Source organism: Caballeronia arvi (assembly GCF_001544695.2).
Classification (GTDB): domain Bacteria; phylum Pseudomonadota; class Gammaproteobacteria; order Burkholderiales; family Burkholderiaceae; genus Caballeronia; species Caballeronia arvi.
Window position 1 is genome coordinate 168,241 of record NZ_FCOM02000011.1, and the last position, 40,511, is coordinate 208,751.

At 61.6% G+C, this 40,511-nt stretch carries 31 protein-coding genes and 1 pseudogene (1 of these 32 running past the window's edge); 23 read left to right on the forward strand and 9 right to left on the reverse strand.

The genetic code is table 11. The features are described from left to right. From AWB74_RS15790 to AWB74_RS15825, 8 genes and pseudogenes are all read left to right on the forward strand, one after another. On the forward strand, nt 1-600 hold the 3' end of the coding sequence (locus AWB74_RS15790) for a sarcosine oxidase subunit beta family protein (protein ID WP_008344986.1). 645 nt of this gene lie to the left of the window's left edge; 600 of the gene's 1,245 nt are visible here — the last part of the coding sequence; its start codon lies off the left edge, out of view; it ends in the stop codon at nt 598-600. Between the two features lie 20 nt (nt 601-620). Next, on the forward strand, nt 621-920 hold the full coding sequence (locus AWB74_RS15795) for a sarcosine oxidase subunit delta (protein WP_061147677.1): 300 nt from the start codon (nt 621-623) through the stop codon (nt 918-920). Continuing rightward, entirely contained in the window at nt 917-3,919 is a 3,003-nt protein-coding gene (locus AWB74_RS15800) for a sarcosine oxidase subunit alpha family protein (protein WP_061147678.1), read from the forward strand. The genes AWB74_RS15795 and AWB74_RS15800 overlap by 4 nt, the downstream gene beginning before the upstream one ends. Continuing rightward, nucleotides 3,909-4,562 (forward strand): sarcosine oxidase subunit gamma, encoded by a 654-nt coding sequence (locus tag AWB74_RS15805; RefSeq protein ID WP_061147679.1) that lies wholly within the window; start codon nt 3,909-3,911, stop codon nt 4,560-4,562. The genes AWB74_RS15800 and AWB74_RS15805 overlap by 11 nt, the downstream gene beginning before the upstream one ends. Then, on the forward strand, nt 4,559-4,993 hold the full coding sequence (locus tag AWB74_RS15810; protein WP_061147680.1) for a dihydroneopterin aldolase: 435 nt from the start codon (nt 4,559-4,561) through the stop codon (nt 4,991-4,993). Before AWB74_RS15805 ends, AWB74_RS15810 begins: the two co-directional genes overlap by 4 nt. After that, on the forward strand, nt 4,993-5,256 hold the full coding sequence (locus AWB74_RS15815; protein WP_061147681.1) for a hypothetical protein: 264 nt from the start codon (nt 4,993-4,995) through the stop codon (nt 5,254-5,256). Before AWB74_RS15810 ends, AWB74_RS15815 begins: the two co-directional genes overlap by 1 nt. 108 nt (nt 5,257-5,364) lie before the next feature. Next, nucleotides 5,365-6,783: an MFS transporter gene (locus AWB74_RS15820; RefSeq protein WP_061147682.1), complete on the forward strand. Its 1,419-nt coding sequence runs from the start codon at nt 5,365-5,367 to the stop codon at nt 6,781-6,783. A gap of 788 nt (nt 6,784-7,571) precedes the next feature. Further along, nucleotides 7,572-7,814, forward strand: a pseudogene (locus AWB74_RS15825) (type II toxin-antitoxin system RelE/ParE family toxin); the annotation flags it as partial. A gap of 153 nt (nt 7,815-7,967) precedes the next feature. Here the strand turns inward: AWB74_RS15825 and betA are convergent. The 3 genes from betA to betI are packed head-to-tail and all read right to left on the reverse strand — an operon-like array spanning nt 7,968 to nt 11,765. Next, a complete protein-coding gene (betA, locus tag AWB74_RS15830) occupies nt 7,968-9,671 on the reverse strand; it encodes a choline dehydrogenase (RefSeq protein ID WP_061147727.1) in 1,704 nt (567 codons plus the stop codon). An 11-nt stretch (nt 9,672-9,682) separates the two neighbouring features. Further along, nucleotides 9,683-11,152 carry a betaine-aldehyde dehydrogenase gene (gene betB, locus AWB74_RS15835; protein WP_061147683.1) on the reverse strand — a complete coding sequence of 490 codons (1,470 nt, stop codon included), beginning with the start codon at nt 11,150-11,152 and terminating at the stop codon, nt 9,683-9,685. Between the two features lie 25 nt (nt 11,153-11,177). Next, nucleotides 11,178-11,765 carry a transcriptional regulator BetI gene (gene betI / locus AWB74_RS15840; RefSeq protein ID WP_061147684.1) on the reverse strand — a complete coding sequence of 196 codons (588 nt, stop codon included), beginning with the start codon at nt 11,763-11,765 and terminating at the stop codon, nt 11,178-11,180. A gap of 214 nt (nt 11,766-11,979) precedes the next feature. Here betI and fdhA point away from each other — a divergent pair, with 214 nt between their 5' ends. Continuing rightward, a complete protein-coding gene (fdhA, locus tag AWB74_RS15845) occupies nt 11,980-13,176 on the forward strand; it encodes a formaldehyde dehydrogenase, glutathione-independent (RefSeq protein WP_061147685.1) in 1,197 nt (398 codons plus the stop codon). 39 nt (nt 13,177-13,215) lie between these two features. Beyond that, the gene (locus tag AWB74_RS15850; RefSeq protein ID WP_061147686.1) at nt 13,216-13,746 is read left to right on the forward strand and encodes a GNAT family N-acetyltransferase; all 531 of its coding nucleotides are present in this window, start codon (nt 13,216-13,218) and stop codon (nt 13,744-13,746) included. 346 nt (nt 13,747-14,092) lie between these two features. Here the strand turns inward: AWB74_RS15850 and AWB74_RS15855 are convergent, their stop codons facing one another. Further along, complete coding sequence (locus AWB74_RS15855) at nt 14,093-15,100, reverse strand: GlxA family transcriptional regulator (RefSeq protein WP_061147687.1); 1,008 nt, start codon at nt 15,098-15,100, stop codon at nt 14,093-14,095. Nucleotides 15,101-15,540: 440 nt separating this feature from the next. Here AWB74_RS15855 and AWB74_RS15860 point away from each other — a divergent pair, with 440 nt between their 5' ends. The 9 genes from AWB74_RS15860 to AWB74_RS15900 all read left to right on the forward strand — a co-directional run bounded on the left by AWB74_RS15860 (nt 15,541) and on the right by AWB74_RS15900 (nt 26,617). Beyond that, nucleotides 15,541-16,512, forward strand: a complete 972-nt coding sequence (locus tag AWB74_RS15860; RefSeq protein WP_061147688.1) for a dipeptidase — start codon at nt 15,541-15,543, stop codon at nt 16,510-16,512. 35 nt (nt 16,513-16,547) lie between these two features. After that, nucleotides 16,548-17,078 carry a DUF5943 domain-containing protein gene (locus AWB74_RS15865; RefSeq protein ID WP_061147689.1) on the forward strand — a complete coding sequence of 177 codons (531 nt, stop codon included), beginning with the start codon at nt 16,548-16,550 and terminating at the stop codon, nt 17,076-17,078. 29 nt (nt 17,079-17,107) lie between these two features. After that, a complete protein-coding gene (locus AWB74_RS15870; protein ID WP_061147690.1) occupies nt 17,108-19,171 on the forward strand; it encodes an NADH:flavin oxidoreductase in 2,064 nt (687 codons plus the stop codon). 14 nt (nt 19,172-19,185) lie between these two features. Beyond that, nucleotides 19,186-21,102: a (Fe-S)-binding protein gene (locus AWB74_RS15875; protein WP_061147691.1), complete on the forward strand. Its 1,917-nt coding sequence runs from the start codon at nt 19,186-19,188 to the stop codon at nt 21,100-21,102. A gap of 4 nt (nt 21,103-21,106) precedes the next feature. Then, nucleotides 21,107-22,270 carry an electron transfer flavoprotein subunit alpha/FixB family protein gene (locus AWB74_RS15880; protein WP_061147692.1) on the forward strand — a complete coding sequence of 388 codons (1,164 nt, stop codon included), beginning with the start codon at nt 21,107-21,109 and terminating at the stop codon, nt 22,268-22,270. Beyond that, entirely contained in the window at nt 22,267-23,025 is a 759-nt protein-coding gene (locus AWB74_RS15885; RefSeq protein ID WP_061147693.1) for a drug:proton antiporter, read from the forward strand. Before AWB74_RS15880 ends, AWB74_RS15885 begins: the two co-directional genes overlap by 4 nt. 38 nt (nt 23,026-23,063) lie before the next feature. Next, nucleotides 23,064-24,362, forward strand: a complete 1,299-nt coding sequence (locus tag AWB74_RS15890) for an aromatic ring-hydroxylating oxygenase subunit alpha (protein ID WP_061147694.1) — start codon at nt 23,064-23,066, stop codon at nt 24,360-24,362. A 23-nt stretch (nt 24,363-24,385) separates the two neighbouring features. Next, nucleotides 24,386-25,621, forward strand: a complete 1,236-nt coding sequence (locus AWB74_RS15895; protein ID WP_061147695.1) for a hybrid-cluster NAD(P)-dependent oxidoreductase — start codon at nt 24,386-24,388, stop codon at nt 25,619-25,621. Nucleotides 25,622-25,762: 141 nt separating this feature from the next. Continuing rightward, complete coding sequence (locus AWB74_RS15900) at nt 25,763-26,617, forward strand: glycine betaine ABC transporter substrate-binding protein (protein ID WP_061147696.1); 855 nt, start codon at nt 25,763-25,765, stop codon at nt 26,615-26,617. 706 nt (nt 26,618-27,323) lie between these two features. On the opposite strand, the gene purU is transcribed toward AWB74_RS15900, so the two are convergent. Both purU and AWB74_RS15915 read right to left on the reverse strand, forming a co-directional pair. Continuing rightward, nucleotides 27,324-28,199, reverse strand: coding sequence for a formyltetrahydrofolate deformylase (purU, locus tag AWB74_RS15910; RefSeq protein WP_061147697.1), 876 nt, complete (start codon nt 28,197-28,199; stop codon nt 27,324-27,326). A 119-nt stretch (nt 28,200-28,318) separates the two neighbouring features. Next, nucleotides 28,319-29,230 carry a choline sulfate utilization transcriptional regulator gene (locus tag AWB74_RS15915; protein WP_061147698.1) on the reverse strand — a complete coding sequence of 304 codons (912 nt, stop codon included), beginning with the start codon at nt 29,228-29,230 and terminating at the stop codon, nt 28,319-28,321. A 128-nt stretch (nt 29,231-29,358) separates the two neighbouring features. On the opposite strand from AWB74_RS15915, the gene betC reads away from it, so the two are divergent. Both betC and AWB74_RS15925 read left to right on the forward strand, forming a co-directional pair. Continuing rightward, nucleotides 29,359-30,894 carry a choline-sulfatase gene (gene betC, locus AWB74_RS15920; RefSeq protein ID WP_061147699.1) on the forward strand — a complete coding sequence of 512 codons (1,536 nt, stop codon included), beginning with the start codon at nt 29,359-29,361 and terminating at the stop codon, nt 30,892-30,894. 43 nt (nt 30,895-30,937) lie between these two features. Then, entirely contained in the window at nt 30,938-31,888 is a 951-nt protein-coding gene (locus AWB74_RS15925; RefSeq protein ID WP_061147700.1) for a choline ABC transporter substrate-binding protein, read from the forward strand. Nucleotides 31,889-31,907: 19 nt separating this feature from the next. Here AWB74_RS15925 and AWB74_RS15930 read toward each other — a convergent pair whose 3' ends face one another. Next, nucleotides 31,908-33,224: a glycosyltransferase family protein gene (locus AWB74_RS15930; protein ID WP_061147701.1), complete on the reverse strand. Its 1,317-nt coding sequence runs from the start codon at nt 33,222-33,224 to the stop codon at nt 31,908-31,910. A 372-nt stretch (nt 33,225-33,596) separates the two neighbouring features. On the opposite strand from AWB74_RS15930, the gene AWB74_RS15935 reads away from it, so the two are divergent. Beyond that, nucleotides 33,597-34,745 (forward strand): porin, encoded by a 1,149-nt coding sequence (locus tag AWB74_RS15935; RefSeq protein WP_061147702.1) that lies wholly within the window; start codon nt 33,597-33,599, stop codon nt 34,743-34,745. On the opposite strand, the gene AWB74_RS15940 is transcribed toward AWB74_RS15935, so the two are convergent. After that, nucleotides 34,742-35,719, reverse strand: coding sequence for a GlxA family transcriptional regulator (locus AWB74_RS15940; RefSeq protein WP_061147703.1), 978 nt, complete (start codon nt 35,717-35,719; stop codon nt 34,742-34,744). The two genes, AWB74_RS15935 and AWB74_RS15940, sit on opposite strands and share 4 nt — an antisense overlap. A 127-nt stretch (nt 35,720-35,846) precedes the next feature. Then, the gene (locus AWB74_RS15945; RefSeq protein ID WP_061147704.1) at nt 35,847-38,921 is read right to left on the reverse strand and encodes an acetoacetate--CoA ligase; all 3,075 of its coding nucleotides are present in this window, start codon (nt 38,919-38,921) and stop codon (nt 35,847-35,849) included. A gap of 472 nt (nt 38,922-39,393) precedes the next feature. Between AWB74_RS15945 and AWB74_RS15950 the strand changes: the two genes are divergently transcribed. Beyond that, entirely contained in the window at nt 39,394-40,356 is a 963-nt protein-coding gene (locus AWB74_RS15950) for a choline ABC transporter substrate-binding protein (RefSeq protein ID WP_407642446.1), read from the forward strand. Nucleotides 40,357-40,511 lie beyond the last annotated feature (155 nt).

Here is a 40,511-nt window from a genome sequence, read left to right on the forward strand (position 1 = left end):
GTGACGGGCGTCGATACGACCAAGGGTTTCATCAAGGCGAAGAAGGTTGCCGTCGTCACTGCGGGCAGCACGACGACGCTCGCCGACATGGCCGGCGTGCGTCTGCCGATCGAGAGTCATCCGCTTCAGGCGCTGGTGTCGGAACCGATCAAGCCGGTCGTGAACACGGTCATCATGTCGAACGCGGTGCACGCGTATATCAGCCAGTCCGACAAGGGCGATCTGGTGATCGGCGCGGGCGTCGACCAGTACGCGGGCTACGGGCAGCGCGGCAGTTTCCACATCATCGAAGGCACGCTGGAAGCGATCGTCGAGATGTTCCCGGTGTTCTCGCGCGTGCGCATGAATCGTCAGTGGGGCGGCATCGTCGACGTCTCGCCGGATGCGTGCCCGATCATTTCGAAGACCGACGTGAAGGGCCTCTACTTCAACTGCGGCTGGGGCACGGGCGGCTTCAAGGCGACGCCGGGTTCGGGCTGGGCGTATGCACACACCATCGCGAAGGACGAGCCGCACGCGCTGAATGCGCCGTTCTCGCTGGATCGCTTCTATACCGGTCATCTGATCGACGAACACGGCGCGGCTGCCGTGGCTCACTAACCGCATCAAGGAAAAGAAACATGTTGCTGATCGAATGCCCCTGGTGCGGGCCGCGCGCCGAAACCGAATTTTCCTGCGGTGGCGAAGCGGATATCGCGCGCCCGCTCGACACCGAAAAGCTCACCGATAAGGAATGGGGCGACTACCTCTTCATGCGCAAGAACCCGCGCGGCGTGCATCGCGAGCAATGGAATCATGCGCAGGGTTGCCGCCGCTGGTTCAAGGCGCAGCGCGATACCGTCACTTATGAGATTCAGGGCTACGAGACGTTCGACCGTCCGCTGGCTGTAATGAATGACAACGGAGGCACGTCGAAATGAGCCAGAAAGACCGACTCGGCATGGGCGGGCGCATCAACCGCGCAATTCCCGTGACCTTCACATTCAACGGCAAGACGTATCAGGGCTTTGAAGGCGATACGCTCGCTTCGGCCTTGCTTGCCAATGGCGAGCGCTTCGTTGCGCGTAGCTGGAAGTATCACCGTCCGCGCGGCATCATCACGGCGGGTGTGGAAGAGCCGAATGCAGTGGTGCAGCTCGAAACCGGCGCGTACACCGTGCCGAACGCGCGCGCCACGGAAGTCGAGCTTTATCAGGGCCTCGTCGCGACGAGCGTGAACGCGAAGCCGAGCATCGAGAAGGATCGCATGGCGGTCAACCAGAAGATCGCGCGCTTTATTCCCGCGGGCTTCTACTACAAGACGTTCATGTGGCCGCGCAAGTTGTGGCCGAAATACGAAGAAGTCATCCGCGATGCGGCGGGTCTCGGCGAAGCGCCGAAGCAACTCGACGCCGATCGCTACGACAAGTGCTTCGCGCATTGCGACGTGCTCGTGGTCGGCGGCGGGCCGTCGGGACTGGCTGCTGCGCACGCTGCGGGTTTGTCGGGCGCACGCGTGATTCTCGTCGACGATCAACGCGAACTCGGCGGCTCGCTGCTGTCGTGCCGCGCGGAAATCGACGGCAAGCCCGCGCTGCAATGGGTGCAGAAGATCGAAGCCGAATTGCGAAAAATGCCTGACGTGAAGGTACTTTCGCGCAGCACGGCGTTCGGCTATCAGGATCACAACCTCGTCACGATCACGCAGCGTCTGACCGAACACCTGCCGGTGTCGCGTCGTCAGGGCACGCGCGAGCTGATGTGGAAAGTGCGTGCGAAGCGCGTGGTTCTCGCGACCGGTGCGCACGAGCGTCCGATCGTCTTCGGCAACAACGATCTGCCGGGCATCATGCTGGCGTCGGCGGTGTCGACGTATCTGCATCGCTATGCGGTGCTGCCGGGCCGTCACGCGGTCGTGTTCACGAACAACGACGACGCGTATCAATGCGCGCTCGATCTGAAGGCCGCGGGCGCCGAGGTGACCGTCGTCGATCCGCGTCCGGCCGAATCGAAGGGCACGTTGCCCGCGGCGGCGCGCCGCTACGGCGTGCGTGTGATGAACAATGCGGTCATCACCGTCGCGCGTGGCAAGTACCGCGTTGCGTCGGTCGAAGTGGCTTCGTATGCGAACGGCCAGGTGGGCCAGAAGCAAGCCGATGTCCCGTGCGATCTCGTCGTGATGTCGGGCGGCTGGAGCCCGGTGCTGCACCTGTTCGCGCAATCGGGCGGCAAGGCGCACTGGCACGACGAGAAGGCGTGCTTCGTTCCTGGCAAGGCATTGCAGGCAGAAAGCAGCGTCGGCGCATGCGCGGGCGAGTTCTCGCTGGCGCGCGGCATTCGCTTCGGCGTCGATGCGGGCGCGGATGCGGCGCGCGCGGCGGGCCATATCGTCGCGAAGCCGAAGGCCGTGCAGGTCGCCGAAATCGTCGAAGCGCCGATGATGCCGCTGTGGATCGTCGGCAACAAGGAAATGTCGACTCGTGGTCCTAAGCAATTCGTCGACTATCAGAACGATGTATCCGCTGCCGACATCTATCTCGCCGCGCGTGAAGGCTTCGAATCCGTCGAGCACGTGAAGCGTTATACGGCGATGGGCTTCGGCACCGACCAGGGCAAGCTCGGCAACATCAACGGCATGGCGATTCTCGCAGGCGCGCTGGGCAAGACGATTCCGGAAACCGGCACGACGACCTTCCGCCCGAACTACACGCCCGTGACCTTCGGCACGTTCGCGGGCCGCGAGCTCGGCGAGTTCCTCGATCCGGTGCGCAAGACCGCGATCCACGAATGGCACGTCGAGAACGGCGCGATGTTCGAGGACGTCGGCAACTGGAAGCGTCCGTGGTACTACCCGAAGGCCGGTGAAGACATGCACGCGGCGGTTGCGCGCGAGTCGCTCGCGGTGCGTCAGAGCGTCGGCATTCTCGATGCATCGACGCTCGGCAAGATCGACGTTCAAGGTCCGGATTCGGCGAAGCTGCTCAACTGGATGTACACGAATCCGTGGAGCAAGCTCGAAGTTGGCAAGTGCCGCTACGGCCTGATGCTCGACGAAAACGGCATGATCTTCGACGACGGCGTCACGGTGCGCCTCGGCGAACAGCACTACATGATGACGACGACCACCGGCGGCGCGGCGCGCGTGCTGACGTGGCTCGAACGCTGGCTGCAGACCGAATGGCCCGACATGCGCGTGCGTCTCGCATCGGTGACCGATCACTGGGCGACGTTCGCGGTCGTCGGCCCGAACAGCCGCAAGGTGCTGCAGAAGGTGTGTCACGACATCGACTTTGCGAACGGGGCGTTCCCGTTCATGAGCTATCGCGATGGCACGGTGGCGGGCGCATCGGCGCGTGTGATGCGCATCAGCTTCTCGGGCGAGCTCGCCTATGAAGTGAACGTGCCGGCGAACGTCGGTCGCGCGGTGTGGGAAGCGCTGATGCTCGCGGGCGCCGAGTTCGACATCACGCCGTATGGCACGGAAACGATGCACGTGCTGCGCGCGGAGAAGGGCTACATCATCGTCGGCCAGGATACCGATGGCTCGATGACGCCTTATGACCTCGGCATGGGCGGACTGGTGGCGAAGTCGAAAGACTTCATCGGCAAGCGTTCGCTCACGCGTTCGGATACGGCGAAGCAGGGCCGCAAGCAGTTCGTCGGCCTGCTCACCGATGATCCTTCGGTCGTGCTGCCGGAAGGCGCGCAGATCGTCTCGGGTCCGTTCCAGGGCGACACCGCGCCGATGCTCGGACACGTGACGTCGAGCTATTACAGCCCTATTTTGAAGCGCTCGATCGCGCTGGCCGTCGTGAAGGGCGGTCTCGACAAGATGGGCGAATCGGTTCTGATTCCGCTTGCGAACGGCAAGCGCGTCACCGCAAAAATCACCAGTTCGGTGTTCTACGACAGCGAAGGAGCACGTCAGCATGTTGAATGAAGTCAAGGCATCCGCGACGGTCGTAGACCGTGCCATCAGCGGACAAGGCGTGTGGCAGGAGAGCCCGCTCGTAGGCGCCGATGCGCTCATGAAGTCGCACCAGAGCGGATCGCCGAGAGCGGTTCGCCTGACGGAGCGCCCGTTCCTCGAACTCGTGAACGTGCGTGGCGATACGCGCGATGCGGCCTTCGTGAAAGCGGTGCAGAACGTGATCGGCTGCGTGCCGCCCGAGAAGGCGAACACCATCGCGCGCGGCAACGGCTACACGATGCTGTGGCTCGGCCCAGATGAATGGCTCGTTCGTTCCGATGCCGCGCACGACGCAGCGCGTCCCGCGCCGCTCGAAGCGAAGCTGCGCGATGCGTTCGTCGGCCAGTTCTCGGCGGCGGTGGATATCGGCAGCGGTTACACGGTGCTCGAAATCGATGGTCCGAAGACGCGTGAGCTGCTCTCGCGCGGCTGCCCGCTCGACCTTCATCCGAAGGTCTTCGGAGAAGGCCAGTGCGCGCAGAGCCACTTCTTCAAGGCATCGATCACGTTGACGCCGCTGGGTGGCGATCGCTACGAGATCATCGTGCGCCGCAGCTTCGCCGATTACTTCGTGAAGATCATGCTCGACTCTGCCGAGCCGCTGCTCTCATGAAGCCTTTCGAGCCGCTCGAGGTTGGAGGGCAGGGCTGGCGCGTGGTCGTCGATGAGTTGATCGTGAAGACGCGCGTCGGCCTGTACGAGCATGAGCATGAGGGTCCGCAGCCCGTCTGCATCGATGCGAGCCTGCGCTATCGCGAGATGCCGCACGAATCGAGCGATGGCCTCATCGATTACGAAGCGTGGTGCAATCGCGTGAGCGCGTTTCTCGAGACGAAGCCGCATACGCGTCTGCTCGAAACGCTCGCGGTCGAGATCGCCGCGCTGTCTTTCGATGAATGGCCCGCGCTCGATGGGCTCACGCTCACGCTGCACAAGCCGAAGATTCGCGAAGGCACGAAGCGTCTCGGGTTCGAACTCGACTGGCGTCGCGCGGACTACGATGCGTGGCGTCTGAAAGCCGCCGCGCGCCACGCGTCCGTGTGATGAACGCGTCACGCGACACCGCCGCGCAGCTTTCCGTACGTGCGTGCAAGAAGCACGATGCGGGCGCGGCGCTCGCGCTGCTCGATCGAAGCATTGCGCTGAAGCATCGGCGCATCGCGTTGATTCGCTATCTTCATGCGCAGTATCTCGATGCGCCGCTCGAAGCGCGGCACCACGATTATGTGAAGACGATCGCGGCGCGGCTCAGCCCGGAAGCGTTGATGCAGATCGCCGCGGCGGCGCGCGCCCGCTTCGGCGCATGACGTATCCGCACTATTCGATGACGCAAATCCTCTGATGCAGAGAATTATGTTGGCGTCTACTGAAGTCATCTGAACTTACGCGGCGCACGCCGCATCGAGAGGGATGACATGTCTTTCGCCACGCAGCCACGCGCGAGCGCTGCGGCACGGCTCGAACGCCTGCCGTTTTCCGGGTATCACCGCACGATCTTCATCATCATCGCGATCGCGTTCTTCTTCGATTCGGTCGATCTCGGGACGATGACTTTCGTGCTCGGTTCAATCAAGACCGAGTTTGGTTTATCGACTGCAACGGCGGGTCTCGTCGCGAGCGCGAGCTTCTTCGGCATGGTGCTGGGCGCCGCGGTTGCGGGCTTGCTTGCGGATCGCTTCGGAAGACGGCCTGTGTTCCAGTGGAGCATGGTGTTGTGGGGTCTTGCGTCGTATCTGTGCTCGACCGCGCAATCCGTCGATGCGCTGATTTTTTATCGTGTGCTGCTGGGTATCGGCATGGGCATGGAGTTTCCGATCGCGCAGACCTTGCTGTCGGAATTCGTGCCGACTGCATCGCGCGGCCGCCTGATCGCGCTGATGGATGGCTTCTGGCCGCTCGGGTTCATCGCGTCGGGCGTGGTGTCGTACTTCGTGCTGCCGAAGTTCGGTTGGCGCACGGAGTTCGCGTTGCTCGCGATTCCGGCGGTGTTCGTGCTGATCGTGCGTCGCGTGGTGCCGGAGTCGCCGCGCTGGCTGGAGCATCGCGGACGCTTCGATGAAGCGGACCGTGTGCTTGCCGATGTCGAAGTGAAGGTGATGAAGGCGAAAGGCCTGAGCCGGTTGCCGCCGCCTTCGATGCTCGCCGAGCCGCCCGCGCATCGCGGAACGGGGGCGTTTCGCGAGATCTGGAGCGCCGCGTATCGGCGTCGCACGGTGATGGTGTGGATGCTGTGGTTCTTCGCGCTGCTCGGGTTTTATGGGCTGACGTCGTGGCTGGGCGCGTTGATGCAGCAGGCTGGTTTTGCCGTGACGAAGTCGGTGCTTTATACGGTGCTGATTTCGCTTGGCGGCGTGCCGGGATTCTTGTGCGCGGCGTGGCTCGTCGAGCGATGGGGACGCAAGCCGGCTTGCATCGCATCGCTTTTGGGTAGCGGCGTGATGGCTTACGTGTACGGACAGACCGCGTTGCATGCCGAAACGCCGACGTTGCTCATCTGCGCAGGGCTGGCGATGCAGTTCTTTCTCTTCGCGATGTGGGCCGTGCTTTATACCTATACGCCCGAGTTGTACGGGACGGGGGCGCGGGCGACGGGGTCGGGTTTCGCGTCGGCGATCGGGCGTGTGGGGTCGTTGATCGGGCCTTATGTCGTGGGTGTGGTGTTGCCTGTGTTCGGGCAGGGCGGGATATTTTCGCTGGGCGCGGCTTGTTTCGTGGTGGCGGCTTCGGCCGTTTGGGTGTTGGGTATCGAAACGAAAGGGCTTGCGTTGGAGACGCTGGTCTCCGAAGCGGAGGAGCAGGAAGGGAGTGGCGTGCTGGCTTCGGCCAGGGAGTGAGTTTGCAGGTGTATGAGGTAGGGCGATTTTAGGGCCGCGCTTGCGCGGCCTTTTTTTGTCCGGTGCCGTGGAAACGATAGGTAAGTGTTTTGCTGAACGGTATTCGCCTGTAAAAAACATAAGGTGTAAATTCTGCCGCCGACCTAACTAGTCATTTCACGGTGACATGTCGTTCATTTCAAGGCGAAGCCGATACAAGCGAATTCACGATCGATACATGAGCGTAATTCAGCGCGTAAAGCACAAATACGAGCTTATTGACTTATTGAAGTTTACGCATTAATATGTTCTCACTTTCGCTTGGCGCTTCAGTCGTCGAGCAGCAGTAGTGTTTTGAAAAATCCGACCCTCAGATTTTCGCAGTATTTCATCCATTTCACTCTCGATATCTGAAAGCGGAGAGGCATGCCTAGCTCCGTCTCGACTTCTTTTATTTCTTGCGAGGAGGCGAATGTAATTATAGCCGCGTAGACCGAGTCTTATTTATTCCATAAGCTGAGCGTACATGCCGCGCTCACGGTACGGGCTGCTTGTCGGCCATCGTCAACACCTCGCGTGTGCACAAACGACCCGATTCGGGTCGAATAATCTCTTCTAGATCTTCCGCTGATTAGGGCTTCGACGCTTTCATGCTTCGAGGTTGGACACCTTTACCGCTGCTATCTGCTCTTTCGCGCCGCCGAGAGCTCGTGCCGCGTCGTTCGTGCATTTCAACCCCGCTACTCTTCTCAACTATGAAAAAAATCGAGTATTTGACGGAATTCCATTGATCATTTAACAAACTTCGTAATCTCAATGCCAGAAGAAATGTGCGACAACGGCTGTCTAGAGCAGAGAGAGACGGTCGATTTAGTGACTGTTCTTCAGTTGGAGAAGGTGTGTCTGAGATCAAGATTGATATTGGGCCTGGTTATCGTATCTACTTTGCATACAGAAAAAACAAAGTCTTTATACTGTTATTTGGCAACAAATCTTCACAAGAAAGGGATATCAAGCGAGCGCAACAAATGGCGAAAAGACTAAGTCGATGAGGTATCAGATGATGGCGTCAGGAATAGTCCTTCCCCATCGCGCTACTACCTTTTACTAATTCTTCGATCTGAAGAAATCTGAGATGACTTGGGCTGGAATCCCTCCAGCCCGAGAAGCATCCGAAGCGGCCCTAGTGTATGAGAGAGAGTCGGCTATGCGTCAACGTGCCGCCCAGCATCGACGCTGCTATACCTCCGTGCCCTTTTCCCCCTCGCGACGAAATAAGCCGTATCCACCCTCCCCAACGCCTCCCGCCCCCGCACCCGATCCGCAATCTTCTCCGCCAACATGATGGTCGGCGCATTGAGATTCCCCGTCGTGATCTGCGGCATGATCGACGCATCGACAACGCGCAAGCCTTCCATCCCATGCACGCGTCCTTCGCCATCAACCACAGCCATATCGTCATACCCCATCTTGCACGAGCACGATGGATGAAAGGCCGTCTCCGCCTTCGCCCTCACGAACGCATCGAGCTCATCATCGCTACTGAGATCATCGGACGGATGCAGCTCACGTCCGCGATACCGCGCAAGCGCCGGCTGCCGCATGATTTCCCGCGTGATGCGAATCGCATCCCTAAACTCGCGCCAGTCCAACGTATCGGCCATGTAGTTGAAGAGAATGCTCGGATGCGCGTTCGGATCGCGCGACGTGAGCTTCACGCGCCCGCGACTCGGTGAACGCATCGATCCGACGTGCGCCTGAAACCCATGCATCCTGATCGGATTCGATCCGTTGTAGTTGATCGCCACCGGCAGAAAGTGATACTGGATGTTCGGCCACAAATCATCGTCGCGCGTTCGGATGAAACCGCCCGCTTCGAACTGATTGCTCGCGCCGATGCCCGTGCCGTTTAACATCCATTCGAGCCCGATCGCCGGCTGATTCCACCACTGCAACGCCGGATACAAAGACACTGGTTCCTTGCACTCGTACTGCATGTACATCTCGAGGTGGTCCTGCAAGTTCTCACCGACGCCCGGCAGATCATGCACGACAGAAATCTCCAGCTCCTTCAGCCAATCAGACCGCCCCACGCCCGAGCGCTGCAATAACTGAGGCGATGCAATCGCGCCGCTGCAAACCAGCACTTCACGCCGCACATGCGCCGTCACACGCTGCCCGCCATGTACATAAGCGACACCGATCGCACGCTTGCCGGAGAACAACACGCGATCCGTTACCGCATGCGTCACGATCGTCAGACCAGCGCGATGCTTCGCGCGATCCAGATACCCGCGCGCCGTGCTCGCGCGCCGTCCGTTCGCGGTCACGGTGCGATCCATCGGACCGAACCCTTCCTGCTGATAACCGTTGAGATCTTCCGTGCGCGGATAGCCTGCCTGCACGCCGGCCTCGACCATCGCCGCGAAAAGCGGATTGTTGCCGGGCTTGCTCGTCGTCACATGCACGGGACCATCGCCGCCGTGATACGCATTCGGCCCGATATCGCGCGTCTCCGCCTTGCGAAAATACGGCAGACAGTCGAGATAACTCCAGTTCTCGAGACCGGACATCGAAGCCCAGTTGTCGTAATCGAGCGCATTGCCGCGGATATAGCACATGCCGTTGATAAGCGACGATCCACCCAGCCCCTTGCCGCGTCCGCACTCCATGCGACGGTTGTTCATATGCGGCTCGGGCTCCGTTTCATACGCCCAGTTATAGCGCCTCCCCTGCAACGGATAAGCCAGCGCCGCCGGCATCTGCGTGCGAAAGTCGAAGCGATAGTCCGGCCCGCCCGCTTCGAGCAGCAGCACGGTCACGTCGTCGTCTTCGGTGAGGCGCGACGCGAGCACGTTGCCCGCCGATCCCGCGCCGACGATGATGTAGTCGTATTCATTCGCGCTCATCGACATGCTCCTCAAAACACCGGCTGATAAGGACCGAGCTCGACCTGCACGGACTTGATGCGCGTATAGGCGTGCAATGTCGCAATGCCGTTCTCGCGTCCGATGCCCGACTGCTTGTAACCGCCCACAGGCATTTCCGCGGGCGATTCGCCCCATGTATTGATCCAGCAAATACCCGCTTCCAGCCGATGAATCACGCGATGCGCACGCGACAGGTTCTCCGTCACGACGCCCGCAGCTAATCCGTACTCCGTATCATTGGCGCGTTCGATCAATTCGTCTTCGTCATCGAATGCGAGGATGCTCATTACCGGACCAAAGATCTCTTCGCGCACGATACGCATGTCGTCGCGGCAATCGGCGAACACGGTCGGCTCGACATACTGACCGCGCGCGAACGTGCCATCGGCGAGACGCGCACCGCCCGCGACGAGCCGCGCGCCCTCGCGCTTGCCGCTCTCGATGAAGCCGAGCACCTTCTGCAATTGCGCCGCGCTCACGAGCGGCCCGAAGTTGGTAGTGGGATCATCGGGCGCGCCGATGCGAATGCGCTTCACGCGCTGCGCAATCAAGGCTTCGAACTTATCGATGACACCGCGCTCCACGAACACGCGCGTGCCATTCGTGCATACCTGTCCCGAGCTGAAGAAGTTCGCGCTCATCGCGATATCGGCGGCGCGTTCGAGGTTCGCATCATCGAAGACGATGAGCGGCGACTTGCCGCCGAGCTCCATCGTCACTTCCTTGAGCGTCGATCCGCCCGCGCGCGCCATCACGTTCTTGCCGGTCTCGACGCCGCCAGTGAACGATATCTTCTCGATGCCGGTATGCTCCGCGAGCATTGCGCCGACGCGTCCATCGCCCTGCACGACGTTGAAGACGCCCGCCGGCACGCCCGCTTCGCTATAGATTTCCGCGAGCTTCAGCGCGGTCAGCGGCGTGACTTCGCTCGGCTTGAAGATCATCGCGTTGCCGGCTGCGAGCGCGGGCGCGGACTTCCAGCACGCGATCTGAATCGGGTAATTCCATGCGCCGATGCCCGCGCACACGCCGAGCGGCTCGCGCCGCGTATACACGAACGATGATTCGCGCAGCGGAATCTGCTCGCCTTCGATTGCCGTCGCGAGTCCCGCGTAATACTCGATGACATCCGCGCCCGTGACGATATCGACGGCGCGTGTTTCCGCGATCGGCTTGCCCGTGTCGCGCGTTTCGATCGCGGCGAGCTCGTCATTGCGCGCGCGAAGCAAATCGACTGCGCGCCGCAAGATGCGCGAGCGCTGCATCGCGGTCATCGCGGCCCATTCGCGCTGGCCTTCACGCGCCGATCGCACCGCGCGATCGATATCTGCCTGCGACGCCTGCTGCACCCGCGCGAGCGTTTCGCCCGTCGCGGGATCGAGCGTGTCGAAGGTTTCGCCGCTGGTTGCATCGACGTATTCGCCGCCGATATAAAGCCGTTGCTCTCCGAATGCGGACATGTCGCGCTCCCTTAAAAGTATTGGCTTAACCGCGCGCTTCCAGCACGAGGTCGATGTATTCATAGGCGACGCGCAGCGCGCCTTTCGTGTCGAACGGTTCGCCGGCGAGTGCGCCGCGCAGCCAAAGGCCGTCGATCAGCGCGGCGAGACCGCTCGCGGCGCGGCGCGCGGCGGGCTTCGTCAGCGCTCGCGCGAAATCCGCACAAAGGTTCGAATAAAGCCGCCGCGTGTTCACGTGCTGCAGCCGCCGCAACTCGGGCTTGTGCATGCTTTCCGACCAGAACGCCAGCCAGGTCTTCATGACCGGCCCGTTCACCTGTTCGACATCGAAATTCGCCGCGACGACCGCGCGCAGCTTCGAGCGCGGATCGGGCTTTGCGGCCTTGCGGCGGCGCGCCGTGCCCTGCCACAGCGAGCGCAACACGTGGCGCATCGTGGCTTCGAGCAGGCCGTCCTTGTCGCCGAAATAATGGCTCACGATGCCCGTCGACGTGCTCGCGCGCTGCGCCACCGAGGCGAGCGTCGCGCCCGCGAGCCCGGACTGGTCGATGGTGTGCAGCGTGGCGTCGATGAGTTGCGCGCGGCGGATTTCGCGCATTCCGAGCTTGGGCATGGTTCGAGTCAAGGGAAATCGTCCGTTGATACTAGTTTTTTTATATTGAACGGTCAATCAACAAAAAGAGGTCGCAAAGGCGATGTCGGTTTCAGTCAAACGCGCGTCGCATTGAGTGTCAGTCGCGTGCTCGTGGCGGCGTACGCTCGTTGGACGGGCGTGGTCATCGTTCGGATGTATCGCGCGTGCCGTCCACGAAACAAGGAGACGATCAATGAGCAGCAATCGCGGCGTCGTTTATCTGGGGCAGGGCAAGGTCGAAGTGCAATCCATCGACTATCCGAAAATGGTCGATCCACGCGGGCGGGCCATCGGCCACGGCGTCATTCTGAAAGTCGTCAGCACCAACATTTGCGGCTCGGATCAGCACATGGTGCGCGGCCGCACGACGGCGGAAGTCGGCCTCGTGCTCGGCCATGAAATCACGGGCGAGGTGATCGAAATCGGGCGAGATGTCGAGACGCTTTCTATCGGCGATCTCGTTTCGGTGCCGTTCAATGTCGCATGCGGCCGCTGTCCGACGTGCAAGGCGCAGCACACGGGCGTGTGCCTGAACGTGAATCCGTCGCGCGCGGGCGGCGCGTATGGCTATGTCGACATGGGCGGCTGGATCGGCGGCCAGGCGGAATACGTGATGGTTCCGTATGCGGACTTCAATCTGCTGAAGTTTCCCGACAAGGCGCAGGCGATGTCGAAGATCCGCGACCTGACCTGCCTGTCCGACATTCTTCCGACGGGTTATCACGGCGCGGTGATGGCGGGCGTCGGGCCGGGCTCGACGGTGTATGTCGCGGGCGCGGGACCGGTCGGGATGGCGGCGGCGGCATCGGCGCGCTTGCTGGGCGCGGCGTGCACGATCGTCGGCGACATGAACGAGGAGCGACTTGCGCACGCGCGTGCGATGGGCTTCGAGACGATCAACCTGTCGAAGGACGCGACGCTGGGTGAGCAGATCGAGCAGATTCTCGGCAAGCCGGAAGTCGATTGCGCGGTCGATTGCGTGGGTTTCGAGGCGCACGGCCACGGCACCGACAGCGGCCATGAAGCGCCCGCCACGGTGCTGAACTCGCTGATGGAAATCACGAAGGCCGCGGGCGCGATCGGCATTCCGGGCCTCTATGTGACCGACGATCCGGGCGCCGTCGATGCTGCCGCGAAGAAGGGCAGCCTGAGCATCCGCCTGGGCCTTGGCTGGGCGAAGTCGCACTCGTTCCACACGGGCCAGACGCCTGTGATGAAGTACAACCGCAATCTGATGCAGGCGATTCTGTGGGACCGTTTGCCGATTGCGGATATCGTGAACGTGACGGCCGTATCGCTCGATGAAGCGCCGGATGGCTACCGCAAGTTCGATGGCGGCGCGCCGCGCAAGTTCGTCATCGATCCGCATGGGCTGCTGAAAGCGGCGTGATTTAGCAACAGCATCGAAAACGGCGGCATACTTGACGGTATGACCGCCAATTATCTCCGCACTGCGCTCACTTTTCGGCTCGCCCTCGCCGACGACGCCGCCGAGATCGCGCGCATCCACGTCAAGGCCTGGCAGGCCGCATATCGTTCGATCTTTCCCGCTGCATATCTCGATTCCCTTTCGGTTCCAAAGCGTCAGGCGCTATGGACGCAACTGATTGCGCGCGGCATGCCGCGTGTGATGCTGGCGCAGCGCGACGATGTGATGCTGGGCTGGATTGCGTGGGGCGCTTCACGCGACTACGACAGTAGTCAGACGGATGCTGAAATCGAGGCGATCTATATCGACCCGCCGCATTGGCGCGAAGGTGCGGGGAGGATGTTGATCGATGAGGCGATCAACGCGGCGGCAAGCGAAGGTTATCGACAGATGACGCTGTGGGCGCTGGAAGAAAACGTGCGCGGGCTGCGTTTTTATAAAGCGCTTGGATTTGCGCTGGATGGGGTGTTCAGAACGGAGAGGGTGGGCGGGTGTGAGGTGTGTGAAACGCGGCTACGAATGGCGATATAGAAAACCGTGAAAACCGATTGACCCATCGGCCGCACAGCGGGCCGGAGCGTGCAAGGGCTGCGCCAGAGAGCTAAGCGGCGCGACCAGACAGACCGTGCGCGATCCAAGCCGGAAGAGACCTATGAGGGCACTCGCTACGCTGGGGGCCATTCAACCGATCGCCTGTGCCGCGGCCGGCATGAAGTGCTTAGGCTGGGGATAGCTGTTTCTTTGGTGACTTTCTTTGCGTCGACCAGAGTTGGCGCTTTAGCGCTTACTCTGGTCCCGAGCAAAGAAAGTTACCCCCGCCCCGGGGAGGGGCAGAGCAAACAGACCGACACGAAATCAGGTTTTCACGACAAAAACCCTAAGCCACCAAAACGGAAGAGGGAGAAGAAACCGAAGACAAAGAAGGCACTTGCTTCCTGCGTTCCCGCGTCGGCGCGGTCCCAAACGCATCGCGATAGCTTTTAGAAAAATGGCAAGCCGACTGAAACCCGCAAGCCATTGTGATATGCATGATCGACATATCCGTCTGAAGGAGCAGCTCGCGAGCGCGTCGCAAGCGCAAAGTCAGATAGTAATGCGTCGGCGTCATGCCAAGATGCTCACGGAAAAGCCGCTGCAACTGCCGCTGCGACATCCCCGCCAGCCGCGCCAATTCCTCCCGCGACAAAGGCTCTTCGATGTTGTTCTCCATCAGCGAGATGACTTCGAAGAGCGACTTGTTGGCCGATCCAAGCCGAGCCACCAAAGGCATGCGCTGCTGCGCAGAAGTATCCCGCACATGTTCGACGATGAACTGCTCGGCGATCTGCGTGACCCGCGCCGTACCGACGCGTGAAGCGATCAGATTGAGCATCATGTCGAGCGGCGCGACACCGCCCGTGCACGTGACCCGATCGCGATCGACAACGAAAAGCTCTTTGAGAAAGCGCGTATCGGGAAACTCTTCTTTAAGCGCCGACATGTTTTCCCAATGAATCGCGCAGGCATAACCGGCGAGCAGGCCGGCGCGCGCCAACGCATACGTTCCGGTACACAGAGAACCCAGCACGCTCCCAGTACGAGCAAACCGTCGCAAAGCAGACAGATGCTCGGAAGTCGTCGAACGCTGCACGTCGATGCCGCCGACCACGAACACGATGTCGGGCTTTCCCACGCAATCGACCGGACCGGTATCGACGGAAAGTCCGTTGCTCGCCGTCACCGGCCCGCCTTCCGGACTCACGATGGACCATCGATAGAGCGGCTGCCCCGTCAGGTAATTCGCCATGCGCAGCACTTCGATCGCATTGGTGAACGCGATCATCGTGAAGTCGGGGAGCGGCATGAACGCGAAGTGCGACAGCGACGCCGTGCGATCGGAGGACATGTGAGGACTGATTCCTTGGAATCTATTGATTGGCGCCGTTCAAGTCGCGGCGCTTTGCCACTTTTCTAATTTTGATTTCGAGTGCAACTACCATGCCATCAGGCTAAACCCTGAGCCCTACAAGGCACCCGCCATGCTCCGCTGCGCCCACGCACTTGCGCGGGGCCATGCGCGACAAGGAAAGCACTGCCATAGCGCACGATCGTTCCGGCGCAGTGCAGCAGGTCAAATAAAAAATTGCGCTACACCGGATCGCAAGTCGCCACTTGTCGAAAACAGACGCGCATGTCGGAAAAGGTAAAGAACACGTCTGAATTCGTAAATTGACCGGCAGGGCGAAAGACAAGAATAGACGCACTGACACAGGCATCGAGCGGGCGAAGAAAAGCCCACCGAACCTAAGTGTTTCCCCTCTACCCGGCAACACGGAGCACACACAGATGAGCACCCTGCACGACAACAGCATCATCATCGACGGACTGAATATCTCGAAGTTCGAACGCTCCGTGTTCGAGGATATGAGAAAGGGCAATGTCACCGCAGTGAACTGCACTGTCTCGGTATGGGAAGACTTCCAGAAGACCATCGACAACATCGCGGAGATGAAGCAGCAGATCCGCGAATACAGCGAAATCCTCACGCTCGTGCGCACGACCGACGACATCCTGCGCGCGAAAAAGGAAAACAAGACCGGCATCATCTTCGGCTTCCAGAACTCGTATGCGTTCGAGGACAACCTCGGCTACATCGAAGTGTTCAAGGAGCTCGGCGTGAACGTGGTGCAGCTTTGCTACAACACGCAGAATCTCGTCGGCACGGGTTGCTATGAACCGGACGGCGGTCTCTCGGGTTATGGCAAGGAAGTGATCCACGAGATGAATCGCGTGGGCATCGTGGTCGACCTCTCGCACGTCGGCGCGAAGACTTCTTCCGATGCGATCGCCTGCTCGAAGAAGCCCGTCACGTATTCGCACTGCTGCCCGTCGGGTCTCAAGGATCATCCGCGCAACAAGTCCGATGACCAGTTGCGCGAGATCGCGGACGCCAATGGCTTCGTCGGCGTGACGATGTTCTCGCCGTTCCTCAAGAAAGGCCCGGACGCGACCGTCGACGATTATCTCGAAGCGATCGATTACGTGATCAATGTGATCGGCGAAGACAAGGTCGGTATCGGCACTGACTTCACGCAAGGCTATAGCACCGAATTCTTCGACTGGATCACGCACGACAAGGGCCGTTATCGCCGTTTGACGAATTTCGGCAAGGTGGTGAATCCGGAAGGCATTCGCACGATCGGCGAATTCCCGAACCTGACCGCCGCAATGGAAAAGGCCGGCTGGAGCGAGTCGCGCATCAAGAAAGTCATGGGCGATAACTGGATGCGCTACTTCGGCGAAGTCTGGAACGTCTGAATCTGAGAGCAACGACAAATACAAGGAACCCTGCGATGCAACCGCAACTGCCTATCGACGTCGATCCGCAAACCGGCGTATGGACCACCGACGCGCTGCCGATGCTGTACGTGCCGCGCCATTTCTTCACGAACAATCACGTCGCCGTCGAAGAAGCGCTCGGCCGCGACACGTATGCCGAGATTCTTTATAAAGCCGGCTACAAGTCTGCCTATCACTGGTGCGACAAGGAAGCCGAGAAGCACGGCATCAGCGGCATGGCCACGTTCGAGCATTACCTGAAGCGTTTGTCGCAACGCGGCTGGGGCCTGTTCGACATCGTCGAAGCCGACCCGACGACGTCGCATGCGCGCATCCATCTGCGTCACTCGTCGTTCGTGCTTCAGCAACCGGGCAAGCAAGGCAAGCTCTGCTACATGTTCGCAGGCTGGTTTGCCGGCGCGATGGACTGGGTCAATGACACCGCGCCCGACAGCGCGAAGAAAGGCCCGCGCTCGAAGTCGATCGAAACGCAATGCGCTGCCGAAGGCCATGCTCATTGCGTATTTGAAGTATCGCCGCTGTAAGCAAAGACACCATTCCGAGGTCGATCGCAATGCGTTACCCGAACCTTTTCAAGCCTCTTCAGCTCAACAAGCTCACGTTGCGCAACCGCATCGTCAGCACCGCGCATGCCGAGGTCTATGCCGACGCGGGCGGCCTGCCCGGTGATCGCTATATCCGTTACTACGAGGAGAAGGCGAAGGGCGGCGTCGGCCTCGCCGTGTGCGGCGGTTCGAGTTCCGTTTCGATCGACAGTCCGCAAGGCTGGTGGAAGTCGGTGAACCTCGCGACCGACAAAGTTATCGATCCGCTGTCGCGTCTCGCCGAAGCGATGCATCGTCATGGCGCGTTCATCATGATCCAGGCGACGCACATGGGCCGCCGCTCCGCATGGCACGGCGAGCACTGGCCGCATCTGATGTCGCCGTCGGGCGTGCGTGAGCCTGTGCATCGCGGCAACGCGAAGATCATCGAAGTGGAAGAGATTCAGCGCATCATCAAGGACTTCGCAGCGGCCGCGAAGCGCGTGAAGGATGCGGGCATGGATGGCATCGAGATCTCGGCGGCGCATCAGCATTTGATCGATCAGTTCTGGAGCCCGCGCACCAATTTCCGCACGGACGAATGGGGCGGCTCGCTCGAAAACCGCATGCGCTTCGGCACCGAAGTGCTGAAGGCCGTGCGTGAAGCGGTGGGCGCGGATTTCTGCGTCGGCCTGCGCATGTGCGGCGACGAGTTTCATGAAGACGGTCTCTCTCACGAGAACCTGAAAGAGATCGCGCAGGCGATGTCCGAGACCGGCCTCATCGATTACATCGGTGTGATTGGTTCGGGCGCGGATACGCATAACACGCTCGCCAACTGCATGCCGCCGATGGCGCTGCCGCCCGAGCCGTTCGTGCATCTCGCGGCGGGCATCAAGACGGTCACGAAGCTGCCGGTCATGCACGCGCAGAGCATTCGCGATGCGGGCCAGGCCGAACGTCTGCTCGCCAGCGGCATGATCGACCTCGTCGGCATGACGCGCGCGCAAATCGCCGATCCGCATATGGTCATCAAGATCCGCGATGGCCGCGAAGACGAGATCAAGCAGTGCGTCGGCGCGAACTATTGCATCGACCGTCAGTACAACGGCCTCGATGTGTTGTGCGTGCAGAACGCGGCGACGTCGCGTGAAGAGACGATGCCGCATGTCATCGAGAAAACGCGCGGGCCGAAGCGCAAGGTGGTCGTCGTCGGCGCGGGCCCTGCCGGTCTCGAAGCGGCACGTGTCGCACGTTCGCGTGGTCATGACGTCGTGCTGTTCGAGAAGAACGATTATGTCGGCGGACAGATCATGCTCGCCGCGAAAGCGCCGCAGCGTGAGCAGATGGCCGGCATCGTGCGCTGGTTCGACATGGAAACGAAGCGTCTCGGGGTCGATCGCCGTCTCGGTGTCGCCGCCGACGACAAGATGATCATGGCCGAGAAGCCGGATATCGTCGTGCTCGCGACCGGTGGCTCGTCGTTCACGGGTCAGGTGCCCGCATGGGGCGTCGAGCAAGGTCTGGCGGTCAGTTCGTGGGACATTCTCTCGGGCAAGGTCGAGCCGGGCAAGAACGTGCTGGTGTATGACGGTGTTTCGACGCATGCGGGCGCGGGCGTCGCGGACTTCATCGCGTCGCGCGGCAACAACGTCGAGATCGTCACGCCCGATGTGAAAGTCGCCGACGACACCGGCGGCACCACGTTCCCGATCTTCTATCGACGGCTCTATGCACAAGGCGTCATCCATACTCCTAACTATTGGCTCGACAAGGTGTACGAGGAAGACGGCAAGAAGATCGCCGTGCTCCGCAACGAGTACACGGAAGAGCAGGAGGAACGCGCGGTCGATCAGGTCGTGATCGAAAACGGCATCACGCCCAATGACGCGCTCTACTGGAAGCTGAAGCCAGAGTCGCTCAATCGCGGGCAGACCGACGTGCACACGCTCTTCGCATCGCAACCGCAGCCGTCGCTCTCCGAAGAACTCGGCAACGGACGCTTCCTGCTGTTCCGCGTCGGCGACTGCATCTCGATGCACAACATCCACAGCGCGATCTACGATTCGCTGCGCCTCTGCAAAGACTTCTGACGAGGTATTCGACGATGAACCCCGTGTTTGTCATCACCGCGCTGCTGTGGCTTTCGATGGCGGGCCTGGCCTTCGCCTTGCTCAAGCGCGCAGCCTACTGGCGCGAAGGCCGTGCGACGACGGCCGGCGCATATGGATGGGCGAATCTGCTGACCATCCCGAAGCGCTATTTCGTGGATCTGCATCATGTCGTGGCGCGCGATCCGTATATCGCGAAGACGCACGTCGCGACCGCGGGCGGCGCGATCCTCGCGATGGCGCTCGTCTTCATCAACTACGGTCTCGCGATTTATTCGGTCTGGCTCGACCGCGCGATCTTCCTCGCGGCGATCATCATGTTCGTCGGCGCGGTGTTCGTGTACAAGCGCCGCCGTGCGAAGGACGTGCCCGCGCGTCTGTCGCGTGGACCGTGGGACAGCCTGCCGCTCCTGCTCGGCTCGTTCGCCGTGGGTCTCGCGTTGTTCACGCTGTTGCCGGCTTCGTGGATGTCCGGTTCGCTCGCGATCATCGTCGCATTGCTGATCGCAGCGGGCGCATACACGATGACCTTTGGCGCCGCGCAAGGCGGCCCGATGAAGCACGCGATGGCCGGTCTTCTGCATCTCGCGTTTCATCCGCGCCAGGAACGCTTTCATGCGAAGACGCAGCATGAACATGATGTCGTGCCGCCGACGGCCTTGAAAAAGCCCGTGCTCGATGCGAAGGAATACGGCGTCGGCAAGCCCGTCGAGTTTCGCTGGAATCAACTGCTGAGCTTCGATGCCTGCGTGCAATGCGGCAAGTGCGAAGCGGCGTGCCCCGCGTTCGCATCGGGCCAGCCGCTGAATCCGAAGAAGCTGATTCAGGATCTCGTCGTCGGCATGGTCGGCGGTTCCGACTCGCAATACGCAGGCAGCCCGACGCCCGGCATTCCGGTCGGCAAGCATTCGGGCGGTCCGGCCAAGCCGCTGATCTCGCAGATGATCGAAGCCGACACGATATGGTCATGCACCACATGCCGCGCTTGCGTGCAGGAGTGCCCGATGCTGATCGAGCACGTCGATGCGATCGTCGATATGCGGCGTAACCAGACGCTAGTGGAAGGCGATGTGCCGGGCAAAGGCCCGATCACGCTCGCGAACTTGCGCGAGACGGGCAGTCAGAACGGCTATGACATCGGCGCGCGTTACGACTGGTCCGTCGATCTGCAAGTGCAGGTGGCGCAGCCGGGACGTCCGGTCGATGTGCTGCTGATCGCAGGCGAAGGCGCGTTCGACATGCGTTATCAGCGCACGCTGCGCGCATTGGCGAAAGTGTTGAACAAGGCGGGCGTCGATTACGCGGTGCTCGGCGGCGTGGAGACGGATACCGGCGACACCGCGCGTCGTCTCGGCGATGAAGCCACGTTCCAGCAATGCGCATCGAAGCTGATGAACACGCTGTCGCAGTATCAATTCCGCCGCATCGTCACGGCCGATCCGCACGTTCTGCATAGCCTGCGCAACGAGTATCGCGCGCTGGGCGGCTATTACGAAGTGCAGCATCACACCGCGTTCATGGCCGAGCTCGTCGCGAGCGGCAAGCTCACGCCGAAGGCCGCCGCCGTGCTCGCCGACAAGAAGATCACGTATCACGATCCGTGCTATCTCGGCCGCTACAACGGCGAAACCGAAGCGCCGCGCAAGCTCTTGAAGACCATCGGCATCAAGGTCGTCGAGATGGAACGTCACGGCATGCGCGCGCGCTGCTGCGGCGGCGGCGGCGGCGCGCCGCTGACCGATATCCCCGGCAAGCAGCGCATCCCCGATATCCGCATCGCCGATGCGAAGTCGATCGGCGCGGAAGTGGTCGCGGTCGGTTGCCCGCAATGCACCGCGATGCTCGAAGGCGTGGTCGGTCCTCGTCCCGAAGTGCTCGACGTGGCGGAGCTGGTCGCCGCAGCGCTGGAGTGAAGCGATGAATAACGACATCAAACGAATCGATCCGCGCCGTCCGTTCATCATCACGTCTGATGGACTGAAGCGCATCACGCTCGGCGAAATCGGTAACGGCGTCGTGCTGAACTTCACGCACGGCGGCCACAAGGAAGCGACCAAGCCGCGCCGCACGACGAAGCCTGCGACGCGCGCGCTGCTCGTCGCGGCGCACACGGATCGCGGCGCGCTCGACGATCACGCGCGCCAGGCGCTCGCCGCCGCCGCATTGCTCGCGGACGATCAGACCGAAGTCGTGCTGATCGCGTTCGGCGAGTTCAAGGACGATGCCGCCGTGCTGGGCGCGGATCGTTATATCGAACTGCCGTCGTTCGATCGACGCAGCTTTGCGCCGGATGAAGAAGTGCGTGCGCTGACGGCATGCGTCGCGGCCTTCACGCCCGCGCATGTCTTCATGCCCGACAACGCGACGGGCGACGGCGATCTCGGCCGCCGCTATGCCGCACGCGCCGATGCATCGATTGCGACGCACGTCGTCGAGCTCGATCATGCGCATGTCGCATCGTATGCGCATGCGGGGCGTGCGGTCGCATCGCGTGCATTGCCCGATGTGGTCCTGATCGCACCCAATGCCGTCGATGCAAAGCTGCCGTTCGTCGGCGCGGGCGAAGCGATGGAGGCGCAAGACATCGTGCCTGCATCGAAAGCCAGCGCTTATGTGGATCTCGGCATCGAAGAGATGGACGCGGCGCAAGTGGCGCTGGAGGAAGCGGACTTCATCGTGTCGGCGGGCAATGGTGTGTCCGATATCGCCGCGTTCGAATCGCTCGCGAGCACATTGGGCGCTGCGATCGGTGCGAGCCGTGTCGCCGTCGACGATGGCAAGTTCACGCGCGACAAGCAGATCGGCGCGACCGGCAAAACCGTCGAGGCGAGTGTGTATATCGCGTTCGGCATTTCGGGCGCCGTGCAGCATTTGCAGGGCATCAAGGATTGCCGTCACGTGATCGCGGTGAATCTCGACGCCAGCGCGCCGATTGCCAAGCGCGCGAATCTCACGATCGTCGCGGACACGCAAGAGACGATCAAGGCGTTGTCCGATGCCGCCGCCGCTGCGCGCGCCGCGCGTGCCAGCGGTGGATCGATCGTGCAGACCGCGCGTGTCGTCGAAGGAGTCGCAGCATGAAGATTGCCGTACTCGTTTCAACCGGGCGTCATCCCGTCAGCGGCACGGCGCGCTATAGCCGCAACGATGCAGCGGCGCTGACCATCGCCATCGATATCGCAAGGAAGCACGGCGCGCAGCTCGACGTGCTGCATGCGGGCGATCCGGCGAATCCGGCGCTCGCGGAATATCTCGCGCTCGGCGCGCCGAAAGTCGAAGTGCTCAATACGCAGGGCGACGCATGCGCGGCGCTGGCGCAACGGCTCGCGGGCTACCAACTCGTTATGACCGGCACGCGCGCGGAAGGCGCGTTCGACAGCGGCACGCTGCCCTACAAGCTCGCCGATGCGTTGAACGTGCCGCTCGTTGGCGCGGCCGTCGATGTGAGCGTGACGAAGGAAGGCGTCGAAGTGCGTCAGTTCATGCCGAAGGGCTTGCGCCGCCGCGTGCGCGCGCCGCTGCCCGCGCTCGTCGCCGTGCATCCGCTCGCCAATGCTGCGCCGCGTTACGCCTATGCGCGCATGCGCGAGGGGCATGTCGCGCCGGTCGCCGCGAACGCGCCCGCCGACAAGGAAGGCAAGGCCTGGAGCGTCGGCCCGATTACGGCCAAGCCGAAGAAACTCGCTGCACCCGAGAAGCGTTCCGGCCACTCGCGCATGCTGTCCGCGACGACGACGGAAAGCCGCGGCGGCAGCGTCGTAATTGAAGGGAGTTCCGTCGAAAAAGCACAAGTGATTCTGGCGTATTTGCGCGAGCATCAACTCGTCGATTACTGATTTATCGACACACATCGACCCACATACAGGTGCACACGATGAAAGTTTCGGCAGACGTTCGCGCATTGATCGAACGCCGCAAAAAGGGCCACACGCTCGAGGCGCCGTTCTATACGAGCGACGAAATCCACGCGCTCGACCTCGATGCCATTTTCCGCAAGACCTGGATTCAGGTTGCCATCGAACCGGATATTCCCGAACCGGGCGATTACACGACAGTCGAGATCGGCAACGATTCGATCCTGATCGTGCGCGACGACGACATGGAAATCCGCGCCTTCTACAACGTGTGCCGGCATCGCGGCGCGCGCCTGTGCAATCAGGAGAAAGGCTCGCTCGGTAATATCGTGTGCCCGTATCACAGCTGGACGTATAACCTTTCCGGCGATCTGATGTTCGCCGAGCACATGGGCGATCAGTTCGACCGCTGCAAGCACAGCCTGAAGAAAGTGCATGTGCAGAATCTCGCGGGCCTGATCTTCATCTGCCTCGCCGACGAACCGCCCGCCGATTTCGCCGTGATGCGTGAAGCGATGGAGCCGTATCTCGCGCCGCATGGCCTGAAGGATACGAAGATCGCGGCGAGCATCGATATCGTCGAGAAGGGCAACTGGAAGCTCACGATGGAGAACAATCGCGAGTGCTATCACTGCGTCGCGAATCATCCCGAGCTGACCATTTCGCTCTATGAATACGGCTTCGGTTATCAGCGTTCGCCCGCGAACGAAGAAGGCATGGCCGCGTTCGAGAAGACCGTCGAAGAGCGTACGAAGCAATGGGAAGCGATGTGCCTGCCGTCCGCCGAGATCGAACGTTTGAGCGATCTCGTGACGGGCTTTCGCACGCAACGCCTGCCGCTCGATCGCGATGGCGAATCGCAGACGCTCGACGCGAAGGTCGCATCGAAGAAGCTGCTTGGCGGCTTCGAGCAGGCGGACCTGGGCGGCCTGTCGTTCTGGACGCAGCCGAACTCGTGGCATCACTTCATGAGCGATCACATCGTGACGTTCTGCGTGCTTCCGCTCGCATCGGGCGAAACGCTCGTGCGCACGAAATGGCTCGTGCACAAGGATGCGCGTGAAGGTATCGATTACGACGTCGACAATCTCACGGCCGTGTGGCGCGCGACGAACGATCAGGATCGCACGCTCGTCGAGTATTCGCAGCTCGGCGTAACGAGCAACGCGTATGAGCCGGGTCCGTATTCGCCGTTCACGGAAGGGCTCGTCGAGAAGTTCTGCGAGTGGTACATCGGGCGTCTTGCCGATTACGCGGATACGCCCGAGCACGGCGTGGATGCGTCGCACGGCGAGAAAGTCGTTTCCTTCATGCGCTAAAGCCGCTGTAGCAGGAGCAGAACATGATGCGCGATCAGGCCACGTTCGAGCCGACCTCAAGCCGTGTCACCCAGCCGCAATTCTGGGGGACGCTGCCCAGGCGCTGGGATTGCGATACCGACGAGACACTCGTCTGTTGTCACGTGCGGCAAGAAACGCACGACGTAAAGAGCTTTTTCTTCAAGGCGCCCGGCGAACGCACGTTCGCGTTCCAGCCGGGGCAGTTCATCACGCTTGAACTCGATATCGACGGCGAGCAGATCAATCGCTGCTACACGATTTCGTCGCCGCCGACGCGTCCGCACACCATCTCCATCACGGTGAAGCGCGTGCCGGGCGGTCCGGTGTCGAACTGGCTGCACGACAACATGGTCGCGGGCACGACCGTGCGCGTGCTCGGGCCGGCGGGCGAGTTCACATGCGCGCGTCATCCGGCGCGCAAGTATCTGTTTCTGTCGGCGGGTTCGGGCATCACGCCGCTCATGTCGATGAGCCGCGCGCATCACGAGCTTGGCGACGATGCCGATATCGTCTTCGTGCATAGCGCGCGCACGCCGGACGACATCATCTTTGCGCGTGAGCTGGATCTGATCGCGTCGAATCACAAGAACTTCCGTACTTCGTTCGTCTGCGAGCGCCTGGGCGCGCGCACGAACTGGCCGGGCGTGACGGGCTTTCTGACGCTACCGCTGCTGAAGCTGATCGCGCCGGATTTTCTGGAACGCGAAGTCTTTACGTGCGGTCCTGCGCCGTATATGAAGGCCGTGCGCGATCTGCTCGATCAGGGCGGTTTCGATCGCAAGCAGTATCACGAGGAAAGCTTCTCGTTCGGTGTCGTCGAGGAAGTGGCCGCGGAACTCACGACCGCGCATGTCGCCGATGCACTCGCCACGCAGACGGATTTCGTCGAAGCGCGTGAAGAAGCGATCGGCTTCGCGCCTGTTGTCGATGAGCCTGTGCCTGTCGAGGAGCCGGTTGAAGAGTCCGTGATCGAAACGAAGTTCAAGGTCAACTTCGCGAAGAGCCGGCGCGATATCGAATGCGGCAGCGGCGAGCACGTACTCGATGCGGCGAAGAAGGCGGGCGTCCGTTTGCCTTCGTCGTGCACGCAGGGCATGTGCGGAACGTGCAAGGTGAAGCTCGTCTCCGGCGAAGTGAGCATGAATCATGCGGGCGGCATTCGTCAGCGCGAGATCGATCAGGGCATGGTGCTGTTGTGTTGCAGCAAGCCGTTGAGCGACCTCGTCGTCGACAAATAAAAATCGAAGGTTCCCCGAATGGGGGAGACAGGCAATGAAGCGTCGTTTCTGGACAATTGAGTGTCGGAAAAGTGCGCTACGGGCCAATTCTGGCTGGTGATTCTGTTCACTACACGGCGTGGGCCGCTAAGGGGAAACTGAATGAAACCGATGAGAAGAATGCTCGTTCTCGGCGCGATGTCTGCCGCCTTGACCGCGAGCTTTGTGGCGAGCGCCGCTGACAAGCCGACCATCAAGATCGGTTACGTGGAAGGCTGGGACGATAGCGTGGCGACGTCGAACGTTGCTGCGCGCATCATCGAAAAGAAGCTGGGTTATCCGGTGCAGCTCGTGCCGGTCGCGGCGGGCGTGATGTGGCAGGGCGTCGCGCGCGGCGATCTGGATGCGACGCTGTCGGCGTGGCTGCCGGTGACGCACGGCGCGTACTGGAACAACTTCAAGTCGAAGGTGCAGGATCTCGGTCCGAACTTCGAGGACGCGAAGATTGGCCTGATTGTGCCTGAGTATGCGAATGTGTCGAGTCTTTCCGATCTCGAAGCGAAGAAGGCGGAATTCGATTCGCGCATCGTCGGGATCGACGCTGGCGCGGGTGTGATGCAGAAGACTAGCGAGGCTATCAAGGCTTATAACCTCGACTACAAGTTGCTGCCGAGTTCGGGTTCAGCGATGACGGCGGAACTGGCGCGTTCGGAAGCGGCGAAGAAGCCGATTATCGTGACGGGCTGGAAGCCGCATTGGATGTTCGCGAAGTACAAGCTGAAGTTTCTGGATGATCCCAAGAAGGTTTTTGGGGAAGCTGAGCATGTGGATAGCGTCGTGAATCCCGAGCTTGAGAAGAAGGCTCCGCCGGTGGTGGCTTTTTTGAAGAAGTTTCAGTGGAAACCGGGTGAGATCGATAGCGTGATGCTTGCGACGCAGAATGGGGAGAAGCCGCAGGCTGCGGCAGATGCCTGGATTAGCGCTCACGGGGATCGCGTGGATTCTTGGACTAAGTAAGGGTTTTTTTGCGTTGGGCAACGCTGGCACCGTGGGGGATTTGTCCTTGCGGTGCTTTTTTTTGTTTTGTTTGTGCTTCTATGGAATCCTGAATTCGTGTTGGTCTATTAGCGTTGCCCCTCCCCGGGGCGGGGGTAACTTTCTTTGCTGCTGCAAAGAAAGTCACCAAAGAAAGCAGCTTTTCCCATCCAAAGTGCCTCACGCCGGCCGCGGCACAGGCGATTGGCTGAATGGAACCCGGAGTAGCGAGTGTTCCCGCAAAACTCGCGGGGCGTGGATCGCGCACGGTCTGACAAGCTAGTACCCAAAGGCCGCCGGTTCAGCACGAAATAGCTTCGGCACAGCGCTACGCGCTGCCGCGGGGCCTGCAAGGGAAACCAACTAGGAACGAATGCAGTGAGATAGAGGCGAGCAAACCCGATTGACCGGACGGCCGCGAAGCGGGCTGGAGCTTGCAAGGGCTGCGCCAGCGCCCTAAGCGCCGCGATGTATCAGACCGTGCGCGATCCAAGCCCGGTGAGACCTTCGAGGGCACTCGCTACTCCGGGGTCCATTAGGTCAATCGCCTGTGCCGCGGCCGGCGTGAAGTGCTTAGGCTGGGGAAAGCTGCTTTCTTTGGTGACTTTCTTTGCAGCAGCAAAGAAAGTTACCCCCGCCCCGGGGAGGGGCAACGCTAATAAACCGACACGAAAACGGGATTCAACGCTCAACGCAATACGACAGTCCTTTCCCCATTAATAAAAACCCGCCGCTCGACAAAAGCCTTAACCGCGCGCGCAAGCGTAATGCACTCCACATCCCGCCCGGTAGCCAGCAACCGCTCCGGACTATAAGAATGGTCGACCCGTTCAACTTCCTGCTCGATAATCGGCCCTTCATCAAGATCATCAGTCACGAAATGCGCCGTCGCACCAATCAGCTTGACCCCGCGCGTATGCGCCTGATGATAAGGCTTCGCCCCCTTGAACCCCGGCAAGAACGAATGATGAATATTGATCGCGCGCCCCGCGAGCTTGCGGCTCGTTTCACCCGAAAGAATCTGCATATAGCGCGCAAGCACCATCAACTCCGCCCCCGACGTCTCGAACAAATCGAGCAAACGCGCTTCCTGCTGCGCCTTGGTATCGGCGGTGATCGGCAGATGATGAAACGGCAAGCCATGCTGCTCGGCCAGCGGCGCGAAATCCGGATGATTCGACCCGATGCCGACGATATCCATCTTCAGCTCGCCCATGCGCCAGCGGAACAGCAGATCGGCGAGACAGTGCTCCAGCTTCGACACCATGATGAGCACCTTCGGCCGCACAGCGAGATCGTGCATCGCCCAGGTCATCGCGAAACGCTCCGCGATGGGCTCGAATTCGCGCTTCAGCATCGCCAGATCGAGCGCTTGTTCAACCGAAGCACCATGAAACACACAGCGCACGAAAAAGCGCTCGCTCAGATCGTCGTCGAAGACGGTGAATTCGTCGATATAGCCGTGATGCCGCTCCAGAAACCCGACAATGGCAGCGACCTGCCCCGCCGCGCTCGGGCACGAAACGGTAAGCACCAGTTGATCAAAGCGGGAATCGGCGGCCATGCGTGCTCCACATTCGAATGGTTGCAGCGCCGCGAAATGCGGCAAGCGTACGCGCTAGTAAAGCAAACGCGCGTGCTCTCCGTATAGAAGCGAACCGCCGCGCCGATAGTACGAAAACGTCAGCCGACCACCTCGCATTCGTCCAGCAGCCACTCGCTGAACGCGCGCACCGCCGCCGACGGCTCGCGCGGCGTGACCAGAACATAGCCGCGATCGGTGATGAGCGGGGTATCGCAAAGCGCGACGAGCTGGCCCGTCGCGATCAGTTCATCGACGAGCGGCGCCCAGCCGAGCGCCACGCCCTGTCCCATCACCGCCGCATGCGCGACCAGCGCGTAACTGTTGAACGTGAAGCCGCCATGCGTGGGCGGCGCGGCCAGGCCGTGCGCCTCGAACCAGCCGCTCCACGAAAGCCAGCGCTCCGGAAACGTCGGCTCGAGATGCAGCAGCGGCAGCGAGAGAAGATCGGCGGGCGAAACAGGCCCGCTTCTGCCCGCGACGAGCGCCGGGCTGCACACCGGCATCACGCGTTCAGGCAGCAGCTTGACCGCGCTTTTCGCGCCCCAGTCGGTGCGTGGCTCACCGAACGCGATGAGCACGTCCGCATGATCGCCCGATGCGCTCGGCAGGCTCTGCGACGTGATGATCTTCACATCGACATCGGGCATCAGCGCCTTGAATTGCTGCAGGCGCGGCATCAGCCAGTATGTGGCGAAGCCGAAGTCCGTCGACAGCGTGAGCGTGCGCTGCGCGTGACGCGAACGGATATCGGCGGTGGCGGCGCGGATCACGTCGAGGCCCTGACGCACCGCATCGAAAAGACGCGCGCCGTCTTCCGTCAGCGTGACGCCGCGATGCCCGCGCTCGAACAGCGCCGCACCCAGCGATTCCTCCAGTTGCACGACCCGCTGGCTCACGGCGGGCTGCGTCGAGCCGAGCTCGCGCGCCGCAGCCGTGAAGCTCGCGAGACGCGCGGCGGATTCGAACATCAGTAACGCCTGCATCGGCGGCAGACGGTCCGGCCGCGGCATAACTCCCCCTTATGAACGCATAACGTTTTGCTGTCTTCACAGACGCGAATTGAACGGCAATAGTGATGTTCAACGCTCGTCGAAACATTCGAGCCGGTTTATTTCGATTCTATGCGAGGCACGCTTTCATGCTTGAGACGAAACAAAATATCCTTGTGCTGATGGCCGATCAGCTCACGCCCTTCGCACTCTCCGCATACGGCAACCGTGTGACGAAGACGCCGCGTATCGATGCGCTCGCGCGCGAAGGGGTCGTGTTCGAATCCGCGTATTGCGCAAGTCCGTTGTGCGCGCCTTCCCGCTTTTCACTTCTCGCGGGCAAGCTGCCTTCGAATATCGGCGCTTACGATAACGCCGCCGAATTCCCGTCCGAAACGCTTACCTTCGCGCACTATCTGCGCGCCGAAGGTTATCGCACGATTCTCTCGGGAAAGATGCATTTCTGCGGCGCGGATCAGTTGCACGGCTTCGAGGAGCGTCTCACGACCGATATCTATCCCGCCGATTTTGGCTGGACGCCCGACTGGCAGAACTTCGACGCGCGCCCGACGTGGTATCACAACATGAGCTCCGTGATCGACGCCGGTCCATGCGTGCGAACGAATCAACTCGACTTCGATGACGAAGTGACCTTCACGGCGCGTCAGAAGCTCTTCGATATCGCGCGCGAGCGCCACGCGGGCAAGGACGCGCGGCCGTTCATGATGGTCGCGTCGCTGACGCATCCGCACGACCCGTATGCGATTCCACGCAAGTACTGGGACATGTATCGCGATGAAGATATCGACATGCCTTCGTATCGCGATTCGTTCGAAGCATGCGATCCGCATTCGAAGCGCCTGCGTCACGTGTACGAAGCGGATCGCACGCCGCCGACCGAGCGGCAGATCCGCAACGCGCGGCGCGCGTATTACGGCGCGGTGTCCTACGTCGACGATCAGTTCGCGTCGATTCTCGAAGCGCTCGAACAGGCGGGCCTCGCCGACGATACGATCATCGTCGTCACGTCGGATCACGGCGAGATGCTCGGCGAGCGCGGCCTCTGGTACAAGATGACGTTCTTCGAAGGCGGCTGCCGCGTGCCGTTCATCGTGCATGCGCCGAAGCAGTTCCGCGCGCATCGCGTGGCGGATTCCGTCTCGCATCTCGATGTGCTGCCGACGCTCGTCGAGTTCGCGCGCGGAGAAGCGCCGCAATCATGGCCCGATAGCATCGATGGCCAAAGCCTCGTGCCGCATCTCACCGAATCGGGCGGCCATGACGAAGCCATCGGCGAATACCTTGCGGAAGGCGCGATCGCGCCCATCGTGATGATCCGGCGCGGGCGCTTCAAATTCATTCACACGAGCGTCGATCCCGATCAGCTCTACGACGTGAAGGCCGATCCCTTCGAGCGCGAGAATCTCGCAGGCGACGAGCGCCATGCCTCGCTGGTCGCCGACTTACGCACGGAAATCAAAAACCGCTGGAATCTCGACGCCTTGCATCAGGACGTGCTGACGAGCCAGCAACGTCGCCATTTCCATTTCGCCGCGACGACGCGCGGCACGATTCAATCATGGGACTGGCAACCGCATGTCGATGCGAGCCAGCGCTACATGCGCAATCACATCGACCTCGACGATCTCGAAGCGATGGCGCGTTTTCCCGCCGTCGAGCATTGAGGCGCGCTTCGCATCATCACCCCACTTCCGACAGGAAAGCACCATGAAAAAGGGCTTCATCCATGCGCTCTTCGCCGCCGCGCTCAGCTGCTGCGCGGCATCTCTCGCGCTGGCCGCCGAGCCGCCATCGTGCACGCAGGTGCGCATGGCCGGACCCGGCTGGACCGATATCGACGCCACCAACGCAATGAGCGGCATCGTGCTGAAGGCGCTCGGCTATCGGCAGAACGTCGCGAACCTGTCGGTGCCGATCACGTATCAGGGCATGAAGAAAGGGCAGATCGACGTCTTCCTCGGCAACTGGATGCCTGCGCAGGCGCCGCTCGTGAAACCGTTCTTCGAAGAGAAATCGATCGGCGTGGTGCGCCCGAATCTGTCGAACGCGAAGTTCACGCTGGCCGTGCCGGACTACGTCGCAGCGGCCGGCGTGCATTCGTTCGCGGACCTCGCGAAGAACGCCGACAAGTTCGATAACCGCATCTACGGCATCGAGCCGGGTGCACCCGCGAATCAGAACATCAAGCGCATGGTCGATGACAAGGCGTTCGGTCTCGGCGACTGGAAAGTGGTCGAATCGAGCGAAACCGCGATGCTCACGCAGGTGGATCGCGCAGTGCGCGACAAGAAATGGATCGTGTTTCTCGCGTGGGAACCGCATGTGATGAACACGAAGTTCAAGCTCGCCTATCTCGATGGCGGCGACAAATACTTCGGCCCGAACTACGGCGGCGCGACGGTGAATACGGTGGCGCGCAGCGGCTATGAACAGCAATGCCCCAACGTGGGCAGGCTATTCAGGCAGATGGCGTTCAACGTCGATCTGGAAAACGGCGTGATCACCGAAGTGCTGGAGAAGAAAACCAATGTCGATGCCGCCGCCACGGATGCGTTGAAGCGCCATCCGGAACTGCTGAAATCGTGGCTCGATGGTGTGACCACGGCGAGCGGCGGCAACGGGCTCGAAGCCGTTCAGACCGCGCTCGGCGTGAAGTGAGGAAGAGAAACGCGCGCGCTCAGCCGAGCTGCATGCTTGCGCGATCCTGTGCGGCCATCAGCGCGGCGCGCATGGGCGTCTGGATCGCGACGAAATGCACCATCAGGCTGTCCGCCTGCTGAAAGTACCACGGCGTGTTGATGGTCATGCAGTCCAAACCGTGTTCGAGTTTCCAGCCGAGACGGTCCGTCAGCAGGTTCGCGATGATGGTTTGATCGCCGCCGTTCGCATACGTGCTCGACTTGTCGGGCGCCGCGCTCACGTGCGCATGAATCTCGTCGACGAAAGCAAGGGTCGCGGGCTTGCGGCGGAAGCCGAGCACGCCGGCATTGATGACCCACGAGCCGATGTCATGCGCAACGAGGATGTCGCGCCCGGCGAGCACCGGTTCGAGCTGCTTCTTGTGATCGAAGAACAGGATGTCCGCATCGATCCAGATCGCCCACTCATGATCCGGCAGATGCTTGCGCAGGAACCACGGCTTGAGCCACGTTCCCGACGTGCCCGGCCCGACTTCGGCGGGCGTCTGTCGATAGACGTACAGCGTATAGCCGTGGCGCTCGCAATAGCGGCGCATGTTCTGTTCGGCGATGGCGCCATACGCGCGCACGTTCGGCGTGTAGTAGGTGACGAGCGCGATGGGCTTGCCGGGGTTGTAGACGCTGTGCTCCGTATCGTCGACGGCGGACTGAGCCGCGAACTGGAAGAGCGGCGCGCTCTTCTGCTGATAGTCGTTGATGTGTTCGGCGAGCATGTCGCGAAAGCTCGACGGAATCCCGCCGTACACGGCTTCCTCGCCGAGCACGATGGTCCAGAGGTTGGAGAATTGCGCCCAGACCGGTTCGAAACGCGGACCGCAATGCATCGTTGCCATGATGCCGTCGCGCTCGCCGTGCGCCTCGATGTAGTCGAGCGCTGAAAGAAGCTCGACTTCGTTCAGCGCCTCTTTGCCGATCTTGCATCGATCGATGTAGTGAACGACGAGGCTCCGGACATCCGCCGTGTTGCGCCAGATCTGCACGTCCGTCTGGTGCGCTTCCGCTCTGCCCGAAACGGCCATGAGCGCGTGCTGACGACCATCGGCGACAGGTTCGACGGGATGCATATTGAGCACGATGCAGTCTTCGCTCATGCAGACGAGCAAGGCCATGTCGGGCATTCGGCGCAGGTGATGCAGGATCGCTTCGTACTTGAGCAGCAGTCGATGCGAATCGCTGCGGATGCCGGCCATCGAGACCGTCGCATGCTCGTAACCCATGCGGGAAGCGTAGTGCTTGTGATTGATGAGGACTTCGGGTGCGTCGACGTGGAGGAGGCTCAGGCAGCGTGTGGTCATGTCGTTCGGATCGAAAACGTGTCTTGCGGTGATGCGGTTTTTTTACAGATTCGGAGTATCCGGACCGGTGACCGGGAGGGCTATCGGGCATGTCCGAAATAGAGAGAGTTCGAAAGCCGAAAAGAAACACTGCATTGCATTAGTCGCAACTGGACAGATTTCCGTCGCAATCGGTCGAGCCGCGACATATATGGAACCTTATTTTTGAATGTGTCGACGCAGCGATCGATCGCGTCGGGCAGCAAGTCGAACGCAGTCAGTCTTCGGTAGTTTCCGCAAGTGTCATCGCGATATGCCTTCGCGCCGTGCGCGTGAGGCACGGCATCGCTTTTTCCAACGCAACACAGATCTGGATCAGCAAAGGACGAGCACATGAGAAGAAGACATGCCGCGAAGATTGCAGGCGTCGCGTTCGCAGCGGGCGCGGCGAGCGTGCCGATGGCGGCGCACGCGCAAAGCAGCGTGACGCTCTACGGCATTCTCGATGCGGGCATCACCTGGGTGAGCAACACGGGCGGCTCGCACGTCGTGAAGTTCGACGACGGCATTTCCTACGGCAACCGCATCGGCTTTCGCGGCGTCGAAGATTTGGGCGGCGGCCTGCAGGCGGTGTTCGTGCTCGAATCGGGCTTCCATCTGGGCAACGGCCAGTACGCGTTCGGCGGCGCGGAGTTCGGGCGGCAGGCGTATGTGGGCCTGAAGAACCAGTGGGGCACGTTCTCGCTCGGCAATCAGCTCGATATGACCGAGGAGTTCGTCTATCTCTACAACATCTCCGCATGGGCGAGCGGCTATGCGATTCACCAGGGCGACTTCGACCGCATGAATGGCGACCGCCTGCCGAATTCGGTCAAGTTCCTGTCGAACGATTTCGGCGGCTTCACGTTCGGCGGCATGTATTCGTTCGGAAATCAGGCGGGCAACTTTCATCGCAACAGCGCGTGGAGCGTGGGCGCGCACTATGCGGCGAGCACCTTCAACCTCGGCGCGGCCTATACGCAGTTGAACAACCCCAATGGCATCTATGCCTTCGATCCCTACGCGATGATCGGCGCACGCACGTTCCTCGGCCAGCCGACCGTGTCCGTCGATCCGACGACGGGCGCAGTCACTGATCTCTACAGCGCGAACCCGTTTCCCGTCGACAAGCAGGGCGCGTTCGCGGTGGGCGCGGCGTGGACCATCGACAAGCTGATGCTGTCGGGCAACTTCACGTACACGACGATCAAGGGACTCGGCCAGACCTCGCACATGCAGGTGTACGAAGCCGGCGCGTCATACAGCTTCATGCCCGACCTGAACCTGTACGGCGGCTATCAGCACACGCGCTTCGAAGGCAATCACTGGAATCAGGGTTCGCTCGGGCTGCACTATCTGCTGTCGAAGCGCACGGATGTCTATGTTTCCGGCGATTATCTGCGCGCGTCCGGTCCGATCGATGCGGTGATCGGCTACAGCTTCACGCCGTCGTCGTCGAATACGCAGGCCGATGTGCGTATCGGCATGCGGCACTCGTTCTAAGCCGCAGCGAGCCGCGCGGGAACGACGGCGCGCAATGCGCTGCGGTCCTGCCGCGGGCTCGTGTTGAAGCGCACGCGATACGTGCGCGAAAAGTGCGACGGCGATTCGAATCCGCACGCGACGCATACTGCGAGTATCGACATGTCCGTCTGCTGAAGCAGCTCACGCGCGCGGGTGAGGCGCAGGCCGAGATAGAAATGCGTCGGCGTGTCCTTCAAGGAAGCGCAGAAGAGCCGTTCGAGCTGACGCCGCGTCACGCCGATGGTTTCCGCCAGCGCGTCGGGCGACAGCGGCTCTTCCATGTTCTCCTCCATCAGCTCGATCACCTGGATCAGCTTCCGGTTGTGGATGCCATAGCGCGCCGCGATCTGCAGCCGCTGATGATCCGAGCGCTGCCTGATGCGTCCCAGCACGAACTGCTCCGACACCTGCGCGGCGAGGCTCGCGCCATGCTCGCGCGCGATCACGTCAAGCATCAGATCGATCGATGCCGTGCCGCCCGCACACGTGATGCGCCGCGTATCGATCTCGAAGAGCTCCTGACTCGTCTCGATGGCCGGATAGCGTTCCGCGAACGCCGCGGCCGCTTCCCAGTGCAGCGTCGCGCGCTTGCCCGCGAGCAGACCCGCTTCCGCGAGGATGAAGCTGCCGGTGTCGATGCCGCCGAGCGTTGCGCCCGTGCGATCGAGCCGCTTCAGCCAGTCGCCGATTGCGCGCGTATAGCGCGACAGCGGCTCGAAGCCCGACACGACGAACACCGTGCGCGCATCGCCGACGCTGTCGAACGCGCCTTCCGCATTGAGCGAGATGCCGTTGCTCGCGGCGACCGGGCCGCCATCGACGGAAAGAATATGCCAGCGATACAGTTCGCCCGCGAAGCGATTGGCGACACGCAGCGGCTCGATCGCGGACATGAATCCGATCGACGAAAACTCGGGCAGCAGCAGGAAATGGAAATCGTGCGGAGCGGACATCGGATCGATCTTGAAGGCGGGTCGAAGAGCGGTCGTCCACGTTATCAAGCGCAAGAAGCGCGCGCAATCCGGCGCGCCCCGAAGGGCGGCCGGATTCTGATGGTGCGAACGTGCGTTCAGCCGCTCTTCAGTCGCTCGCGAGCGCGTTCGTGAGCGTCTCCGCGACCGTGGCGAGATGCGGCTCGACGACGAGATCGGTATGCCTGCCGTCGACCTTCATGACGCGCAAGCCGTGCTTTGCGACGCGCTGCCAGACCGGCAGCGGATCGCCGTACGAATCGTCGAGCAAGGTTGCGCGGACATAGACGATCGGTCCGCCGTCGTAGCGGCGCGGCTTGTAGTTCGTCATCGCGACGCGCATCGACTCACGCACGCGCAGAAGCGCGGGCGGCAGGCCGGCCAGCTCGGCGGAAGGCTCGGACGCCTGCCCGCCGATACCCATGCGCCCGCGCACGCGATCGGTGATCGCGGCGGCCTTGCCGCGCACATAGCCCAAGCGCCCGCGCGCATCGAGCGAACGCAGTTCACGCAAACGCTCTGCGACCAGGCTCGCCTGATGGCGCGTCCATTGCGAGAAGGGCAGGCAGTGCTCGTGGACGTAGGTGTCGAGCAGACAGAGCATCTCGATCTTCTCGCCCGCCGCGACCAGCTGCTGCGCGATCTCGAACGCGATCAGGCCGCCGAACGAATAGCCGACGAGCGCATACGGTCCGTTCGGTTGCACTTCGCGCATGCGCCGCACATAGCCGCGCGCCATTTCCTGGACGCTGTGCTGCGGCGCTTCATCGCCATCGAGGCCGAGCGCCTGCAAGCCGTAGACGGGCCGCTCGTTTTGCAGCATGCCCGCGAGCGTGAGGCACTCCATCACCGAGCCGGTGATGCTGTGCAGCATGAAGAGCGGCCGGCCGCTGCCCGCGCGCATCTGCACGAGCGTGGAGTTGCCCGCGCACGCGTCCGGATCGGCGGCGAGGACGGCGGCGAGCCGCGCGATAGTCGGCGCGACGATCATCGTCGAAAGCGGCAGGGTGCGGCCGGTGGCGCGCTGCACGTCGTTCAGCATGCGCGCGGCGAGCAGCGAATGGCCGCCCAGGTCGAAGAAGTTGTCGTCGCGGCCGATCGGCGAGAAGCTGAAATGTTGCTCCCAGAGCGCGCAGAGATACGCCTCGATCTCCTCCACCGATTCGCCCGGCGCGGGCAGATCGCGCTTCACGCGCGTGAGCGACGGATGTTCGCGGATCGGGTCGAGACATTCGGGGTTCGCGAGCGACGACACATTGCGCGCGGGCAGGCCGTTGACCGCATCGCGCGCGGCTGCTTCGGACGGCTTGTTGTTGTGCGTGACCGGCAAACCGTCGACCTGAACGATCACGTCCGGCACGAGCGCGGTCGAGCCCTGGCGCGTGAGATCGCGGCGCACGCGCGCGGCGAGCGCCGCATTCAGTTGCGCGCCCGCCCGCAGCACGAGCAGGAGCACGATGCGCTGGCCCGCGTCGCCCGCGTTGGCGCCGGTCTGCGGCACGACCATCGCACGAAGAATTTCGGGAATCCCGCTCAGGATGCGATAGATCTCGCCCGGACTCACGTTGATGCCGCGCACGTTGAGCACGCCGTCGCTGCGGCCGTGCAGGCGCGCCGAGCCTTCCGGCGAGAACTCGATGACATCGCCGTGCGTCCACACGCCTTCGTTCGCGGCGAAGTAGGCCTTGTGAAAGCGCGAGCCGTCGTCGTCGCCGAAGAAGCCTAGCGGGCGCGACGGGAACGGATTCGTGCAGACGAGCTCGCCCGGCATGATCGTGCTCGCGCCCTGATCGAACGCCTGCACGGCGAGACCGAGGCTTCTGCACTGTGCTTCGCCGGCGAAGACGGGCAGGTTCGGATTGCCGAGCACGAAGCAGCCGATGATGTCCGTACCGCCCGAAATCGATTGCAACTGCAACGGCTTCACGTGCTCATTGACCCAGCGGAACTGCGAATCATAGAGCACGGCGCCCGTGGACATCATCGCGCGCAGGCTGGAGAGGTCGAGTTGCGCGGCCGGCTCGATGCCCGCATCCTCGCTCATCTTCAGATAGGCAGGACTCGTGCCGAAGACGGTCGCGCGCTCGTTGGCGATGAGGCGCCAGAGCGTATCGACGGCGGCGACGGGGCCGTCGTAGGTGATGATCTCGACGCCCGACGCGAGCACCGACAGTTGCCAGTTCCACATCATCCACGAGCAGCTCGTGTGGAAGAAGAGCTTGTCGTCGGGGCCGAAATCGCTGTGCAGCCGATGCTCCTTCACGTGTTCGAGCAGCGTGCCGCCCGCGCCGTGCACGATGCATTTCGGCTTGCCCGTCGTGCCCGACGAAAACATGATGAAGAGCGGATGATTGAACGGGAAGCGCTGCCACGAGAAGCGCGTCGCGTCGCCGCGCATGATCAGCGAGCGCAGTTCGTGCTGGCGCTGCGTCACGGAGCTCGGCAGTTCCGTTTCATCGAGACACACGATGTCCGTCAGCGACGGCAACTGCGCTGCGACCGCGGCGACATGCCCCGAGATGGAGCCGCCCGTGTCGAACGGGCGTTGCGCCGTGTGCGCGAACAGCATCGTCGGGTCGAGCGGCGCGAAGCGGTCGAGTATGGCCTGCACGCCGTTTTCCGGCGCGGCGGTGGACAGCGTCGCGCCGAGCGCGGCCACGGCGAGCGCGACGGTAATCGCGTCGCCGTCGTTGCGCATGATCGCGACCACGCGATCGCCGGATTTCAGCCCGAGTTCGGAGAGCGTCTGCGCGAGGCGCACGACGCGCTCGCGCAGCTCGCCGCGCGTATAAGCGATGCGGCGGCCGTCCGCGTAGCACGAGGTGAGCGCGGGGGCGTCGTCGGGGGCGATGCGTTTGCCGAGCAGATTTTCGGCGTAATTCAATTCGACGTTGGGAAAGAACCGCGCTGTTTCGCACTGGTTGCCAATGCAGACTGGGTCAATGGCACCCGACCATTCGAGGTCGGGAACCGATTCGAGAAAACATTTCCAGAATTGCCGGTATTCACGCGCCGAATAAGCGTGTAATTGTGAATAATTGATGAAACGCTCGCCGCTCGCTTTTTCGAACGCCTGTGTGAAGACGGTCATGCGCGATGTCAAGACTTGCTCGGCGGAAGGTTGAAAGAGCGCTTCGCGTTCATAAAAGCGCGAGCGTTCACGGATGGCGTCCTGACGGTCCATGTCTCGGATAACCCTTTGTATTTGGAGTGTTTTAATTAGCAGTCTGCTCGGCGACTATCGCAGGAAATCTTGGCTTCCTATGTCCGCGCCGGTGCCGGAGACGTGCGTATCCCTCTCGATCAGATTAACCCGAGAAAAACGCCCGTAACGTGCGGATTACCACAAAGCCCACGGCGTTTCGGCAAAAGTTGGCCTTGCGCAAATGCGGCTATATATGATCTGGATTCCGAAAAACGGCAAGAAATACCCCGCTGCTTCAGCCGACGATTTCAATCAGCATTAACACTATTCAGGAGCGGACGAAACGTTTTTGAAAGGATGTGCGCTGACTTAAAGCAAAAGAAGGGGCAGGTCGCAAGCAGTCAAGTCGCGGTCGCAAGCGGACGTTCGGACGCTTTTATGCGGCGGTACTTTCTCATCACGCCAGCACTCGAACCGGCGCATCGATTCAACATTCAACGGAAGCCACGTCATGAGACATCGCCTTATTTCGAACCTGCTCGTTGCCGGCGCCTGCGCTGCCGCGCTCGCCGCCACGCAGGCCGCGCATGCGCAGGGCGCGGAGGACGCGAGTTGCCGCACGGTGCGCTTCGTCGATATCGGCTGGACCGACATCACGTCGACGACGGCGCTTGCGTCGGTCGTGTTCGAGGGGCTGGGCTATGCGCCGCGTACGACGGTGGCGTCGGTGCCTATATCGCTGGCGGGTTTGAAGAGCAAGCAGATCGACGTATCGCTTGGTTACTGGTGGCCGGTGCAACAGAAGGCGGTCGAGCCATTCCTCGAACAGAAGAGCATTCAGAAGCTGGAACCGCCGAACCTTTCCGGTGCGAAGGCCACGCTTGCCGTGCCGAGTTATGCCTATGACGCGGGCATCAAGACGTTTGCGGATATTGCGAAGCATCGCGATGAGCTGGGCGGCACGATTTACGGCATCGAGCCTGGCAGCAGTGCGAATGCGAAGATCAAGAAGATGATCGACACGAATCAGTTCGGCCTTGGCGGATTCAAGCTCGTTGAATCGAGCGAGGCGGGAATGCTGGTGACGGTCGGGCGCGCGGTGCGTGAGAAGAAGCCGGTTGTGTTTTTGGGCTGGGAGCCGCATCCGATGAACATTCAGATGAAGATCAACTATCTTGCCGGCGGCGATGAAGTGTTTGGGCCGAACTATGGCGAGGCGCGGGTTTATACGTTGACGAATACGGACTTTCTGGCGCGGTGCCCGAATGCGGGGAAGTTTGTTTCCAACCTTCGTTTCACGACTGATCTCGAGAATCGGCTGATGCAGCCTGTCATGAATAAGGAGCGGCCTCAGGAAGCGGCCAAGGCTTATCTGAAGCAACACCCGCAGGTGTTGGATGCCTGGCTTGCGGGGGTCAAGACTGTGGATGGGAAGGATGGCCTGCCGGCGGTTAGGCAGTATCTCGGGCTCTGATTTTTTTGGTTTTGATTTTTCGCCGGATCCCGTTTTGTTTTTGGATTATTAGCTTCGCCCCTATGCGGGGCGGCAGTCACTTTCTTTGCTGCTGCAAAGAAAGCAACTGTATTGAGAGTCAAGGTTTGAAGCGCAAAAGATCATGGTTTGGAGGG

Bases quoted from the DNA above. Each gene is read 5' to 3' on its own strand.
- AWB74_RS15795 (WP_061147677.1), top strand. From the start codon at position 621: ATGTTGCTGATCGAATGCCCCTGGTGCGGGCCGCGCGCCGAAACCGAA.
- AWB74_RS15800 (WP_061147678.1), top strand. From the start codon at position 917: ATGAGCCAGAAAGACCGACTCGGCATGGGCGGGCGCATCAACCGCGCA.
- AWB74_RS15805 (WP_061147679.1), top strand. From the start codon at position 3,909: ATGTTGAATGAAGTCAAGGCATCCGCGACGGTCGTAGACCGTGCCATC.
- AWB74_RS15810 (WP_061147680.1), top strand. From the start codon at position 4,559: ATGAAGCCTTTCGAGCCGCTCGAGGTTGGAGGGCAGGGCTGGCGCGTG.
- AWB74_RS15815 (WP_061147681.1), top strand. From the start codon at position 4,993: ATGAACGCGTCACGCGACACCGCCGCGCAGCTTTCCGTACGTGCGTGC.
- AWB74_RS15820 (WP_061147682.1), top strand. From the start codon at position 5,365: ATGTCTTTCGCCACGCAGCCACGCGCGAGCGCTGCGGCACGGCTCGAA.
- betA (WP_061147727.1), bottom strand. From the start codon at position 9,671: ATGAGCGCGAATGAATACGACTACATCATCGTCGGCGCGGGATCGGCG.
- betB (WP_061147683.1), bottom strand. From the start codon at position 11,152: ATGTCCGCATTCGGAGAGCAACGGCTTTATATCGGCGGCGAATACGTC.
- betI (WP_061147684.1), bottom strand. From the start codon at position 11,765: ATGCCCAAGCTCGGAATGCGCGAAATCCGCCGCGCGCAACTCATCGAC.
- fdhA (WP_061147685.1), top strand. From the start codon at position 11,980: ATGAGCAGCAATCGCGGCGTCGTTTATCTGGGGCAGGGCAAGGTCGAA.
- AWB74_RS15850 (WP_061147686.1), top strand. From the start codon at position 13,216: ATGACCGCCAATTATCTCCGCACTGCGCTCACTTTTCGGCTCGCCCTC.
- AWB74_RS15855 (WP_061147687.1), bottom strand. From the start codon at position 15,100: ATGTCCTCCGATCGCACGGCGTCGCTGTCGCACTTCGCGTTCATGCCG.
- AWB74_RS15860 (WP_061147688.1), top strand. From the start codon at position 15,541: ATGAGCACCCTGCACGACAACAGCATCATCATCGACGGACTGAATATC.
- AWB74_RS15865 (WP_061147689.1), top strand. From the start codon at position 16,548: ATGCAACCGCAACTGCCTATCGACGTCGATCCGCAAACCGGCGTATGG.
- AWB74_RS15870 (WP_061147690.1), top strand. From the start codon at position 17,108: ATGCGTTACCCGAACCTTTTCAAGCCTCTTCAGCTCAACAAGCTCACG.
- AWB74_RS15875 (WP_061147691.1), top strand. From the start codon at position 19,186: ATGAACCCCGTGTTTGTCATCACCGCGCTGCTGTGGCTTTCGATGGCG.
- AWB74_RS15880 (WP_061147692.1), top strand. From the start codon at position 21,107: ATGAATAACGACATCAAACGAATCGATCCGCGCCGTCCGTTCATCATC.
- AWB74_RS15885 (WP_061147693.1), top strand. From the start codon at position 22,267: ATGAAGATTGCCGTACTCGTTTCAACCGGGCGTCATCCCGTCAGCGGC.
- AWB74_RS15890 (WP_061147694.1), top strand. From the start codon at position 23,064: ATGAAAGTTTCGGCAGACGTTCGCGCATTGATCGAACGCCGCAAAAAG.
- AWB74_RS15895 (WP_061147695.1), top strand. From the start codon at position 24,386: ATGATGCGCGATCAGGCCACGTTCGAGCCGACCTCAAGCCGTGTCACC.
- AWB74_RS15900 (WP_061147696.1), top strand. From the start codon at position 25,763: ATGAAACCGATGAGAAGAATGCTCGTTCTCGGCGCGATGTCTGCCGCC.
- purU (WP_061147697.1), bottom strand. From the start codon at position 28,199: ATGGCCGCCGATTCCCGCTTTGATCAACTGGTGCTTACCGTTTCGTGC.
- AWB74_RS15915 (WP_061147698.1), bottom strand. From the start codon at position 29,230: ATGCCGCGGCCGGACCGTCTGCCGCCGATGCAGGCGTTACTGATGTTC.
- betC (WP_061147699.1), top strand. From the start codon at position 29,359: ATGCTTGAGACGAAACAAAATATCCTTGTGCTGATGGCCGATCAGCTC.
- AWB74_RS15925 (WP_061147700.1), top strand. From the start codon at position 30,938: ATGAAAAAGGGCTTCATCCATGCGCTCTTCGCCGCCGCGCTCAGCTGC.
- AWB74_RS15930 (WP_061147701.1), bottom strand. From the start codon at position 33,224: ATGACCACACGCTGCCTGAGCCTCCTCCACGTCGACGCACCCGAAGTC.
- AWB74_RS15935 (WP_061147702.1), top strand. From the start codon at position 33,597: ATGAGAAGAAGACATGCCGCGAAGATTGCAGGCGTCGCGTTCGCAGCG.
- AWB74_RS15940 (WP_061147703.1), bottom strand. From the start codon at position 35,719: ATGTCCGCTCCGCACGATTTCCATTTCCTGCTGCTGCCCGAGTTTTCG.
- AWB74_RS15945 (WP_061147704.1), bottom strand. From the start codon at position 38,921: ATGGACCGTCAGGACGCCATCCGTGAACGCTCGCGCTTTTATGAACGC.
- AWB74_RS15950 (WP_407642446.1), top strand. From the start codon at position 39,394: ATGAGACATCGCCTTATTTCGAACCTGCTCGTTGCCGGCGCCTGCGCT.